Source organism: Rhizobium sp. P44RR-XXIV (assembly GCF_001999485.2).
Lineage (GTDB): Bacteria > Pseudomonadota > Alphaproteobacteria > Rhizobiales > Rhizobiaceae > Rhizobium.
In genome coordinates this window covers 1-57,474 of sequence record NZ_MPVZ02000025.1, presented here as the reverse complement: position 1 = coordinate 57,474, position 57,474 = coordinate 1, and the positions used below count along the sequence as shown (strand labels likewise).

Genomic DNA, 57,474 nt, shown 5'->3' with positions numbered 1-57,474 from the left:
TGTTGTCGACGGTCACACCGACGAGTCAGCCCTTGGCGCCTTCCTGGCGCGTGAGCAGGCATCGCCGAAGTGGTGGATGCCGCGCCTTGTCTGAGGGGAGTGGTAGCCGATGACCGTTTTCCATCGCAACGAGACCCGCGAGCCGCTTCCCGAGGCTCTGAAAGGTGGCGTCGTTGCCATCGGCAATTTCGACGGCGTGCATCGCGGTCATCAATCGGTCCTCAACCGCGCGCTGGAGATCGCCAGGGAACGTGGCGTTCCCGCCCTGGTGCTGACGTTCGAGCCGCATCCGCGCACGGTCTTCAAGCCGGATCGGCCTGTCTTCCGTCTGACGCCGGCGCCGCTGAAGGCGCGCCTGCTGGAAGCGCTGGGCTTCAATGCCGTCATCGAATATCCGTTCGACCGCGCATTTTCGCAGCGTTCCGCGGATGAATTCGTCCATTCTATCCTCATTGACTGGCTGCAGGCTTCCGAAGTCGTCACCGGCTTCGATTTCCATTTCGGTCATGATCGCCAGGGCGGCCCTGCCTTCCTCATGAATGCCGGCAGCCACAACGGTTTCGGCGTGACGCTGATCGACGCCTTTCGCGACGAGAATGCCGAGGTCATTTCCTCCAGCCGTATCCGCGCGCTGCTGGCCGAAGGTGAGGTTGCTGAGGTCGCCGGCATGCTCGGATACCGCTACACCGTCGAAGCGCCCATCATCGGTGGCGAGAAGCTCGGCCGGACCCTCGGTTTCCCCACGGCCAACATGCAGCTTCCGCCGGAAATATCGCTGAAGGCTGGCATCTATGCCGTCAGGTTCCGTGCAGCCGATGGCGTCATCCGTGATGCTGTTGCCAGCTATGGCCGTCGCCCGACCGTCACCGACAATGGCGCGCCGCTGCTCGAGACCTATGTTTTCGATTTCAGCGGCGATCTATACGGTCAGATCTGTTCCGTCTCCTTCTTCGGCTTTCTCCGTCCTGAATTGAAGTTCGAAGGCCTTGACCCCTTGGTCGCGCAGATCCGGAAGGATGAAGAAGAGGCGAGGGCGCTGCTCGCCGGCGTCAGGCCGCTTGGCGACATCGACCGGGCAATCGCCTTTTCCTAATGAATGTAGGGGATTGCGCCCCAGGATTGCAGCCGCGCAATACTTTTTTGCTTTGAGCCGCCAGGCAGATGCTGCAATGCTCATATTGCCGGGTGCGAGTCGCCGCGCCCGCTTCCGAAAGGCGCACAATATGGACAAACGCTTTGGGACGGCGGCCTGCTGGCTGCTGGTGATACCGTATATAGGCTTGCTCTGGGTGCCGTTTTACAACAGCCACGATCCGGTCTTGCTGGGCTTTCCGTTCTTCTACTGGTACCAGCTCGCCTGGGTGCCGATCACCGCGTTCCTGACCTGGATCGCCTATCGGAGCATGCGCCATGATGACTGAGATCGATCCGACAGCACTGGCCGTCTTCATCTTCTTCCTGGCGCTCGTCACCGTCATGGGCTTCGTCGCCGCCCGCTGGCGCCGGCCAAAGACCCTTGCCCATATCGACGAATGGGGTCTCGGCGGCCGCACCTTCGGCACCTGGATCACCTGGTTCCTCGTCGGTGGCGATTTCTACACCGCCTATACCGTGATCGCCGTCCCCGCTTTGGTCTATACCGTCGGCGCCTATGGCTTCTTCGCGCTGCCCTATACGATCGTCGTCTATCCCTTCGTCTTCATGGTCATGCCGCTTCTGTGGCGGCGCGCCAAGGATCACGGCTATGTCACGGCCGGCGATATCGTCCATGGCCAATATGGCTCACGGTCGCTCGAACTGGCGGTGGCACTGACAGGCGTCATCGCCACCATGCCCTATATCGCCCTGCAGCTCGTCGGCATGACGGCGGTGTTCAAGGCGCTCGGGCTCCATGGTGAGCTGCCGCTTGCCGTCGCCTTCATCATCCTGGCGCTCTACACCTATTCGGCCGGCTGCGTGCCCCGGCGCTGATCGCCTTCGTCAAGGACATCATGATCTATATCGTGGTCATTGCCGCCATCGCGCTCATCCCGGCCAAGCTTGGCGGCTACGCCAATGTCTTTGCCGCCGCCGATGCCGACTTCAAGGCCAAGGGAGCGGGCAGCCTGCTGCTCGGCGGCAACCAGTATGTCGCCTATGCGACGCTGGCGCTCGGCTCGGCGCTGGCCGCCTTCATGTATCCGCATACGCTGACCGGCATCTTCGCCTCCAACAGCGGCAACACCATCCGCAAGAATGCGGTGCTGCTGCCGGCCTATACGCTGCTGCTGGGTCTGCTTGCCCTGCTCGGCTATATGGGCCATGCGGCCAATCTGAAGCTGGATAGCCCGAACGATGTCGTGCCGGCGCTGTTCCAGACCCTGTTCTCCAGCTGGTTTGCCGGCTTTGCCTTTGCGGCCATCGCCATCGGTGCGCTGGTGCCGGCGGCGGTGATGAGCATTGGCGCTGCCAATCTCTTCACCCGCAACTTCTGGAAGGCCTATGTCGATCCGAATGTGTCCGATGCCGGCGAGGCGAAGGTGGCCAAGATGACCTCGCTGGTCGTCAAGGTCGGCGCGCTGCTGGTCATCATCTTCCTGCCGACGCAGTTCGCGCTCGATCTGCAGCTCTTGGGCGGCATCTGGATCCTGCAGACGTTGCCGGCGCTGGTCTTCGGCCTCTACACCAGATGGTTCCGGGCACCGGCACTGCTGGCCGGCTGGATCGTCGGCTTCTTCGGCGGCACCTATCTCGTCTGGGATGCCGGCTGGAAGCCGTTGCATGCGATCACACTCGGCGACACCAGCTTCACCGTCTATACCGGCCTCCTGGCGCTTGCCGCCAACATCGTCGTGTCGGTAGTCCTCAATGCCGTCATACCGGCAAGGGCGACGGCAAACGCCTGATCCGGGCGACACTCCATCGGCCGCGGGCGGAAACGTCCGCGGCCTTTCTATGTGTCGGCGGCATTGTTTCCTCTTCCTTTCCTTGGAAAAAACGCCTATGAACCGGCGACTATGACCCAATTTCGGCTGAGCCTATCGATACGAATTATTGGCCCGGCCTTCCGCGCGCTTTAAGCTGCCGGAAGGTCCGGGTTTTTGGCGCCCGTTCCCGAGGCGCTTTCCGCCGCCGAAACATCCCCATATGGCTGCGCCCTCCAGGCGCAAGACGCCCGAGACACCGAGGCAATTGTCACTACTATGACCGATACCCCTGAAAAGATGGACTATTCCAAGACCCTCTACCTGCCGGAAACCGATTTTCCGATGCGCGCCGGACTGCCGCAGAAGGAGCCGGAGCTCGTCAACCGCTGGAACGAGATGGATCTCTACAAGAAGCTGCGCGCCTCTGCCGCCGGCCGTGAAAAGTTCGTGCTGCATGATGGCCCGCCCTACGCCAACGGTCACATCCATATCGGCCACGCGTTGAACAAGATCCTGAAGGATGTCATCACTCGCTCGTTCCAGATGCGCGGCTATGACAGCAACTATGTTCCGGGCTGGGACTGCACGGTCTGCCGATCGAATGGAAGATCGAGGAAAAGTATCGCGAGAAGGGCAAGAACAAGGACGAGGTTCCGGTGAACGAGTTTCGCCAGGAATGCCGCGACTTTGCCGCCGGCTGGATCAAGATCCAGTCCGAGGAGTTCAAGCGCCTCGGCATAACAGGTGATTTCGACAACCCTTATCTCACCATGAATTTCCATGCGGAATCCCGCATCGCCGGCGAGCTTCTGAAGATCGCGCGCACCGGTCAGCTTTATCGTGGTTCCAAGCCGGTCATGTGGTCGGTGGTCGAGCGCACGGCGCTGGCCGAAGCCGAAGTCGAATATGCCGATGTCGAGAGCGACATGATCTGGGTGAAGTTCCCGGTTGCCGAAGGTCCGGCCGAGCTTGCCGGGACTTTCGTCGTCATTTGGACGACGACGCCCTGGACGATCCCCGGCAATCGCGCGATCGCTTATTCCTCGCGTGTTGCCTACGGCCTCTACGAAGTGACGGAAGCCGCCAATGATTTCGGCCCGCGCCCCGGCGAAAAGCTGATCTTTGCTGACAAGCTGGCGGAAGAATCCTTTGCCAAGGCGAAGCTGCAGTATAAGCGCCTCAGCGATGTCACCGCGAATGATCTGGCGGCGCTCGTCTGCGCGCATCCGCTGGCCGCGCTCGGTTACGGCTTCAAGGTGCCGCTGCTCGACGGCGAGCACGTGACTGACGATGCCGGTACTGGCTTCGTCCACACGGCTCCCAGCCACGGCCGCGAGGACTTTGACGCCTGGACGTCGCACGCCCGCGACCTCGAAAAGCGCGGCATCTCCTCCGCTATCCCGTTCCCGGTCGATGATGCCGGCTTCTATACCGTCGACGCCCCCGGTTTCGAGGGTGGCCGCGTCATGGACGACAACGGCAAGAAGGGTAACGCCAACGATCTCGTCATCAAGGCGCTGATCGAGACGAACACGCTCTTTGCCCGCGGACGTCTCAAGCACTCCTATCCGCATTCCTGGCGCTCCAAGAAGCCGGTGATCTTCCGCAACACGCCGCAATGGTTCGTCTACATGGACAAGGACTTTGCGGATGGTTCGACGCTGCGGTCTCGCGCCCTGAAGGCGATCGACGACACGCGCTTCGTGCCGGCTGCCGGCCAGAACCGTCTGCGCGCCATGATCGAGCAGCGCCCGGATTGGGTCCTTTCGCGGCAGCGCGCCTGGGGCGTGCCGATCGCAATCTTCGTCGATGAGCAGGGCAAGATCCTGCAGGACGACGACGTCAATGCCCGCATCCTCGAAGCCTTCGAAAAGGAAGGGGCCGATGCCTGGTTTGCCGAAGGTGCCCGCGAGCGCTTCCTCGGCGCGAAGGCCAACGAGCCCTGGACGCAGGTCATGGACATTCTCGACGTCTGGTTCGACTCGGGCTCGACCCACACCTTCACCCTGGAGGACCGCCCGGATCTGAAATGGCCGGCCGATCTCTATCTCGAAGGCTCCGACCAGCATCGCGGCTGGTTTCATTCGTCGCTGCTCGAAAGTGCGGCGACGCGTGGCCGCGCGCCTTATGATGCCGTCCTCACCCATGGTTTCACCATGGACGAGAAGGGCGAAAAGATGTCGAAGTCCAAGGGCAATGTCACGTCGCCGCAGGAAGTGATGAAGGATGCCGGCGCCGATATTCTGCGCCTCTGGGTCATGACCTCGGACTACGCCGAAGACCTGCGCGTCGGCAAGGCCATCATCCAGACCAATGTCGACGCCTATCGCAAGCTGCGCAACACCATCCGCTGGATGCTCGGCACGCTGGCGCACGACAAGGGCGAGGTCATCGCCTATGCCGACATGCCGGAGCTGGAGCAGCTGATGCTGCATCGTCTCGCCGAACTCGACGAGCTGGTGCGCGAAAGCTACGACGCCTTCGACTTCAAGCGCATTGCCCGCGCGCTTATCGATTTCGCCAATGTCGAGCTTTCGGCTTTCTACTTCGATGTCCGCAAGGATGCGCTCTACTGCGATGCCCCGTCGAGCCTGCGCCGCCGCGCTTCGCTTGCCGTCATCCGCACGATCTTCGACTGCATGGTGACGTGGTTGGCCCCAATGCTGCCGTTTACGACGGAAGAAGCATGGTTGTCGCGCAACCCGTCTGCGGTCTCCGTTCACCTCGAACAGTTCGCTGCCGTCTCTGCCGAATGGAAGAACGAGGCACTGGCCGAGAAGTGGAAGAAGATCCGCGCCGTGCGCAGCGTCGTCACCGGCGCGCTGGAAATCGAGCGTAAGGAAAAGCGCATCGGCTCGTCGCTGGAAGCTGCTCCGGTAGTCTACGTTGCCGATCCGGAACTGCTCAAGGTGCTCGAAGGACAGGATTTCTCCGAAATCTGCATCACCTCAGGGATCACCGTCGAGGGTGGTGAAGGCCCGGCGGATGCATTCCGCCTCGATGACGCCGCCAAGGTCAGCGTTGTGCCGAAGCTTGCCGAGGGCAGCAAGTGCGCCCGTTCCTGGCGCATCACCACGGATGTCGGCTCAGATCCGGAATATCCTGATGTCTCGGCACGTGACGCCGCGGCGCTGCGCGAACTCAGCGCTATCAACTGAAGAAAATTGCCGGGTGAATTGCCTTTGCGGCGTTCATCCGGTAAAAGCTGCCTGAAATTGGCCTGAATTTTACGGCAGTTGCGGTAAAACGGGGTCCTATTAAGTTTGTTCCGGCATGGCTGGGAAGGGTTTTCATGAGAGCGATGCATAGCGTTCGTGTCGGCGTCAGCTTGACGGCACTTGTGATTGGTTGCGGCGTGATGTCTGGCTGCCTCAGCAGCCCGACCTACGGCACCGACAAGACGGCCGGCGTACAGCTCCTGGACGACCTTGGCGATATCGCTTCCGTTTCGGCCGCAACGCCGAAGGAAAAGGGCGTGAAGTATCCGAACCGTCCCGGCCTCGTTGTCGCGGGCGACAAGGATAACTTGACCCAGCCGCAGCAGTCGCTGGCAAGCAAGGACAATCCGGCATGGCTGGAATCGCCTGAAGATGCCCGCAAGCGCCTCGCCACGGAAGCCGACGAGAAGAAGAACGACGTCAACTATCGTTCGCCGCTGGCTCAGGCCGACAGCACCAGAAACCGCATGACGGAAGCCCAGCAGACGGCCGCCTATCGCGCCGCGCGTCAGGACCAGTCCGGCACCTATATCGACCAACGCCGCTACTTGATCGACCCGCCGCAGCAGTATCGCCAGGTCGCCGACCAGGCTGCCCTCAACGATCTCGGTACGCCTGAGTCGAAGAAGGAAAAGCAGCGCAAGAAGGATGCGGAAGCCGCGCAGCAGTCCAGCAACAGCAGCTGGTGGAAGCCCTTCCAATAAGCAGTTCGCCAGGCGGCGGACTTCCTGACTAATTTTAAAATGTCACAGCGCCGCGCGGAGCTGTGACATTTTTCAGTCTTCAGAGCGTTTCGGTTGAAAGAAATCTCTGAGGATACCGGCAGACACAGTTTCCCCGATGCCTGAATAGACCTCCGGCGCGTGATGGCAGGTCTGCTGATGATAGAAGCGCACGCCATTGTCGACGCCGCCACCCTTCGGATCCTCGGCGCCGTAATAGAGGCGGCGAATGCGCGCAAACGAAATGGCTGCGGCACACATGGTGCAGGGCTCCAGCGTGACGTAGAGATCGGCGCCTGCAAGACGCTCCTGCCCCAGTTCATCGCAGGCCAGGCGGATGGCGACGATTTCGGCATGCGCGGTGACGTCGTTGAGTTCGCGAGTACGGTTGCCGGCCTTGGCGACGACCTTGTTGTCGAGCACGAGGACAGCGCCGATCGGCACTTCGCCACGTTCACCGGCGCTGCGCGCTTCGGCCAGTGCAAGCTCCATGAAATGATTAGTAGCCGCCATTCAAGTTTTTCCACTTAACTGCAAGGGCGTGACCTGATAGGAACACGCCTTAAAAATTCAGGCAAACAACAAATGACAATGAATGACAAGCCCAAGCGGCCTGGGCCGAAACCCTTTGCTGGCGACAAGAAGACCGTAAAGCGCGATAGCGGCACAAAACCGCTAAAGGCCGCAGCCGCGAGCACGGCAGGTGAAGCCGCAGCCGGAGACGGAAAGGCCGAACGCATTTCCAAGGTCATGGCGCGCGCCGGCGTTGCCTCGCGCCGCGATATCGAGCGCATGATCATGGACGGCCGCGTCACGCTGAATGGCGTGCTGCTGGATACGCCTGTGGTCAACGTGACCCTTACCGACAAGATCGAGGTCGACGGCGTTCCGATCCGCGGCATCGAGCGCACGCGCCTTTGGCTCTACCACAAGCCCGCCGGTCTGGTGACCACCAATGCCGATCCGGAGGGACGTCCGACTGTTTTCGACAACCTGCCGGAAGAGCTGCCGCGCGTCATGTCGATCGGCCGCCTCGACATCAATACCGAAGGCTTGCTGCTGCTGACCAATGATGGCGGCCTTGCCCGTGTTCTGGAGCTGCCGACAACGGGCTGGCTGCGCCGCTACCGCGTCCGCGCCCATGGCGAGATCGATCAGGATGCGCTCGACAAGCTGAAGGAAGGCATCGCCGTCGACGGCGTGCTCTATGGCTCGATCGAGGCGACGCTCGACCGCACGCAGGGCTCCAACGTCTGGATCACCATGGGTCTGCGCGAAGGCAAGAACCGCGAAATCAAGAACGTCATGGGTGCGCTTGGCCTCGACGTTAACCGCCTGATCCGCATTTCCTACGGGCCGTTCCAGCTCGGCGACCTGCCGGAAGGCCGGGTGGTGGAGGTGCGTGGACGTACGCTGCGCGATCAGCTCGGCCCGCGTCTGGTCGACGATGCCAAGGCGAATTTCGATGCGCCACTCTACAACACCTCCGCGGTTGCAGCCGAGGATGAAGTGGATGCCAAGCCGCAGCGCGCCACGAAAGAGGTGCGCCCGAAGCGTGACCGTGAGCGTCCCGAGGACAAGCGCGAACGCGCCTTGAGCCGTCTCGACACCAAACGTGACGACCGTCGTGACGAAGGCCGTCGCGACAGTGGGCACAAGGAAGACGATCGTCCGAAGCGCCCGCCGCTTGGCGCGCGTCGCAACGCCAATGTCTGGATGGCGCCCGGCGCCCGTCCTCTTGGCGAAAAGGCAACGCTGAAGGCGGCCAAGAATACAAAAACAGCTATCAGGCGCGGTGAACAACCAGAGCGCCCGCAGCGCAGCGGCTTTGACCGCCCTGACGAAGGCCCGCGCGTTCGTGTCAACCGTGTCGCCGAGGCGGATGGTGAATGGATCCGCTCGAGCGAGGAAGCACCCCGCACTGGGCGTGGCGATGACCAAGCTTCGGATCGCAAGCGCTCCGACCGTCCCCGTGGCGACCGGCCTTTCGGCGATCGCCCCCCGCGCGGCGACCGCTCTTTTGGCGATAAGCCTCGTGGTGATCGTCCCTATGGTGACAAGCCGCGTGGCTCGCGGCCAGAGGGCGGTGACCGTCCTCGCGCGAAGTCTTTCGATGGTGAAGCCCGTTCCGAACGTCCTCGCGGCGAACGCCCGTTTGGTGATCGTCCGCCCCGCGGCGACCGGCCTTTCGGCGACAAGCCTCGCGGTGATCGGCCCTATGGCGACAAGCCCCGTGGCGATCGTCCCTATGGCGAACGTCGGCCGCGCGCCGAGGGTGATGAGCGTCCTCGTGCCAGAGCTTTCGATGGCGAGCAGCGAGCCGAGCGCCCGCGTGGTGATCGTCCCTTCGGAGATCGACCGCCGCGTGGCGACCGTGCCTTTGGTGATCGCCCGCAGGGTGACCGTCCGGCGGGTGATCGGCCCGGCGGCAAGCCCTTCGGCAAGAAGCCGGGCGGCGGCAAGTCGTTTGGCGGCAAGCCGGGTGGCAACCCGGCGGTTCGCGCAGGTTCTCAGGCAAGCCGGGCGGCGCAGGTCGTCCGTCCGGAGGTCCGCCGCGCGGTGGTTCCGGTCGCGGTGGTCCCGGCAGGGGGCTCCGGGCGGAAAGGGCTGACGCGCGGTGAGGATCGTCGGCGGTGAGTTTCGCGGTCGCTCGCTTGCAACACCGAAGTCGAACGATATTCGTCCGACGGCGATCGCACGCGCGAGAGCCTGTTCAACATATTGAGCCATGCCTATCCCGAAGCCATGGACGGCACGCGGATGATGGATGTGTTCGCCGGCACCGGTGCCGTCGGCCTGGAGGCAGCATCACGCGGCTGCCGCCATGTGTTGTTCGTTGAAAGCAGCGTCGAAGGTCGTGGCCTGCTTTGGGAAAACATCGATGCGCTCGGCCTGCATGGCCGCACGCGCATGCTGAGGCGTGACGCGACGGACCTCGGCAGCGTCGGCAACCTCGATCCCTTCAATTTTCTCTTTGCCGACCCACCCTATGGCAAGGGGCTCGGCGAGAAGGCCTTTGCCGCGGCGGCCGCTGGCGGCTGGCTGGTGCCCGGCGCTTTGGCCATCCTCGAAGAGCGGGCGGATGTCACGGTTGCCGTAGCGTCGGATTTCCTGTTTCTGGAGGAACGGACCTTCGGCGACAGCAAAATGCATTTCTTCCGTTATCAGCCGCAGGCGGCTTGACGGCAGAGGGAGAAGGAAATGGGCGACTACGCTGATTTCGTCGGCAGTGATTATCCGCTTGCTGTCTCCAGCACGCCGAGCGTCGCGGTTGCCTTCGGCTGCGGCGGCGCGCGCGGCCTCGCCCATATCCATATCATCGAAGCGCTCGACGAACTCGGCATCCGGCCGGTTGCTATCGCCGGCGCTTCCATCGGCTCCATCATGGGCGCCGCCATGGCGGCCGGCATGAGCGGCGCTGAGATCCGCGATCATACGCTCGCAACCGTCGGCAACCGTCCGGCCGTGCTCAACAAGATCTGGAGCTTGCGGCCGGTCAACATGCGCAGCATCCGCTTCGGCCAGTTCAATCTCGAACGCATCCTGCGCACTTTCCTGCCGACCACCTTCCCTGAAGATTTTTCAGAGCTGCATATACCGTTTAAGGTGGTGACGACGGATTATTACGACCAGGTCGAGGTAGTCATCGAAAAGGGTGAGCTCTTTCCGGTTCTCGCCGCATCCGCCGCCATCCCCGCGGTTTTCATGCCGGTCAAGCTCGGCGAACGGGTGATGATCGATGGCGGCATCATGAACCCGGTTCCCTATGAGCATCTGGCCGGCCTTGCCGATATCATCATCGGCATCGACGTGGTCGGCGGGCCGGAAGGCAATGGCCGGCAAATTCCCAACCGCATCGAAAGCCTGTTTGGTGCCGGTCAGCTGACCATGCAGTCGAACATCGCCCTGAAATTGCGCCTGCAGGCGCCACAGATCTTTCTACGGCCGACCGTAGGCCGCACCGGCGTGCTCGACTTCCTCAAGGCGCGCGACATTCTCGCTATGTCGGCAGGCGTCAAGGACGAGCTGAAATTCGCCCTCGACCGGGTGATGACGGCGAAGAACTAGAGCATTTTCGCTTCTCTTCGAATCGCGAAAGCGCTCTATCTCTTTGTTTTTAAGCATTTCCGGACGGAAAACCGCTGCGCACTTTTCCTGGAAATGCTTAAAGCTACTCCGCAAAATAAACGGCGCTTTCCGTCTGCGATGGCACCAGTGAGCTGCCTTATGCCCGCTCCGGCTCCTCCTGCGGCAGGGCGACGAGATCGTCCGCGTCGCTGTATGTTTCGGCCGGACGCTTGGGCTTGACCAGCGGCTCCGGCTTGACTGGCCGTGAGTAGAGCATGTCGCGACCGGCCTGCAGCCCTTCGCTTACCTGCAGCACCAGCCGCTGCTCGTCGCGCTTGCGGATATCCTCGCCGATCTCATAGGCTTCGGCTTCGCTGACCCCGAGTGCTTCCAGCGTGCGGCGGCCGAAGAGAAGACCGGATTCCACCGTTTCTCGCAGCTCGTAATCGACGCCCTTGCGACGCAGGTCGATCGAATGAACGCGGTCATAGGAGCGCACGAAGATGCGCGCATGCGGATAGTCCGTCTGCACGAGTTCGACGATCCTGTCGGTCACCTCGCGCTGATGCGTGCTGACGACGACGATCTTGGCGCGGTCGATGCCGGCAGAGCGCAGCACGTCCTTGCGGGTGCCGTCACCAAAATAGATGCGGAAGCCGAAGCTCGATGCCTGTCGGATACGATCGGCGGAGAAGTCGATGACGGTGACATCCCGGCCGCTGGCAAGCAGGATCTGCGCGGCGATCTGACCGAAACGCGAAAAGCCGATCATCAACACTTCGGAGCCGGCGCCTTCGAAATCCTCATCCAGCTCCTCATGCGTATCCCCTTTCATCAGCCTCTTCGAAAGCGCTGACGTCAGTGGCGTCAGCGCCATGGTGAGCGTGACGATGGCGATGAGCATCGAGGCCGTGTTGGCCGAGAACAGGCCGCCGCTGGCGCTGGCCGCGCTGAACAGCACGAAGCCGAATTCACCGCCTTGCGGCAGCAGGCCGGCGATGCGGACGGCGTCGTTATGCGGTGAGCCCGTCACGCGGCAGAGCGTGTAGATGACGATTGCCTTGATGATCATGACGACCGGGACGGCAAGCAGGATCAGCACCCAATTGTCGAGGATCACGTCGAGTTTCAGCGACAGACCGACGGCGATGAAGAAAATGGCGAGCAGCACGCCGCGGAACGGTTCGATATCGGCTTCCAGCTCATGGCGGTAGGAGGATTCCGCCAGCATCACGCCGGAAAGGAATGCGCCCATCGCCATGGAGAGGCCGGCAAGCTGCATCAGGTCGCCGACCCCATGACCACGAAGAGGGCTGCGGCGATCATCGCCTCGCGCGCGCCGGTGCGGGCGATCACCTGGAAAAGCGGCGTCAGCAGGTAGCGGCCGCAATGATCATCGCCGCCACTGCGCAACGGCAATGGCAAGACCGGGCAGGGGGTTGGTGGCCTCCTTGGGCCCGTCGAGCACGGTGACCAGCGCCAGCAGCGGCACGATCGCCGAGATCCTGCAGCAGCAGCATGGAGAAGGAGCGCTGGCCATACTTGGTATTGACGTCGCCCTGCTGCTCGAGGATCTGCATTGCAAAGGCCGTCGAGGAGAGCGCCAGGCCGAAGCCGATAATGATGCTGCCCTTCCAGCCGGCAATATTGGCGAGATAGGCGGCAAGCATCAGCGCCAGTCCGCTGAAGATCACCTGCGCGGAGCCGAGGCCGAAAATATCGCGCCGCATCTGCCAAAGCCGCGATGGCTTAAGCTCGAGGCCGATGATGAACAGCAGGAAGACGACGCCCAGTTCCGCCACCGCAAGCACGGCCTCGCTATCGCCGATACCATGCAGGACCGGGCCGATCACCACCCCAGCTGCCAGATAGCCGAGCACTGTGCCCAACCCCAATTTCTTGAAGATCGGCGCCGTAACGACGGTGCCTCCGAGCAGCATCAGTGTTTCGGTGAAGAGACTATTGGGGGCGGACATCGTCTGTTTCTTTCCATGGGGCAGGCGGTCTTGCGACGCGTGGTCATCATAAACAACCATGCGTGAAGGGATTAGAACAAGAATCGGCGTGGCCGCCCTTGATGCTTTATGTAGTGCACAATAAATGGAACGCGAAGGAAAGGCCAAATCATGACCTCTGAAATCGATTCCGCCACTCTGCTTTCCCGTGCAAGCCAGTTGATCGACCTCGCCCGGAAAGCCGGTGCGGATGCCGCCGATGCCGTCGTCGTGCGTTCGCGCGCCCAGTCCGTCGGCGTTCGCCTCGGCAAGGTCGAGGGCACCGAATCCTCCGAGAGCGATGATTTCTCGCTGAGGGTTTTCGTCGGCAACCGTGTCGCCAGCGTTTCCGCCAATCCCGGTTTCGATTTGCAGGCACTTGCCGAGCGCGCTGTGGCTATGGCCAAGGTGTCGCCCGAAGATCCATTCGCCTGCCTGGCAGACGAGATGGATATCGCCAAGACCTATCCCGATCTAGAGCTCTTCGATCCGACTGAGGTATCCTCCACCGAGCTGCGGGAAGCAGCACTTGCGACCGAAGCTGCGGCACTCGCCGTTCCAGGCGTCAGCAATTCCGTGGGCGCCTCCGCCTCCGCCGGCATGGGTGGCCTGGTTCTGGTCACGTCGCATGGCTTTGCCGGCCACTATATGGGCTCGCGCTTCGGGCGTTCGGTCAGCGTCATCGCCGGCGAAGGCACGGGCATGGAGCGCGACTATGATTTCGACAGCCGCCTCTATTTCAACGAGCTGGACACGGCCGAAGAGATCGGCCGTCGAGCCGGCGAGCGGGTCGTCAAGCGCATCAATCCCCGCCAGGTTCCGACGGACAAGAACGTCACCGTCGTCTTCGATCCGCGCGTGTCGCGCGGTTTCGTCGGCCATATCGCCGGCGCGATCAATGGTGCCTCCGTCGCCCGCAAGACCAGTTTCCTGCGCGACAAGATGGGACAGCAGGTGCTGAAGGCCGGGCTTTCGATCACCGACGATCCGCTGATCGTGCGTGGCCCCGCCTCGCGGCCCTTTGACGGCGAAGGCGTTTCCGGCAAGCGGCTCGTGATGATCGAGGACGGGGTGCTGAATTCATGGTTCCTCTCGACCTCCGCAGCCCGCGAAATCGGCGGCGGTCTCAAGACCAACGGTCGCGGCGTGCGCGGCGGCACGGCTGTATCGCCATCCTCGACCAATCTGGCGCTGGAGCCGGGTGATATTTCGGCCGAAGAGCTGATCCGCAGCGTTGGCACTGGCTTCTACGTGACTGAACTCATCGGCCAGGGCGTCAACATGATCACCGGCGAATACAGCCGCGGCGCCACCGGCTTCTGGATCGAAAATGGCGAGTTGACCTTCGCGGTGTCGGAGGTGACGATTGCCTCCAACCTCAAGGACATGTTCATGCGCGTGACGCCGGCCAACGATATCGACCGCGATTTCGGCGTCGCCGCTCCGACGATTGCCATCGAGGGCATGACGCTGGCCGGACGTTGAGGTGCAAGCGAAGATTGGAATTTGTGAATGATCGATAGCCAGAAGGCTGGCCAGCCGAGCGATGTGGACCTCATTGTTGAGGCCGCGCGAGAGGCTGGCAGGATCGCTCTCGGCTTCTTCCGGCAATCGCCGGAGGTCTGGTGGAAGAACAACGGCCAGTCTCCCGTCAGTGCGGCCGATTATGCCGCCAATGAAAGCCTTTCCGCCATCCTGCGCTCCGCAAGGCCCGACTATGGCTGGCTTTCCGAGGAGACCGATGACGACGCCGACCGGCTGTCGCATCCAACCGTCTTCGTCGTCGACCCGATCGACGGCACCAGGGGTTTCCTCGCCGGATCGGACCTGTGGTGCGTCAGTGTCGCCGTCGTCACCGATGGACGTCCGGTCGCAGGAGTTCTCTACGCGCCTTCCCTGGACGAGCTGTTCGTGGCGAGTGCCGGCGGTAAGGCGTTGAAGAACGGCGAGCCGATCCATGTTTCGAACTGGGTTGGCGACGATCCTCATCGGCTGGCGACCGGTGAAGACATGCTCAAGGGCTTTGACCCGGACTTCCGCAAGACGGTCGAAAGGGTGAAGCACATTCCCTCGCTGGCCTACCGCCTTGCCATGGTGGCGGATGGCCGCCTGGAAGGGACGATCGTCAAGCGCAATTCGCATGACTGGGATCTGGCCGCCGCCGATCTCATTCTGGAGCGGGCGGGCGGCGCGCTTGTCGATCTCTCGGGCAATGCATTGCGCTACAACCGTGCCGCGGTGTCGCACGAAGAACTATGCGGCGCGCCGGTCTCGCAGCTTCCCGAATTTCTCCGCCAGCTTTCACACCGACGAGACGGTTGACCTTTCGGTCAAAATCCCGCAGATGAAGAGCCGAGGGGGACGACAGCAGAAAGAGACGAAAATGACCAATACAAGCGACAAAAAGCAGCTCCTGCACCTAGTTTTCGGCGGTGAATTGGAACACCTCGAAGAAGTTCAGTTCCGCAACCTCAACGAACTCGATATCGTCGGCATGTATCCCGATTATGCGAGCGCATTGACGGCATGGAAGTCCAAGGCGCAGCAGACTGTCGACAACGCTCACATGCGTTATTTCATCGTTCACCTGCATCGCTTGCTCGACCCGCAGGAAAAAGCGGCGTCTTGAGGCCGTCTAATACCGAAATTTGCATTTGATATTTTTGTCCGGAGAGGCGTTATCGCTTTTAATCCGGCTATGAAGCAGTATCTTTGACACAATAAGAACGAAAAATCGGCCGTTTATTCGGCCGTTTGATAATCGGGATTTGGCATCGATGATGATCAGCTGGGATAGGAGTCGATCGAGATGAGCAGCCTCAGGGCGCGTCTTGCCTTGAGCGCCTATCGTTTTGGTGGGATCGCCGTCTATCCGCTCATCGGACCGTATCTCGCGGTCCGTGCGGCGAAGGGCAAGGAAGATGGTGCGCGCAAGCTGGAGCGGTCCGGCTATGCCAGCGCCAATCGTCCGCAGGGACCGTTGATCTGGTTCCATGCCGCAAGCGTTGGCGAGACCTCGGCGGTCATTCCGTTGATCCGCGAAATTCGCCGCCGCGATATTCACGTCATTCTGACGACAGGCACGATCACCTCGGCCAAGGTGGCGCATGAGCGCCTTGGTGACGAGGTCATCCATCAATATGTGCCTCTCGATCTGAGGCCCGCGATCCGGCGTTTCCTCGACTATTGGCAGCCTGACTGTGCGATTTTCGCCGAATCCGAGATCTGGCCGACGACCGTCACCGAGCTGGGCCGCCGCCGCATTCCGCAAATTCTCGTCAATGCTCGCATATCGGATCGCTCCTATGCCCGCTGGAGCAAGCATCCGTCGCTTGCCGAAGCGCTGTTCGAAAACCTTGCCTTGGTCGTTGCCCAGTCCGATCTCGATGCCGAGCGCTTCCGCGATCTCGGCGCCGTGCAGGTCATAAAATCGGGCAACCTCAAGGTGGATACCGATGCGCCGTCCTACGACGCTCCGACGCTTGCCGGCTACATGAAGCAGATCGGCGATCGCAAGACCTGGGCAGCCGTCTCGACCTTCGAAGGTGAAGAAGGTGCCGCCGCCTCGGTCCACACGATGCTGAAGGAGCATAATGGCCAGCTCACCATCCTCGTGCCGCGCCACCCGGAACGCTGCGATGCGATCGAGGCGATGCTCGTCGAACAGGGCCTGAAAGTGGCGCGCCGCACCCGTAACGATATCCTGTCCGCCGATGTCGATGTCTTCCTCGGCGATACGATCGGCGAGATGGGGCTTTATCTGCGCATGACCGAAGTCGCCTTCATGGGCAAATCTCTGTTCAACGAAGGCGGCCAGAATCCGCTGGAGCCGGCCATGCTTGGCTGCGCGATCCTCACCGGCGGCCATGTGCAGAATTTCCGCGATGCCTATCAGGTGCTGGCTCGCCGCGGCAGTGCCCGCATGGTGCGCGATACCGAGATGCTGGCGCGCGGTGTGCATTATTTGCTGACCAACGACGCGGCACGTCGCAACATGATCGATGCCGGTTTCGTTGCCGTGCATGAGATGCGTGGCGCACTGGCAGCAACGGTCAAGGGGCTTGAGCCCTACATCAATCCGCTTTCCGTGAAGGCGCGGCTGCTGCCGAAGACGATGGCGAACGGTTAGGAAGGAAAGGCATGGCGGCGGTCAAGCTGGGAGCGATTGCGGGCATTCTTTTCGATAAGGACGGCACGCTGCTCGACTATGATGCGAGCTGGCTGCCGGTCAATCGCGAGCTTGCCAGAATTGCCGCTGAAGGCGATCCCATTCTTGCCGATCACCTGCTTTCCGCATGCGGCATGGATCCGATCACTGGCCACATCGTTCCCGATAGTCTGCTTGCCGCCGGCAATACCCGCCAGATTTCCGAAGGTCTAGTGGCGGCCGGCTCGAAAGTGGATGTGTCGGAACTGATCGAGAAGCTCGACGCACTCTTCGCACATGCGGCTGATTTTTCGTCGCCCGTTACTGATCTCGCCGGCTTCTTTCGGCGGCTGCATGAGCGGGGCTACAAGCTAGGCGTTGCCTCAAGCGACAACGAACGCTCTATACGCCAGACAGCTCACCGCTTCGGCTTTATCGACTATCTCGATTATATCGCCGGCTATGACAGCGGCTTCGGCATCAAGCCCGAGCCTGGCATGGTGCTCGGTTTCTATGCGGCCACCGGTCTTTCGCCAGCCCAGGTCGCCGTCGTCGGGGACAACAACCACGATCTGCACATGGGGCGCAATGCCGGCGTTGGCCTGACGGTCGGTGTGCTGACAGGGACGGGCTCGCGCGAGACGCTGACCGCCGCATCCGACTATTGCCTCGACAACATCACCGAACTCGAGAGCCTGCTCATGCCGATCGCGCAATCGGCGTGATCTTGGCAAAGGCTTGCATTTTCGCGCGATCTGCCCTTTCTTTCCGCTTTGCTGAAGTCGCAGGCGCGAGGCTGGATTAGACACATGGTATCGGAAGCACCACCTTTCTGGTGGCGAAAACCGGATTGGCGTGCCTGGGGGCTCTCACCTTTCTCATTTCTGTATGGCCGCATTGCCGGACACCGCATGGTCAATGGCAAGCGCGCATCCGTGCCGGTGCCGGTGATCTGCGTCGGCAATTTCACCGTCGGCGGGGCCGGCAAGACGCCAACCGCGCTCGCTCTTGCCCAGGCTGCAAAGGCCAAGGGTCTGACACCGGGGTTCCTCAGCCGCGGTTATGGTGGCTCGCTCGATGTTACTACGGTGGTCGATCCCGAACATCATCACGCCACCGCCGTCGGCGATGAGCCGCTTTTGCTTGCCCGCGAGGCCCTCACGGTCATCGCTCGTCGCCGCGCCGAAGGGGCTGAACGGCTGGTGCGCGAGGGTGCCGATCTCATCATCATGGATGACGGCTTCCAGAGCGCGCATCTTGCCATCGACTATGCCCTGGTGGTGATCGATGCCGGCAGGGGCATCGGCAACGGCCATCTCGTTCCGGGCGGTCCGGTGCGGGCGCCGCTGCGCACCCAGCTTCTCTACGCCTCCGGCCTGCTGAAGGTCGGCGAGGGTGTCGCCGCGGATCGCGTCGTGCGGCTTGCGGCAAGGGCTGGCAAGCCTTTCTTCACCGCCTCCGTCAAGGTGCGCGGACAGGAGGATCTGCGCGGCCGCAAGGTGCTTGCCTTTGCCGGCATAGCCGACCCCACCAAATTCTTCCGTACGGTCGAGACGCTCGGGGCGAATATCGCGGTCACGCGCACCTTCGGCGATCACGAGCACCCGGGTGAGGATGAGGTTTCAGATATTCTCGACATCGCATCGCGCGAAGGTCTGGAGATCGTCACGACGTCGAAGGATTACGTTCGCCTGATCGGTCATCACGGCCGCGCCGACGAATTGCTGAGGCGCTGCAGGGTGATCGAGATCGATATGGTTTTTGAGGATCCGAATGCGCCCGGCCTCATCATCGACAGGGCGATCGCGGCGGCCCGCGAGCGACGCTTAGGGGAAGCAGGCAACCGGAAGACCGGCTAGATTGCCACGGCCGCGCGATGCGAGCTCAATATGCAATGGGAGAATTCAGCGCTTCTGGTTGGGAAGCGCGCCGGCCCGCTTTTCAGCCTCGAGCGACGACATGACGTCGGCATAGGGCTCTTGCCGCGCGACGCTCCAATAGCGCAGTTCATCGAGCGCGATACGCTGGCCGGTCATGGCGCAGATGACATGGGAACCCGGCATCAGGATCTGGAAATCGCCGTCGAGATAGCGAACTTTCGCCTCGCGGTTTCCATGTCCCTCGAAAAGATTCATCTGATGCCGTCCTTGATCTCTGTCATCCGTTTGCCATACCGCGACGGACGGGATTTTTCCAGTCCTTTCCGAAGCCGGCTGTCTTCAGCTGCGCCCGAACAGCCGTTCGATGTCGGAGAGCTTCAGCTCTATATAGGTTGGGCGGCCGTGATTGCATTGGCCCGAGCCGGGCGTCGCCTCCATCTGGCGCAGCAGCGCATTCATCTCTTCCGGCCGCAACCGCCGCCCCGAGCGTACCGAACCATGACAGGCCATGGTCGCGGCGACATATTCGAGTTTGGCGGCAAGTCCTGAGGCGGTATCCCACTCGGCAATCTCATCGGCTAATTGCCGGATCAGCCCTTGCGCATCGACCTCGCCGAGCATGGCAGGCGTCTCCCGCACGGCGATGGCGCCAGGGCCGAAGCGCTCTACGGCAAGGCCGAGTTCGCCAAGCTCTTCCGCAAAGACCATCAGACGGTCGCAATCCTCTTCCGGCAGATCGACGATTTCGGGGATGAGCAGGACCTGCGAGGACAACCGTTTCGAGTGCAGGGCCTTGCGCATCGCTTCGAACACCAACCGCTCATGGGCAGCATGCTGATCAACGATAACGAGGCCACTGTCGGTCTGGGCGACGATGTAGTTCTCGTGCAACTGGGCGCGAGCCGCACCCAGCGGGAAACGGGACGGCTCCTCGGTGCGAACCGGTTCCGGCGGCTGCGTGACTTCGGCGCGAGCGGCGGGCATTGCAAGTCCGTCGAAACTTGCTTGCGGTCTTTCGTTGAAGCCATATCCCGCGGATGCGCCGGTCGTTTCAAACGGCCGAGATGGCGATGCTTCGCGTGTCCATGGCGTGGGTGCAGGCGAGGGGCGCCAGCCGGACTGGAAGCCGGAGCGGCCGGCGGTGAACGCACGCAGCATGCCATCGGCGCCGGTTGTCGCAGCACGATCGCCTCCCGCGCCAGTGCCTCGCGGACAGAGCCGACGATCAGACCACGCACCAGGCCGGGATCACGAAAGCGGACGTCGGATTTTGCTGGATGTACGTTGACGTCAACGAGCGCCGGATCAAGCGTGAGGGACAGCACGGCGACGGGATAGCGGCCGGAAGGAATGGTTTCGGCGTAGGCGCCGCGGATCGCCGACAGGATCTGCTTGTCCTGCACCGGTCTGCCGTTGACGAAGGCATATTGATGCGCCGAGTTGCCGCGATTGAAGGTCGGCACCCCTGCGAAGCCGGTAAGGCTTACCTCCTCGCGTATCGCGTCGAGAGCGATGGCATTATCCTTGAAGTCGCTGCCGAGAATCTGCGCCATGCGGGCGAGATTATCATCGCCGGTCGCGGGGAATTCGAGCGTCGAGCGGTCACTTCCCGATAGCACGAAGCGCACATGTGGAAAGGCGATCGCCATTCGCTTGACGACTTCGGTGATCGCCGCTGCCTCAGCCTTCTCCGTCTTCATGAATTTCAAGCGCGCGGGCGTGGCGAAGAACAGGTCGCGCACCTCGACGATCGTGCCGGGATTGGCGGCGGCCGGGCGCAAATGCAGCACCTTGCCACCAGCAACCGCGATCTCCGCACCGCCAGCCGCGCCCGTCCTGCGGCTGGCGATCGACAGCCTTGCCACGGAGCCGATGGAGGGCAGGGCCTCGCCGCGGAAGCCGAGAGTGCGGATGTTGTCCAGCCCGTCGGAAATCTTCGAGGTGCAGTGGCGCCTGACTGCGAGTTCGAGATCCGCCTCATCCATGCCGGACCCGTTGTCGGTCACCCGCAGCAGCGCCTTGCCGCCGCCGGCCGTGGCGATTTCGATGCGCGTTGCGCCGGCATCGAGCGCATTCTCGATCAATTCCTTGGCGGCGCTCGCCGGACGCTCGATGACTTCGCCGGCGGCAATCTGGTTGATCAGTGTTTCGGAGAGTTGCTTGATAGCCATGGCGTCATTCTCGTGGATTCGTGGCGGCGTGGGAAGAGGAAAGGCTGTCCGCCCATCTCCATCCACCTGTTTCCATCGAGGGCTTTGTTAAGAAATTTAATCAATGTTTAAGGGAATGATGACAGGTTGCGGGACAGGACTTGAAATGACTGCAGGTGGCGCGCCTCGTGCACGCTGAGGGCTCTTGATGGCAGGTTGGTGGCCGTCAACTTCCATGAGCCAGGTTCCATCTGTTTCAAGCGCCCAGGCCAGCATGATCTTTCATCAATTTGCCTTGCAGAGCGAGCGCCGCCCTGTCGATTTTTCATGCTGTGAAACTGTTTGAGTGTAGGAATCGGACGAATGACTGCCGGAACTGACAAGGCAGGTTTGGCAATGATGACGGAAGATACGTCTTCCGGCGGCAATCTGCAGTCCATGTTCTTCGACGCTCTCTGCGACGGACTTTCCAGCGCTTTCTTCGCCTACGACAAGAACGACCTGGTGCTGTTTGCCAGCCGTCAGCTTCTCAATTTCTTTCCAATCAAGCCGGATTTCCTGCAACCCTTGACGCGGCTGCGCGATTTTCTGGGTGCCGTCTTCGACACCGGCATGCGGCATCGCGGAAATCAGGGCAAGTCCTCCGCCAATCGCGACGACTGGATTTCGCAGCGCATTGCCTCGCACTGGCGCGAGCGTTTCGAGATGACGGAACATCTCGCCGATGATCGCTGGGTTCGCATCATCAAGCGGCGGCTGCCCTCAGGTATCGGCTTCTGCGTCATTTCCGATATTTCGGAGGTGAAGAAGCGCGAAGAGCAGTGGCGTATCGACATGGAGCGCGTGCAGCTCACCGAGGATATCCTCGACAACCTGCCATTTCCGCTTTTCGTCAAGGACCAGAATATGGTCTACGTCGCGGTCAACAGAGCATTCTGCGATAAATACCAGACGACCGCAGACGAGCTGCGGGGCCGCAAGGGCATTGATCTCTTTTCGACCGATATTGCCAATCGCTTCGAGGAGAGCGACCGGCACGTGATCGAGACCGGAGAGTTGTCGATCTCGCGTCAGCGCCAGATCGCCCGCAACGGCGTCGAACGCGATATCGTCACGCGCAAGCAGCGTATCGGCAAGCCCGGCCGCTATTTTCTGGTGGGCACCATGCAGGATCTGCCCAAGGAAGGGGCCGATTTCGACGAATTCGCCCTCGCATCCCAGATCAAGGAAAACAGCGATCGGTCCTATCGCCGCGCCTATGTGCCGATGGTCGCCCTGCAGACCATTTCGCGCCGCCCGGCCGCGATGGAGACCTTCGCTCCGGAAAATTTCAGCGGCCGCAAGATTCTGGTCGTCACATCGGATTTTGCCGCAGAGACTGCGGCGCTGAAGACGCTCGGCAAGTATGGCTTCGAGGCCTGCGTGGTCCATAACGAAAACGAGGAAGCCGCTTTTCTGGATGTGGCGAGCGCGCATGGCGTGAAGATCGATCTGGTGATCGTCGACAATCAATTGGGCAGACGTTGCATCGAGTTGGCCGAGCGGCAGAATGTGCCCGCCCTGTCGCTGGATGGCTCCCAGCTTGCCACCGAGCTGACATTTGTGATCGCCCGTCATTTCAACCGCAATATTCGCGGCGAGCTGACAGGCACCACCGAGCCGCTGGTCCAGGAATGGCGTCGCGGCGTCGGTGACGATCGCGGCGTGCAGATTTTGGTCGCCGAGGACAACGAGATCAATCAGATCGTCTTCGCGCAGATTCTGGAAGGCCTGGGATACAGTCACGTGATTGCCGCCAGCGGTGATGAAGCCGTCGGATTGTGGCAGGAGCTCCATCCCGAATTGATCCTGATGGACATTTCGTTGCCGGGCCTGAACGGCTTTGAAGCGGCGCGATTGATCCGCGGCGCGGAAAAAGGCAGTGGGTCGCATACGCCGATCATCGGGGTGCTGACACAGGCTTTCGAGCGTGACCACAAGGAATGCGCAGACGCCGGCATGGACGATGTCATCTTGAAGCCGGTCAGCCCGGATATCATCGAGACCGTGTTCCAGAAGTATATGCACAGCGGCCGCAAAGCGCAAAATAGGTAAATTTTACAATGACATCGCGCGAGACGGCAAGTTATCGCGGGCGTTGAATGACTGTCGTCTCGCCATCCTTTCTTAAGACTTCGCCTTCATGCTTTTTCCAGGGTGGAGAAAACATCGGGACCGAATATGAAATCGGCTGAAATGCTGCTTGGGCCAGTCAGTCAGGAGCCGCAGGCAATTGCCTATACCGATCCGCTGACGGGATTGGGGAATCGTCATCGCATGCGCGAGCGCACGCGCCAGATTTCGCTTGAGCGCGCCAGCGATCCCGCACCCTTCACCATCGGCATCGTCAATCTGGACTCTTTCAAGCCGATCAATGATCTGTTCGGCGTCGAAGCCGGCGACGAGATCCTCTGTCAGGTCGCGCATCGGCTCAGGGCATGCATCCCGGATGGCGCGACGGTAACCCGCCATGACGGCGATGAATTTGCCTTTGTTCTGCCTCTTGTTTTCGAGCGCGTCGGCGCCGAGAAGTTTGGCCAGATGATCCGCGAGGTGCTGTCGGCGCCCTACGATCTCGGCGAGCGCAATGTCAGACTTTCCGCCTCCTTCGGCTTCGCCATATATCCCTTCGCGGGCGAGGAATTCGACGACCTTCTGAAGAATGCCGAAACCGCGCTCTACCGCTCCAAGCGCCGTGGCCGCGGTCAGATCACCGTCTATTCCAGGGAGATCGCGCAGGAAATGAAGCGCGCGACGCAGCTTGAGCAGGCGCTGCGCAATGCCATCATCTCCGACGCCATCGACGTTCACTTCCAGCCGATCGTTTCGCTCGCCAACAACATGGTTCTCGGCTTCGAGGCACTGGCTCGCTGGAACGATCCGGATCTCGGCTTCGTTTCACCCGCTGTCTTCGTGCCGCTTGCCGAGGAGCGCGGCTTCATCGACGCCTTGTCCGAAGCTCTTCTGCGAAAGGCAGCCGAGGCCGCGCTCTCGTGGCCGCGCGACCTTTTCCTGTCCTTCAATCTGTCCTCGGCGCAATTGATGGACCCCGGCACCAGCAGCAGCGTTCTTGCCATTCTTGCGCGTGTCGGCCTCGACCCGCATCGCCTCGAGCTCGAAATCACCGAGACGGCGGTCATGAGCTCGGCCGACACCGCCCAGCGCATCATCGCCGACCTCCGTGCGGCAGGCGTACGCATTTCCCTCGACGATTTCGGGACCGGTCAATCGAGCCTTGGTCGCCTGCGTGAATTTATCTTCGACAAGGTGAAGATCGATCGCGCCTTTGTGTCGCGCATGAATACGGACAGCGTCTCCGAACACATCATCAAGGCTGTCCTTGCCATGTGTGAGGGGCTGGAGCTGCGTGTGGTCGCCGAAGGCATCGAGGAATATGCCGAGGCCGAAAAATTGCGGGCGCTCGGCTGCGCCATGGGGCAGGGCTATTACTTTGGCAAGCCCATCGATAGCATCGCAACGCTGCGCTATCTGCAGGACCAATATTTCGAAGCGGCCGGCGAGCACGAGATCGCTTGACGCCGTAGACAGGGCAAAAAGAAAGCGGCGGCCGGTAAGGGCCGCCGCTCGTATTTCGTGTCAGACCCACCCTGTTACTTGTTGGTGGTCGACGATGTGGTCGTATTGTCGGTCGCCGGCATGGTCGACGTTCCAGCCGAACCTGCGGCCTTGTCGGAAGCCTGCATTGCAAGCGTCTTGAACTCAGGCGCGGCCTTCAGCGACTCGGCCGTTTCCGTCGTCGTCAGCTTGATCGTGCCATCCTGGGGATTCTGGGTGGCGCTGATCTTGTCGAACGGGACGGCGACATTCTTTTGGCCCATGCCAAGGAAGCCGCCGACGCCGACCACTGCGGCGACAACACCGCCCTGCTTCTGCAGGATCAAGTCGTTGATGCTGCCGATGCTTTCGTTCTGACCGTTATAGACCGACTGGCCCATATAGGTCTTGGCGCTGATCTGATCTGCCGACTGGGCAGTCAGATTGCCGGCCTGCTCCGTGCCGGTCATGGCAGCGGGAGCCTGCGCCTTGGTCTGCGGAGCTGCAGCGTCCGGCTTTGTTGCGGCCGGAGCAGTCTGCGTCAACGGAGCGTCACCGCCACCTGTCGACGGCTGCTGTGACTGAGCGAAAGCCATTGGCGAGAGAACGGATGCGGTTGCAAAGATTGCACCTGCAGCGACGGAAGTGAAGAATTTCCCAGTCATCGTGAACCTACCTTTCATTCTGCTGGAAGCGCTTTGTGAAGCGCATGCATACCAGCGCGAGTGGAGCCTTTGTCTGCTGACCATCTTCGTACCGGTCGTAAAGGCAAATGGTTCAGGGGAGCTTTGGTTCCGATAAAAGTTGCATGCCGCGGATGTCTATGGTTCCGTACGCGAAAAATATTGTTGAATAACAATAGGATAATTTGAAAGAGACAACCTGGAAGATTGAATGGAGCGCGCGCGGCAGCTCGTCCATGGCGACAGGCGGGCTGATCGGTATTACGTCACAGCGCATCGCAAAGGGAACCTTCGCGCCCGATAGGCGCGAAGGCAATTTCAATTAGAGTTTGTAGGGCGGGTCGAAAACGCCCCTGACCGTCAGGCCAAGTTCCAGCAGCGCACCAGCCTGCGGCTGCATGGAGCGCGCCTCGTCGTCGAGCCCCTCCCAGGCGGTCGTCACCGCCAGCCGATCGGCGTTCTTACCGATGAAGGCGGGGCAGGAGGGCTGCATTGCCGGCACACGATAACGTTCGATACGCAGGCCATCCGGGCTGTACTTATCGACGAAGCCCGAACCCCAGCGCGCGTTCCAGATGTAGCCATCGGCATCGCAGACCGAGCCGTCGAGGCCGCCCGGATCTTCCACGCTGTCGACCATGACGATCGGCTCGCCCGCGGGAAGCCCGGTCTCCGGATCGACCAGCACACGCATGAGCTGGCTGATGCGCGTATCGGTGTAATAGCCGATCGTCCCATCCGGCGAAAAGCAGATCGAATTCGGTATGCTGATCTGGTCGAAGATCTTCGTGACCTTGCCGCCGGCGGCGACATGATAGATGGCGCCCGCCTGCATCTCGGCACGCTTGCCCATGGTGCCGATCCAGAGGGAACCAGAAATGTGCGTGCGCCCGTCATTGGAGCGGTTTTCCGGCTTGTCGGCTTCGATCGCTGCGTAGAAGCTCAGCTCGCCGCTGGCGATATCGCGAAGGAACAGGCCTTCTTCGGTTGCGATAATCTGACGCTTCTCATCGACGCGAGCAAGCACGCTCGCCATCATCGGCAGGTTGTGCACCTGCTTCTTGCCCGTCGGCAAGTGCAGCTCATGCAGTTCCTTGCCCAGGATGTTGAACCACCAGACCGTGTCCGTATCGGGATCGTAAGTTGGGCCTTCTCCAAGAACAGATGAGGTGTTGCAGAGAATATTGCCCTGAAAATCATGAATATCGGTCATAGATCAGGCTCCTATGGCTGCGTCATAGGCATAAATGGTCGTCTTGGCGCGTTCGGCAACCTCTGCCGCCGTCATTCCCGGCTTGTAGAGGCTGGTGCCGAGACCGAAAGCGAGGATGCCCGCCTTGGTGTAATCGGCGAAATTCTTGTCCGAAACGCCGCCAACGGCAGCGATCACAAGCTCTGGCGGCAGGACGGCGCGAATGGCGGTGATGCCGGAAGCGCCAAGAACGCCCGCCGGAAAAAATTTCAGGCCGGTGGCGCCGGCGCGTGCTGCCGAGAGTGCCTCCGTGGCGGTGAAGACGCCCGGCATCGTCACCATGCCCTTGTCGCGGGCGCGGCTGATGACAGCGGGCTCGACATTCGGGGTGACAAGCAGTTTGCCGCCGGCTCCATCGAGCCTGTCGACATCCTCGACCGTCAGCACCGTGCCGGCGCCGATCAGGCAATCGGCAGGCGCCATCTTGGCGGCGATCTTGATCGAGCGGAAGGCTTCAGGCGAGTTCAGCGGGATCTCGATGGCGGTGAAACCGGTTTCGATCAGCGCGCCGACGATATCGGCCGTTTCTTCCGGCTTGATGCCGCGAAGAATGGCGATGAGCGGGCGCTTCATGGGCGGGAAAGGAATACGGGTCGTCATCAGCTTTTGCTTTCGTTCGTGAACCAGATCGCGTTCGCCGCGGCGGAAAGCCCGCGACGGACGGCGGCGTCGGCATCGATGGTCTGATAGGGGAGGGAAAGGCTGCGGAATGCATCCTCGTAGAGCGCCTGCAGCCGCCCGGAGGCAACGAGCGTGATAGCCGCTCCTCGCCCGGCGGATGACAGGGCGCCGGCGATCTCAGTGCCGATCAGCGTGCCCGATATCAATGCCTGGGCGCCGGCTGATGTCAGTCCGTGGAGAAGCTGGCCGGAGCGGGCGGTAAACAGCAGGTTGGTCGCAAGCGCTGGCTTTTCGAAGGCCGCCTTGAGGGCCGTTTCGAAAGCCTTGGTGTCGGCAGGCATGTCGGCGCTGCCGGCGACGGCATGCGACAGGATACTGTGCCTGGTAATGACGTCGAAGAGTTCGCCGGTCATGAAGGTCGAGAAGCCCGTCACCTCGCCATCGAGGACGCGCACCCATTTCGAATGCGTCCCGGGCATGCAAACGATTTGCTCGCCTTTTGCATCAGCCGCGATCGCACCGAGCAATTGCGTTTCTTCGCCGCGCATGACATCGGGTGCCTGCGTGCTGCGCTGCGCCAGGCCCGGCAGGATGCGAACGTCGCGCGACTGTCCGGGAACGGCGACTGCGCCGGTGAGAATGGCTGCCAGCGACGCCGGCGTGTCGATGTAGCCGGCCTCGACCCAGCCCTGACGCGCTCCGGCCATGCCGCAGACGATGACAGGAATATCCGACGGTGCGGAAATGGCGTCCAGATGCGCCTGCAGGACCTTGGCGAAGCCGGTCTGCGCCGCCACCGTCATGCCTTCGCCGCTTCGCCGCTCTGCGAGGATGTTGCCATCCTCGCCGATCAGCCACAGCCGGAAACTGCTGGTGCCCCAGTCCACCGCGACATATGCGGGTTTCGTCATGAGAAATGCTCCAAGTCTTTCACTAGAAAATGCCGCCATCGACAGTGACGGTTTGGGCCGTAATCGCACCTGAACAGTCAGACGCAAGGAAAAGTACCGGTCCGACGAGGTCTTCCGCCTTGAGCACGCGCTTAAGGCATTGCCGCGCGACGGTTTTGGCCATGCCATCTTCCGTCAGCCAGAGCTCCAGCTGTCTCTCGGTCACGATCATTCCCGGGAGTACCGCGTTGACGCGGATGTTTTCTGGACCGAGGCGGCCGGCAAAGCTCTTGGTCAGCCCGATAATGCCGGACTTCGCCGCTGAATAGGAGGACAATGCCGGCGGGTTCATCTTGAAGGCGATCGAGGAGAAGTTGACGATCGACCCGCCGCCTGCGGCCCGCATGCCGGGGGCTGCGGCCTGCGATACGAAGAAGACCTGCTTCAAATTGATCGCCTGGTTATTGTCCCAGTATTCTTCGGTCGTCGTGTCGATATCGTGCCGGTCGTCCCAGGCGGCATTGTTGACGAGGACGCGGATCGCACCGAGATCGGATTCGACCGCCGCGACCGTATTCTTGATCTCGCCGACATCGCGCAGATCGGCGTGATAGAAGGCAACGGGATGTGCGGATTGTGCCGAGAGCTTGTCGACAAGCGCCTTGCTCGGCTCTTCGGCAATATCGATGAAGGCGACTTTGGCGCCCTGTCTGGCGAAACCTTCGACAAGGGCCGCGCCAATGCCCGAACCGCCGCCGGTGATCAGGACTGTTCGATCCTTAAGATCGGGAAATTGCGCCTGTGTCTCGGCCAAGGTCTCTCCTCCCGGTTTGCAGAATGTTCCATTATTCGGAACAAAATTTGACTATGTGGAATTATCCGATTACCCTTCCATCGTGTCAAGGACAGCGTGGCAGTGCGAGTGATAAATGAAGGGGTGCGGATCTGAATTTCGATAGTGAAAAAGAAAGCAGCCGTCGTGAGCGCGAAACCGGCACGCTTGGAAAGCTCGTGGCGTTGCTCGACCTCGTTGCGCTTGCCGATGAGCCTATGCGGTTTACGGATATTCTTTCTTTATCCGACCAACCTCGCGGCACGCTACATCGCCAATTGTCACATCTCGTCGAGGAAGGGCTGTTGGAGGTCGATCGCGACGGGCGCTATATCATCGGCATCAGGCTGCTGAAGCTTGCTTCGCGTAGTTGGGAGCGCAACGAATTTCGCGCCATTGCCGAGCCGCATTTGCGCCGATTGCAGGAGTTGACCCGCGAAACCGTGCATCTGGGTGTCTTGCGCGGCTCGGAGGTGATCTATCTCGACAAGGTTGAGGGACGGCAGTCCGTGCGCATGTATTCCCAGATCGGCAATGCCTCTCCGGCCTATTGCACCGGCGTCGGCAAGGCGGCTCTTTCCGCACTCGATGATGCAGAGCTTGCGGTGCGGATCGCCGATCTGGAATTTCGCCCCTACACCGAACATACGTTGCGCAACGCCGCCGACCTGCTTGCCGATATCGCCGATATCAGAACGCGTGGCTACGCATTCGATAGGGAAGAACACGAGAGCGGCATATGTTGCGTTGCTGCGCCGATCCGCTCGGACGGCGATCATATGCTGGCTGGTATCTCGGTAACGGGGCCGGCCTATCGCGTCGCATTGCAGAGGCTCGAGGAATGGGCACCTCTGGTAGTATCCGCCGCCGATTCGATCATGACGGACATGCGTAATCGGATGGGCCCGAAGCGCTAGCCCTCTATTTCAGCAGAGGCTCGCCTGAAATCCCTCAATTTATCGCTGTTTGCACCGGACCTTAGCAAAAATCGCGTATTTATCTTAAATTTGATTGTTGAGATGTGCGTAAGAACTGCCATTATCCTCGAATGACTGCTAGGCTCACGAAGGAATTGGTGAAATGACGCAGAGACATCATAGTAACGGGCATTGAAGCGGCTGGAATCCGTTAAAATTTATATTGGAACAAGCGTCGGTTATCCGGAGCTGGTACGTGGGGCTTAAGTGGGTAAGAGACGGAAGTTGCGTAATCTTTCCCTATTTTACATAAAGAAGACTAATAATGGCGGCATTGGTGCAGGCGGGAGCGTCTCCTCGGGGTGAGGACTACATCGAAGAAATTAGCAGGCTGAAGACGCAGTTTGACGTGTTTCGATTCATGAAGGGATTGACGGAAGCCTATCGTTGCCGGGCTTTCATGGTCGTCAATCTGCCGCCGATTACATCCTTTGAGTTGCAAAGCAATTCGGTGATCAACAATTGGCCGGCCGAACTTCTGTCGATTTACGATCAGGAAGGATTGCTGCCAAGCAGCCCGGTGCTGCGGCGCCTGCGCAGCTCGACGCTGCCCTTTGTCTACGAAGTGGCATCGACCCCGAATCGTGAAGAAAGCAAATCCCAGCTCGCCATTGCCCTGTTCGAGCGGTTCCGCATGACTCGCTTCATCTACTTGCCGACCCATGACGTATCCGGCATTCGCGGTGCGGTATCCCTGGCCGGCGATCGCGAACTCTTCTCGCCGGAGGAGATCAAGGATCTCTGCTATATTTCCATCCATGTTTTCGACCGGCTTGCGGAAATTCGCAGCCTGGATGTACGCGTCATCGATGCGCTGACGGATCGCGAGATCGATTGCTTGAACTGGACGGCGGCAGGAAAGACCAGCGCGGAAATCGCCGAAATCCTGTCGCTCTCGGAGCATACCGTCAATCATTACCTGAACCGGGCCACGAAGAAGCTCGATACGGTCAATCGCACGCAGGCCGTTGCCAAGGCATTGCGGGTGGGATTGATCAAGTAGCAATTCTGGTGTCGGCAGTTTCGCTTACATTTGCCGCCCTGACGCCAAAATATTCCGTGGGATAAATTGCGTGATGATCGAGATTCGAGCAGTCTTGTGCGCGAATTTTGTGCGCTGCAAATAAACTATGCTGAAGCACGGCATAGCGACGGATGCGCTCGACTTCGCTGATATGCCATCAAACATTTGAAATGCATCGATTTTTACAGTTTTGTGAAAACTGGCACGCTTTCTGCATATCCAATGGCAGAGGTCCAGAGGGGACTTTGATAACAGCGCCGACTAATGTGCGCGGATCAAGCGACCGTCGCTGATACCTTTGCCGAGCTTCTCCCGGCAAGCGGTATCAGCGGCGGTTGTTGCTTATTTGGCACGCCCATGAAAATCGATGGCGTTTGCATCGCAGTTTTTCCCATTCCTGCCTTATTCCCTTCCGAGGTCTGCCCTATGTCGGCCCGCGAAAACGTCTTCCTCGCTTGGGAGAGGGTTGCGGCTGGTAGGGTCATAGACCCGGCGGACCTGCCGGCCGCAACTAAAACGCTTTTTGTCGGCGACGCCCCGATTTCGTTTGGCGAAGTCCTGCCGCTCTACTATCTAAGCCAGTAAGGTTTTCGAGACGCTGCGGCAAACGTGACGCTCTCGATCCAAGACGCTTAGCGAGGATGGAATGGCAGACATCACCAAGGAACAGGTGCTGGAAACGTTGAAGACGGTTCGCGGCCCCGACCTCGAGCACAGTATCGTTGAGCTTGGCATGGTGTCGGATGTCTTCATTTCCGATGGCAAGGTTTATTTCTCCATCACCGTTCCCGCCGATCGCGCCAAGGATTTGGAGCCGATGCGCCTTGCAGCCGAGCGCGTCATCAAGCAGATGCCTGGCGTCAAGGGTGCCATGGTCGCATTGACCGCCGACAAGAAGGCCGGCAGCGCTCCGGCGGCTCGACCGTCGCCACCGCCAGCTGCTCCTCATGCTCATGCCCATCCGCATTCCCCGCAACAGCAGCCCCGCGCCGGCAAGATCGGTGTTCCCGGTGTGGGCGCCATCATCGCAGTTGCTTCGGGCAAGGGCGGCGTCGGCAAATCGACGACAGCGGTCAATCTGGCGCTTGGCTTGCTTGCCAATGGCCTGCGCGTCGGCATTCTGGACGCCGATATATATGGACCATCCATGCCACGCCTCCTGAATATCTCTGGCAAGCCGTCACAGATCGATGGCCGCATCATCGTTCCCATGGAGAATTATGGCCTCAAGGTCATGTCGATGGGCTTCCTCGTTGAGGAAGAGACTGCGATGATTTGGCGCGGGCCGATGGTTCAGTCTGCGCTGCTGCAAATGCTGCGCGAAGTCGCCTGGGGCGAGCTCGATGTGCTCGTCGTTGACATGCCGCCGGGCACGGGCGATGTGCAACTGACCATGGCGCAGCAGGTGCCGCTTGCAGGCGCGGTGATCGTTTCTACGCCGCAGGATCTCGCGCTTATTGATGCCCGCAAGGGCCTCAACATGTTCCGTAAAGTCGAAGTTCCCGTTCTCGGCATCGTCGAAAACATGAGCTATTTCATCGCTCCGGATACCGGCGCACGCTATGATATCTTCGGCCATGGCGGCGCGCGCAAGGAAGCCGAACGCATCGGCGTGCCGTTCCTCGGCGAAGTGCCGCTGACCATGGGCATTCGCGAGACCTCTGACGCAGGCACTCCGCTCGTCGCTGCCGAACCGGATGGCGTCGTTGCCGGCATCTATCGCGAGATTGCCGCCAAGGTCTGGAAGCAAGTCGCCACCACGCCGCAACGTTCTGCCCCGTCGATCGTGTTCGAATAATTCACAGAGGCGTGTCTGCTTTCTGTATAGCGACGGATTGTCTTGCCTGCATCCTGTGCTATGACTTCGCAAGATCATGGAATCTGCGGTGAAAGCGCGCAATGAAGGGGTTGTGACTTGATTCTTTGCGAGCTTTGCTGCATATGCGCCGCCGGCGTGGAACTGGTCGGGCGTTTCCGATGACCGCCCTCCGCCGCCGAACGGTGGTTCTGTTTCGTCCGAACAGGCAGCTTCGCCAGGACGGACGAAGGATTGGTACAGCAGCGCAATGGAACATGGACACGGATTCCCGGCCGGACCGGCGGGATGCAACCGGGGTTTTATGAGCTCTTTTCATTGGCCATTGGTGGAATCGCGGCAAGCGCACGCACGGCGTCTCGCGCGTAATTTTGTTTCCACTGCTGTGGGAGCGAGCAGTTGATAACTGCCTATTGCTCAGATTCGAAACCGCTTGAGCTGCCGGACCTCTCGACCGCTGCCCGATTGCCTGACAATGCCGTCTGGATCGACATGGTCGATCCGACGCGCGAGGAAGAAGCCAACATCGAGCGCCTGCTTGGGCTCGAGGTTCCCACCCGCGAGGACATGAAGGATATAGAACCCTCGAGCCGGCTCTATATCGAGAATGGCTCTGTCTTCCTGACGGCTTCGTTGCTGTGGAAAGCCGATACTGATCTGCCGATGCTGACCGACGTCGCCTTCATTTTGACGGGGCATCGGCTGGTGACCATTCGTTATGCGCAGCCGAAATCATTCGCGCTGTTTATCGCGGCTCTGCAGCGAATTCCGCATGAGCGCCGCACAGGCATCGCGCTTCTCGCAAAGCTCCTCGAAACAATCGTCGACCGCACCGCCGAGGTCCTTGAACAAGCCGTAGCGGGTATCGATATATTGTCGGTGCACGTATTCGGCGATCGCGTGAAGAAGATCCGCCGTCCGGCAAACTATCTGGAAGAAAAGCTCAAGAACATCGCAGGCTACCATCGTACGATCAGCAAAGTACGTGACAGTCTGAGTTCGCTCTCTCGATTGCTGACCTTCCTGCATACCATCCCCGCCATGCAGCAGGACCCTGAGGCCAAGGAACTGTGTCGTAATGTCGCGCGGGATGTTCAATCTCTGTCGGAGCATGCTTCCTTCGTCGCAGGCAATATAACCTTCCTGCTGGATGCATCGCTCGGGCTGATCAATATCGAGCAGAACGCCATCATCAAGATCTTTTCGATCGCTTCGGTGGTGTTTCTGCCACCGACGCTTGTGGCGTCCGTCTATGGCATGAATTTCGAGCTGATGCCCGAGCTGCATTTCGCTTACGGCTACCCGGCTTCGCTGATGTTGATGGTCGTGTCGGCCATCGTCCCGTTTTTCTTTTTTCGCTGGAAAGGCTGGCTCTGAGAGTCTAGTGATCCTGAATGTCTAACGAAACCCATCATTCTCCCGACGGGAAAATGAGCCCTCGTAAACTCGCTTACCTCGCCCTCGGATCCGTCGGCGTTGTCTATGGCGATATCGGTACGAGCCCCCTCTATGCCTTTCGCGAGGCACTGAAGCCGGTGGCCGCCGACGGTCTGACGCGCGGCGAAGTCATCAGCGTCATCTCGCTGATGTTCTGGACGCTGACGATTATCGTCACGATCAAATATGTCCTTTTTCTGCTCCGCGCAGACAATGACGGCGAAGGCGGGACGCTTTCCCTGCTAGCCCTCTTGATGAAGACGGCGAATGGCCACACCGCCATTCTGATGCTGCTGGGGCTGCTCGGCGCCGCACTTTTCCTCGGCGACGCGATGATCACACCGGCGCTTTCGGTTCTCTCGGCGGTCGAAGGTCTGAAGCTCGTCACGCCGAAATTCGCGGATTATATCGTGCCCATATCGGTTGCGATCCTGGCGCTGCTTTTTGCGATCCAGTCGCATGGCACCGGCGCCGTCGCCCGCTTCTTCGGCCCGATCACGGCCATCTGGTTCATCGTCATGGGCCTTGCCGGCATCATGCACATTTCCGACGATTACAGCATTCTGGCGGCGCTCAATCCCTGGTACGCGGTCAGCTTCCTGTTGCACGAAGGCTTCCTCGGGGTCGTCGTGCTCGGCGCGGTCTTCCTGACCGTGACGGGTGCCGAAGCACTTTATGCCGACCTCGGCCATTTCGGCCGACGCCCGATCCAGTGGGCCTGGTTCGTCCTGGTTTTCCCGTCGCTGGCACTGAACTATTTCGGCCAGGGCGCTCTCGTGCTGCGCCAGCCCGAGGCCATGTCCGACCCGTTCTTCCTGATGTATCCGCACTGGGCGATCCTGCCGGTGGTCATTCTCGCCACCATGGCGACGATCATCGCCAGCCAGGCCGTCATCACCGGTGCCTTCTCGCTCACGCGGCAGGCCATCCATCTCGGCTTCCTGCCGCGCATGGAGATCCTCTTTACGTCCGAGACCAATACCGGCCAGATCTTCCTGCCGTCGGTCAACACCGTCCTGTTCTTCGGCGTCATCTTCCTGGTGCTGAGCTTCAAGACCTCGGACTCTCTGGCCACCGCCTACGGCATATCGGTCACCGGCGCGATGGTCGTCACCTCGATCATGGCCTTCGAGTTCGTTAGGGTTCGCTGGAACTGGTCGCTGCCGATGGCAGCCGCCGTACTGACGCCGCTGCTCTTGCTTGAATTCGTTTTCCTCGGCGCCAACCTGCTGAAGATCCATGACGGCGGCTATGTTCCGGTGCTGATCGCAACCGCCTTCACCGTCATCATGTGGACCTGGCGCCGCGGCACTGCGATCCTGATGGAGAAGACGCGGCATACCGATATTCCGCTGTCGTCCTTCGTCAGCTCGATCGAGCGCAAGAGCGATCACTCGCCAGCGCATGTACCCGGCACGGCGATCTTCCTGACCAGCGATCCGGAATCCGCTCCGGCAGCACTGCTGCACAATCTGAAGCACAACCACGTCCTGCACGACAAGAACGTCATCCTGACGATCAGAACCACCAACAAGCCGCGCGTTGCCCAGGAAGACCGCTACTCGGTCGAGAAGGTGTCCGACCGCTTCTCGCGCGTCGAACTGCGCTTCGGCTTCATGGAATCGCAGAACGTCTCGCAGGCACTAGCCACCCTGCGCAAGACCGGTCTGAAGTTCGATATCATGTCGACCTCTTTCTATCTGGGCCGCCGCAAGCTGGTGCCGGATGCCAAGTCGGGCATGCCGCACTGGCAGGATCGACTCTATATAGCGCTCGCCAACGCCGCGACCGACCCTTCGGACTATTTCCGTCTCCCCGCGAACCGCGTGGTGGAACTGGGTTCGCACGTCATCATCTAAGGCTAGTAAAGTTGCTGTTTTTTTGAAGGCCCGGTGGATATCCGCCGGGCTTTTTGACTTTTCTATTGCGCAAGTGGCGCGTTGGCCTATTCAATTTAAAGGTGAATTGGTGCTTTGCTTTCGAGGGCGGTCGCGGATGCTCAAGCAAGCGTTGTTTATCATCTGGAAAAATTTAGTATTTTATATCGTGCTTATGGTCTGTCTGGTGGGGCTGTTGATTTTCAGCGAATACGCCGGCAGCGCCACCCTACTGTTGCTCTCCATCCTGGCCGGTAATGTGCAGAATTCCGTTTTCCGGAGCGAGAATTTCATCGCGGCGGCCAAGACAAGAATGTTACCGCTCGGTCGACATCTCATTAGAAGTATTGGCGTTATTTTGGTGGTATTGCTAATATCGGCGCCACCTATAGTTTATTTTCATGCGGAATATGGCGCTAGCAAGGTCTTTTTTCAGATCTTGGCGGGTCTAACGTTTGTGTCAAGTCTGACGATTGTTCTTTTGCTGGTTGGTACATGGCTTCCAGCTGGTCTCTATGGCACCAATATGAGCTTGAGGCATGCTTTCCGGAGAGGTTGGTCTCAACCTTTCTCGGCTGTACTGCGGATAGTGTTGGGAATGGCTGTTCCTTTTGTTTGGTTGTTTGCATCCGTGTGGGCTATGTTCACAATAAATCGGCAACATCTTATTGCGCGGTCCAGCTCGCACACCATGGTTGTTATAACGAGCATCGTATTCGATCTCTTGGTAGTCATTGGTTGCACTTATATATCAGTGGTGTTGGCACGGCGTTATATGGAGGCCGAGCATATTGAACCTCCACCAAGGGATAGATTACTCGCCATTTTTGCATAATGGCCCGAGTGGATCCGCATCCCGAAAGGCTTCTGAAAAGCTCAATAGGTCTTGAGATTGTTCGGCGGTTCCCGCGGTTGCAGCTCTCAGGGCCATTCATGAACGCCTGCACGCCCTCATTAACCATCCATCAAGGTTAATGAGGGATTATTCCGGCTCCTAGTTTCGAGTGCCGTTCGGAGTTCGGTGTTGTCTCGTCCGCGTCATGTCAGCCAAAAATTGCGGTTTCTGCCGAAAAACTGGACGTCTCCGGTCGTATTCGGGATTTGCGCCTGGCTGATCTTCCCGTCAGCCGCGGCCTATGGTGATCTCGCCGGCCTGCTGGCGGGCATCGACAGGACGGGAGCCAACTGGCGCATGGTGATGACCAATTCGCCGGCAGGCTCTACCCACCAGGCGGAACTGGCCTTTGGTGATGCGAAAGCCGCCGCGGCGGTCGGTGACGGCGGTTTGGTGATGCCGGATGGACGCCGCGTCGCCTTCGTTTCCGAACAGAAGGGCAGTGATCCACGGCCGGACGAAGAGCGGGTCAACCGTCAGGGCAAGAAGGGTCGGGTCGTTTCCGTCTCGCCTATGTCGCCGCCAAAGGATTTTTCCGCGGGCTCCGTGCTGGAGCGCCAAAGCCTGCTGTTTCAGCCGAAATCGGACACTGGCGAGAGAACCGCTTTCCTGAAGCCGAAACTCGGGGGCAAGGAAATCCAGATTGCCACGGCTTTCTACAAGAAGCAGCCACCGAAGCAGGATGATAGCGTGCCCGCCTATCTCGCAGGCCTCGTCACCAATCAGAATGCCGATGTTCTGGCCGCTGCCTACGCGTCGCCGGCGCCGGATTATGCGCGGACGTCGCCTTTCGATTCCATTCTGGCCACGGATCAGGATGGCGAGGGCCGCTTCGTGCCGCAGATCGGGCCGAAGGATCATCCCTGGGCCGCCAATGTCCTGCCGCCTTCAGTCTTTTCTTCGGACGAGCAGCAGTGCCTCGCGACTGGCATCTATTTCGAGGCGCGGGGTGAATCGGTGAAAGGGCAGGCGGCCGTCGCCCAGGTCATTCTTAATCGCGTTCGCAATCCGGCCTATCCGAAGACCATCTGCGGCGTCGTCTATCAGAATGACGACTGGCACAATGCCTGCCAGTTTTCCTTTGCCTGCGACAACGTCAAGGATCGGGTCAACTCGCCGGAGCATTGGCGTATTGCACGTCAGGTTGCCATGGCAGTTACCGCCGGCAAGATCTGGCTTCCGGAAGTCGGCTCAGCCACACATTATCATGCGGTTTACGTCCGGCCGAAATGGGCGGCCGAAATGGTGAAGGTCGGCCGCATCGGGATGCACATCTTCTACCGGACCTATGGCGGTGGGTGGAGCTGAGCGGACCGGGTCGGCGACCTCGCGCTGGGGATAAGCTCCCCTGGCCGACAAAAAAGCGACATCAAAGCGTGGGCTGAAGAGGATTCTTCGGCTCAGTTTTCGCCAGATAGCGCTTCTTTAGCTTAAACTCATGATTTAATTGGGCTAATTTATGGCTGGACAGATGACGTCTACGCCTTGACTATGCTTTTTCCTAAAACTATGTTGCGCGCGACTTCAAAACGGGCCGAAAGGTGGCGAAACCTGCTGTTCGTTTACGCGTTGACCGGGGAAATGGGATTGCGCGCAACGAAAAGGGGAGGACGTCATCATGGCGGATGACCGCGACGAAGGTCTGGAAAAGCGGCGAGCACAGCTTGGGGCCGAACTGGCAAGCAAGCGTGCTGCGGTGAAAGAGGGTGAATCGGGGGAGGTTCGCGCCGAGGTAAGCCGCAAAGGCTATGCTCAGGCGATGAAGCTTTCCAGTGAATTCATCGCTGCCATCATCGTAGGGGCTGTTCTGGGCTACGTCTTCGACCGTTTTGCCGGTACGACGCCGTGGGGCATGATTATATTGCTGCTTCTCGGATTCTGTGCTGGCGTGCTGAATGTACTGCGTTCGGCGGGCAAGGTGGCGACACCGGCGCTCGACGAGCGTAGAGCAGATAAGAAATGAGCGGAGGCAGCGCTTTGACGTTGTTTCCAGGTGACAGGCATTCGCTCGGTAGGGCGGAAAAATGAAAGAGAACAAGCGGTGGCAAACGATCCTACCCATCAGTTCCTGATCTTCAAGATTATACCGATCGACATCGGCGGAATTGATTTTTCGTTCACCAACGCTTCGCTGTTCATGGTTGCTTCCGCGGCGCTGTCCGCCGGTTTCCTTTACTTCGCCAGTGGTGCGCGCGGCGTCATCCCGACCCGTTCGCAGTCGGTGGCGGAAATGGCTTATGAATTCATTGCTTCGATGCTGAAGGAAGGAGCCGGCACCAAGGGGATGAAATTCTTCCCGCTGGTCTTCTCGCTCTTCATGTTCGTGCTCACGGCAAACCTGCTCGGCCTTGTTCCTTACTTCTATACCGTTACCAGCCAGATCATCGTGACATTCGCGCTGGCGCTTCTGGTTATCCTGACGGTCATTATCTATGGTTTCGCCAAGCATGGTTTTGGCTTCCTGAAGCTTTTCGTGCCGCAAGGGGTTCCAGGTATCCTGCTGCCGCTGGTGATCATCATCGAGATCATCTCCTTCCTGTCGCGACCGATTTCGCTTTCCGTTCGTCTTTTCGCCAACATGCTCGCTGGCCATATCACACTCAAGGTGTTCGCGGGCTTTGTTGCCTCGCTTGGAACCCTCGGTGCGATCGGCATCGGTGGCGCTATTCTTCCCCTCATCATGACCGTCGCCATCACCGGTCTTGAGTTCCTTGTCGCCTTCCTCCAGGCTTACGTCTTTGCGGTGCTGACTTGCATGTACCTCAACGACGCAATCCATCCGGGTGGCCACTAAGGATAAAGACATTGGCGTCTAACGGCGTCAGTCATTCACCGCACAACCATTTCAAAGGAGTTCAACATGGACGCGGAAGCAGCAAAGTTCATCGGCGCAGGTTTGGCTTGCTTTGGTATGGCCGGCACGGCTCTCGGCCTCGGCAATATCTTCGGCAACTATCTGTCTGGCGCGCTGCGCAACCCATCGGCTGCTGACAGCCAGTTCGGCCGTCTGGTATTCGGCTTCGCCGTTACGGAAGCTCTGGGCATCTTCTCGCTGCTCGTTGCTCTCCTCCTGCTCTTCGCCGTCTGATATCAGCGGCGTCATAGATCACGGTTCGCGCTTAGCGAGCCGTGATTCTTTGTATTTGCAGACCACCTGGAGGTGAGCATGTTTGTGACCCCGGCCTATGCTGACGAAGCACCGCCGGCCGCCGGTGCGGTGCACACGGAAACGGGTGCGCCCAATGAAGGCCATCACGGCGGCATATTCCCGCCGTTTGACCATACGACGTACCCGTCACAGCTGCTTTGGCTGGTGATCACCTTCGTTATTTTCTACCTGGCCATGCAGAAGATCGTCATCCCGCGGGTTGGCAGCATTCTGGAAAGCCGGCATGACCGTATCGCCCAGGATATCGCCGAAGCCTCGCGCCTGAAGGCCGAAGCCGACGCAGCCGTTGCGACCTATGAAAGCGAATTGGCCGCTGCGCGCGCCAAGGCGAATTCGATTGGCGCCAGCGCCCGCGATGCAGCCAAGGCCAAGGCCGAAGAGGACCGGAAGGCAATCGAAGCAAGCCTTTCCGAGAAGCTCAAGGCGGCTGAAGTTCGCATCGGCGAGATCAAGACAAAGGCCTTCGGTGATGTCGGAGCGATCGCTGAAGAGACTGCGTCTGCCGTTGTCGAACAGCTGGTCGGCAATGTTGCCGGCAAGGCAGATGTTGCATCGGCTGTAGCCGAAGCATCCGCCAAGCGGGAGGGTTGATCCATGACATTCGCTTTTGACAATACGTTCTTCGCGTTTGTCGGCCTTCTCATCTTCCTCGGTCTGATCGTCTATCTGAAGGTTCCGGGCATGATGGCGAAGTCGCTGGACGACCGCGCCGACCAGATCCGCAACGAACTGGCTGAAGCCAAGCGCCTGCGCGAAGAGGCCCAGCATCTGCTGGCCGAATACCAGCGCAAGCGCAAGGAAGCTGAAGCAGATGCGGCGAACATCGTCGCGGCTGCCGAGCGTGAAGCCGAAATGCTCACGACCGAAGCTCGCAAGAAGACTGAGGAATTCGTCGCTAACCGCACGGCTCTGTCCGAGCAGAAGATCAAGCAGGCTGAAGCCGATGCGATGAAGGCGGTTCGTTCCGCCGCCGTCGACCTGGCGATTGCAGCGGCTGCATCGGTGCTCGCGAAGAAAACCGAAGGCAGCGTTCAATCGGGCCTCTTCAACGACGCGGTCAATGAAGTGAAGACGCGCCTGAACTAGGTGCGATCGAAAGACAAGTTTGAAAAGCCCCGCTTCGGCGGGGCTTTTTTGTTTCTACCCGCTGGCGTGTGCGTGTTTGACCAAAGCTGCCCTGCGCGTTTAGATCGCGTCAGAGGGGTGGGGAGGCAAATGCAGATACCGGATAATCAAGGGCCGTTTCGCCAGGATGATATGGTCCTTCGACCAGCACGCCCCTGGACGGCGAGCGTTCATGCCTTGCTGGCTTCGCTGCGCCGGCATGGTTTCGATGCAGCTCCTTTGCCGCTCGGGTTTGACACTGCCTGGGAGAGGGTGAGCTATCTGCACGGCGCGACGGGCGACCTTGTCGAAAATTCCGAAATGCGGTCCGATCTGGCGCTGCGATCCGCAGCGTCGCTCCTTCGGCGCTATCACGATTGTTCTGCCCTCGCTCTGCGAGAGCTTGGGGCCGACTGCATATGGCAGTTGTCGACCCGAATGCCGGATGAGGTCATCTGCCATGGGGATTTCGCACCCTATAACGTCGTTCTGAACGGCGGCGAAGTCACCGGCATCATCGATTTCGAGACGGCTCATCCCGGTCCCCGGAGCTGGGATCTCGCCTATGCCGTCTATCGATGGGTGCCGCTGTCTTCAGACATCGGGGTGGACGGTTTGGATAGGCTGGAGGATCAGGTTCGGCGCGCCCGCATCTTTGCAGATGCCTATGGAATGTCATCCGCTGAACGCCGCTCGCTGCCTCAGGACATTATCGAGCGGCTTGGAGCGCTGCTGATATTCATGGAGCAGGAAGCTGCCCGTGGGGTCGAGCGATATCGCCAGAACCTCCGGGAAGGTCATGATCGCGTCTATCGTGACGACATCACCTATGTGGCGAAATGGTCGGCCCAGATTACGTCGGGGCTGGTTGCCTGAGGGGAGTGGCGAGACGCCGTCCTAGACAGCTTCTTTTTTCAGAGGCCGAAAACTCATACGATGCAGGGAGCAGGGGCCATGCTGCTCGATGCCGGCGCGATGCTGCGCCGTGCCGTAACCGGCATGGGCCGCAAAGCCATAGGCCGGAAAGACATCTCCGGCGCGCGCCATCATCCTGTCGCGCGTCACCTTGGCGACGATCGAGGCGGCGGCGATCGAGAAGGAACGTGCGTCGCCCTTGACCACGGCCTTTCCGGGGCAGGCAAGCCCTGCCGGTACGTCGAGGCCATCCGTCAATACATAGCTTGCCGGTATCGCCAGGCTGCAAATGGCACGGCGCATCGCGTCAAGGCTGGCCTTGCGGATGTCGGTGGTATCGATGCGTGCAGCACTTGAGGAGGCGATGGAGACCGTTGCTGTCGCGAGGATCTCGACAAACAGCGCTTCCCGCCTGGCGGCCGTGAGCTGCTTGGAATCGTTCAGCCCTTGTGGGATGCGCTCGGGATCGAGAATGACGGCTGCAGCAACGACAGGTCCGGCGAGAGGGCCTCGGCCAGCCTCGTCGGCCCCGGCGACCGGCCAGTGCCCGGCGCGGCGGGCGATCAATTCCAGCTCGAAGCTCGGAACGATCGGTGCTTCGTCAAAAAGCATGGGAGAATCGGGTGATGTGCTGCGTGGCATGCGGCGAAGCTCGCACACCACCCGATCTCCTGCAAGCCCCCGGTGGATCAGGGCGGCGAACCTGGGGGGCTTTCTTCCGGCGGGCTCAGGGAAAACCCGCGAGGAACCGTCAAAGCAGCGAGAGCTGCACGCCGCTGCCATCAGGCGGCACGAACAGATCATCGCGCAGGGCTATATTGCGCCTGACAAGCTCAAGCCGCCGCGTCGCCATTTCAAATCGTCGGCTGATCTGCCAGGCATAGGGGCCAGCGCCCTTCATGCGTTTGCCGAACTCGGCGTCATAATCTTTGCCGCCGCGCATCGAGCGGATCAGCGACATGACGTGGCGATAGCGATCCGGATAATGCTGCAGCAGCCAGTCACGAAACAGCGGGCTCACTTCCAGCGGCAGCCGCAGGATCACATAGCTTGCCTCCTGCGCGCCAGCGGCCTTGCCGGCATCGAGGATACGCTCGATCTCATGGTCGTTAAGGGCGGGAATGATCGGCGCCACCAGGATCGAGGTCCGGATGCCGGCTTCGCTCAAGGCCTGGATCGCCTCCAGCCGCCGCGATGGCGTCGCGGCGCGCGGTTCCATGGTGCGCGCCAGCTTGCGGTCGAGAGTCGTCACAGATAGTCCGACCCGCACGAGGTTCTTCGCGGCCATATCCTTGAGGATGTCGATATCGCGCATGACCAGCGCCGATTTGGTGACGATGGCAACCGGATGGTTCGCCCTGTTCAGCACTTCGAGGATCTGGCGCATGATCCGCCATTCCTTCTCGATCGGCTGATAGGGGTCCGTGTTGGTGCCGATGGCGATGACGCGTGGCTTGTAGCCGGGCTTTGCTAGCTCGCGCTCCAGAAGCTTCGGCGCATCCGGCTTGGCAAAGAGCTTCGCCTCGAAATCGAGCCCCGGAGAAAGGCCCATATAGGCATGCGACGGCCGGGCGAAGCAATAGATGCAACCATGCTCGCAGCCGCGATAGGGATTGATCGAGCGGTCGAAGGGGATATCGGGCGATTCGTTGCGGGTGATGGCCGTGCGCGGCTTTTCCACCTGCACTTCGGTCTTGAACGGTGGGAGCTCTTCAAGGGTCTGCCAACCGTCGTCAAAGGTCTCGCGCTGCATCGGCTCGAACCGGCCGCTCGGATTCAATCCGGCGCCGCGCCCGCGTCGACGCTCCACATCAATCCGGAGGCCGGCATCGGCGATCAAAGCATTGGCAATGTCTGGCGTGTTGGCAGGCGCGAATGCGGCCTGCCCTGCAAGGGACTGCTCGTTCATCGGTAGCTCCAGGGCGGTTCATGGGGCCGCATGCCGCGTCTAAGATGATTAAATTCCTATCCGACAAATGAGAACAATGCAAGAACAAAAACAAAGAAATCATTTCCCACCTAGTCCTGCATGCGAGGCCCATCAGTGATGACGGCGCGAGATTCGATGCGGCGTATCACGCTTTTCTTAAACGCTCAGACGCCAGGGTTAGGCGCTGGCAATAAATTGTGCGCCGCTCTATAAATGGGCAATGTTGACGGTAATCATCGAATGTCAGGATCAGGAACCTGAGCTGGCGCAGACATTGGCGGCATTGGTGGCGGGCGCGATCGAGGGCCTCGTCAGCGATGTTGTCGTGCTGGACCACGGCTCGCGGGACGGCACCTCACGCGTGGCGGATGCTGCCGGCTGCCGGTTTTATTCGCAATGGGACATAAAGGACATATTGCGCTCGGCACGCGGCGAATGGCTGCTTTTTGTCGAGCCCGGTGCTCGGCCTCAGGCCGGTTGGATCGATGAGATCGCCGAATATGTCTCGCTGAACAAGGTGCCGGCGCGCTTTACTGCTTCGCGCGGCTATCGCCGGCCGTTCCTGCAGCGCATCGGGCGCGGCACACCGCCTTTGGAGCTGGGATTGCTGGTATCCAAGCCGCAAGCCATCGCCATCGCCAGAACCGGCATGCGGCTGGCTGAATTCACTAAAGGCCAGAAATCCCGCAAGCTTTCAAGCGAGCTCATTCCATCCTGGGTCGCGCGGGCGGCGCGATAAAGCGTCGACCTCCAGAGATTCCGTTTGTAAACTGGTAAATAGCTGTCATAATTTCTGTGTGGCGGCACCTTTCGCGTGTCGCGTTGGGCGGCCGACCATGATGATGCCGGTATGCGGCGGAACTGGTCAGCGGAACTCTCCTTTTCCGCCGAGATTTCGGCAGAAGGAGGTGCGTTATGAAACGCACGATGTTCTACCGCCTGATGGCTACGGCCGTCCTTGCCAGTGCAATTCTCTATCCCGGCGTCGCTGCCTCCCAAGCGACACTCGCCTGCGCCAAGCGCGTCGACATGATCGCGTTCCTGGGCGACAATCTTTCTGAAAAGCTGTCGGCTGTCGGCAAGCTCGACCCCAACACGATCGTTGAGATCTATGTTGCTGAAAGCGGCAGCTGGACGATGATGGTCAGTGACGCCTCCGGCCGGAGCTGCATCATTCTCAATGGCGAAAGATGGGAATCAATTCCTGTCTTGCCGGGGCCGAAAGCATAGGGCTGCAAATGTCCTGCGGAGACGCAGGACCTACCGAGAACTGCCGCCACGCTTGAGGTGCTCGTCCAGGCGCGGCATGATCTCCACGAAATTGCAGGGCATGTGCCTGTAGTCGAGTTGAGCCTTCAATATGCCATCCCAGGCATCCTTGCAGGCGCCGGGAGAGCCCGGCAGCACGAAGATGAAGGTAGCGTTGGCCACACCGCCGGTTGCCCGCGACTGGATCGTCGCCGTGCCGATCTTGTCGTAGGAAATGCGATGGAAGACTTCGGAAAAGCCGTCCATCCGTTTTTCGAATAAGGGCTCCAGCGCTTCGGGCGTCACATCGCGACCGGTGAAGCCAGTGCCGCCCGTGGTGATCACCACGTCCACGGCTACGTCCTTTGTCCAGGCCTCGACCTGTGCGCGGATGCGCTCCTTGTCATCGGAAACGATGGCGCGACCTGCCAGTCTATGACCGGCCTCGGCGATGCGCGCGACCAGCGTGTCGCCGGATTTATCGTCCGCGAGCGTTCGTGTATCGGAAACGGTCAACACGGCGATACCGACGGGGATGAAGGGTCTTTCGCTGCCTGGGCCTGCCATCATGCCTCTCCTGCAAACGTCTCGGTCGCCTGGAAATACCAGTCCGGCCTCTGTCTGTGAAGCATAGCAGCTGCCGCCTCAGCCTGGTCGCTATTTTCGAAGATGCCGAAGCAGGTGGCGCCGGAGCCGGACATACGCGTCACGATGGCGTGCTGGCGCTCAAGCAAGGCGGAAAGCGTCGAAATCTCGCTGCATATCGCGCGTGCCGGTGGCTCCAGATCGTTTCGAAGGGTCTTGATCGTATCGATCCATTCGCCCTGGCGCTGCGGCATCTGCGATGGGAAGAGGAGTGGCGGATTGTCCTTGCGGGAAAGCAGGCGGAACACTTCCGGCGTCGAGACGCCGACAAGCGGATTGCCAAGAACCATGGCAAAGGACGGAAAGTCCGGCAGCAGGTCGATCGCCTCGCCAATGCCCCGCGCCACCAATGGCCGGCTGGCAAGGCACATCGGCACGTCGGCACCGAGCTTCAACGCGATGGCTTTGACCGTCTCCTCTGGCAAAACGAGCCGCCATAGCCGCATAAGCCCACGCAGCGCCGCCGCCGCATCCGCCGAGCCGCCGCCGATGCCCGAGGCGATCGGCAGGTTCTTTTCGAGGTGAATATGGACGGCGGGTGCATCGATACCGGCCGCATGGGCCGCCTGCCGCAGCAGGTCTCGCGCCTTGAGCACGAGATTGTCGCCAGCTTCGGCATCTGCGGAGAGCAGCGGACCGAAGCGTCCGGAGAGGCTGAATTCATCCTCGCCGCTTGCACGGAAACCAAGGCGATCGCCATGCCGGGCAAAACTCACCAGCATATCGAGCAGATGATAGCCATCGGCGCGTCGGCCGGTAACATGCAGCGCAAGATTGATCTTTGCGGGCGCTTCCTCCGTGAGGTCGAAATCGCCCGCTGCCAAGATCGTGTTCATGGGAAGTCTTAGGACTTCTTGTCGACCGGAGCCGGCGCGTTCGAGTCAGGGGATGGAGCCGGTGCCGGATCGGGCTGCTTGCTCTTGTCGACCGTCTTCGGATCGGTGTCGAGTGCCGGCAGGCCCTTGTCGACCTTTTCCTTGATCTTCGGAATATCGGCTTCTTCCGGCTTCGAGGCCAGAGCACGGTTCCACTGGTAGACGGCTTCCAGCTTGCGGTTGACGCGCCAATAGGCATCGCCGAGATGGTCGTTGATGGTAGGGTCGCCGGCCTTCAGCTGCGCTGCCCGTTCCAGCTCATTCACCGCATCGTCAAAGCGGTTGAGACGGAAATAGGCCCAGCCAAGCGAGTCGACGATGTAGCCGTCATCCGGCTTCAGGTCGACGGCCTTGCGGATCATGTCCAGACCCTGGTCGAGGTTCATGTTCATGTCGACCCAGGAGTAGCCGAGATAGTTCAGCACCTGCGGCTGGTCGGGGTTCAGCTCCAGAGCCTTCTTGAAGTTCGGCTCGGCATCGGCCCATTTCTTCAGACGCTCATAGGCAATGCCGCGCTGGAAGAACACGGCCCAGTCGCTGCGCTTCGGCACGGGCCCGATGATCTGCACGGCCTTGTCGTAATTATCGGCCATGGCCTGGAAGTCCTTGGCGTCGGAAAGGACGCTGCCATAGGCCAGGTAGCTGCGGACATCGTTGGGATCAGAATCGATCAGGGCCTTCAGATGCTTGCGGGCATCGTCGACCTTGCCGGCCTGGGCGAGCGCAAGGCCGAGCTGCAGCTCGGAGATGCGTGCCATCGGCGAATTGTCCGGCACCTTCTTGTAGAAGGCGATGGCGCGATCGGTCTGTTCCTGCTTTTCGGCCAGGCCGCCCAGAAGAACCAGCGTATCGGCGGCCTTCGGATCGAGCGAATTGGCAATCTGCAGATAAAGCGAAACGACGTCTTCGGCGCCGTCGCGGTTCAGCGCGGCACCGATGGTGAAGAGCACGGCTGCTGCACCCTGCGCGGCGTCGGTAACCTGCTGGTCGGGCGTCTCGCCCTTGGTGATGCTGTCACGCAGCGCATTCAACGGCGCGTAATTGCTGACGAGATTGTCGCCGACCGAAATGGTGTCGAGAGCCTTCTGCTTGTCGCCGGCCTTGGCTTCCAGGCGCGCCAGCGCCATGACGGAGCGCATGAAGGTGTCGGGAGCCGTGGCGCCGCCCGTCTTGTCGAGGACCGCATCATTGAGATGCGAGCGTGCCGACTTCAGGTCGCCCATTGTCAGGGCAATGGCGCCGGCATGATAGTTCTTGAAGATGTTGAACCAATCGGGGCCCTTCATCTTGTCGATCATCGAGATCGCTTCCTTGCCGCGACCGGAGCCGGCACGCGCCCAGGCAGAAAGCAGGTTGGTCATCATCCGGTCGAGATCGTTTGGACCGTTATATTTGAGGATTTCCTGCGCGCTGCGATATTCGTGGCGACGGATTGCGTCCATGCCGCGCACGATCGTGGTGACGCGCTCGACGGACGGATCGCTCTTCAGCTCGTTGGCGTATTTGACGCCTTCTTCGAGATTGCCGTTGAGCAGCAGCGAAATCATCAGCCGCTGGCGGATTTCGGGGTTGCCCGGGTCGATCATCAGCGCTTTCTTGTAAAGCGCGATGGCGGTGTCGTAATCGTGGTCGACATCGGCGGTACGGGCAGCGAGGAATGCGCCGGCGAATGTATCGACGCTATCGGGATCGAACACGACCTCGGCGTTGACCTCGGGTGCTGCCGGCTTGTCGTCGGCCCGCGCACCATTCAGGGCGGACACTGAAAGGATCGCCGCCAAGGCTACGCCCGAGAGAAAACGGATGGCAAGTCTCTGCCGCATTAGAAAGCCTTTCATCGAGGGACGGCCAGCGAAGTCGCCGGCGGCATAAAGCGTTCGTGTCAACTGATTCACAACAGGATGGCTTTTTTGAAGCGGCGCTGCAACAAATTCGGCCTGCCGCTATCAATTAACGCGTTCGATGCAGAAATCGATCACTTCGAGAAGTGCTGATTTCCATGGCGTTTCCGGCAATGGTGCCAGAGCGTCGCGGGCGATGGTGCCATAATGGACAGCCCGGGCGATTGTGTCGGCAAGCGCGCCATATTTCGTGATGAGCCCCAGGGCCTTCTCGAGATTCTTGTCGCTGTTATTGCCGGTTTCGATGGCGTCACGCCAGAAGGCGCGCTCTTTTTCGGTGCCACGGCGATAGGCCAGGATCACCGGAAGTGTGATCTTGCCTTCGCGGAAATCGTCGCCGACATTCTTGCCGAGATCAACAGCCTTGCCGCCATAATCCAGCGCGTCATCGACAAGCTGGAAGGCGAGGCCGAGATTGGTGCCATAGGATTTCAGCGCATTGCGCTCCGCCTTGCCGGCATTGGCGACGATGGGGCCGACTTCGGCCGCGGCGGCAAAGAGCGCTGCGGTCTTGGCGCGGATGACAGACAGATAGTCGTCCTCGGTCGTTTCCATGTTCTTGGAGACCGACAGCTGCAGCACTTCGCCTTCGGCGATGACGCAGGCGGCCGAAGACAGCACGTCGAGCGCGTCGAGCGAGCCGACTTCCACCATCATGCGGAAGGCCTGGCCGAGCAGGAAGTCGCCGACGAGGACGCTCGCCTGGTTGCCCCAGATCATGCGGGCAGTGGATTTGCCACGGCGCAGATCGCTTTCGTCAACCACATCATCATGCAGCAAGGTTGCCGTATGCAGGAACTCGACCGATGTGGCGAGCTTGATGTGATTGTCGCCCTGGTAATTGTAGAGCGCTGCCGAGGCGATGGTCAGCATCGGCCGCAGGCGCTTGCCGCCAGACGAGATCAGATGCTCCGCAACCTCGGGAATCATCTGTACATCGGAGCCGGCTTTCGACAGGATGAGCTGATTGACGCGTTCCATGTCCGCCTTGGTCAGATCCACCAAAGGCTTGATGGATGCCAGTTTATTCTTGCTTTCTTCCAGCGGTATCACGACGCCCAACGATCCGGACTCCTGTTCATTTTCTGCAAAGCACCATAAGAAGGGGCGAAAGAGGCGGCAAGAGGCGAATTGTCTCGTCGCGTAAATTTGACAGGAAACTCAAGGCTTATGCACGAACTGATCCGCACGAATGATCCGGTCCTTCTTTCTTTTGCGGAGAGCCTGATGAAAGACGCCGGAATTCATTGCTTTGTCGCGGATCAGGCCATGAGCATCCTGGAAGGCTCGCTCGGCATGTTGCCGCGCCGTTTTCTGGTGGAAGAGGAGCGTGCCGATCAAGCACGGCGCATTCTCGTCGATGCCGGTCTCGGAGACGAGCTGCGCCCTGCGCGCGGCTGAGGTCCGCCATGGCCGCCAGTCCTTCCGAAACCGTCGACGCCTTCCATCGTGGCGCATTCCATGTTGTCCAGCCCAAGGGCAGGGGGCATCGTTCCGGCATGGATGCGATTGCTGCTGCTGCCCTCGTGGCCGACGAACGGCCCATCAGGGTGGCCGATCTCGGTGCCGGCGCAGGTGCCGCCGGCATGGCCGTGGCGTCGCGGCTCGACCGGGCGGAGGTGGTGCTGTTCGAGCGCTCGCCCGACATGGCCGAATTTGCCCGCAAGAGCCTGCTGCTGCCGGAAAATGCCCGTTTTTCCGAGCGTGTGGCGGTCATCGAAGCCGATGTGACGCTGACCGGCAAGGACCGCAATAGGGCGGGACTGGTCGACGACAGCTTCCATCATGTCATTATGAATCCACCCTTCAACGATGCGAGCGACCGGCTGACGCCCGATGCGCTGAAGGCCGAGGCACATGCCATGACCGAGGGGCTGTTCGAGCGGTGGATACGCACGGCGGGCGCTATCATGATCCCCGGCGGCCAGCTGTCGCTCATCGCCCGGCCGGAATCGATCGGCGAGATCATCGCCGCCTGCGGCCGGCGTTTCGGCGGCATCGAGATCACGCCGATCCATCCGCGCGAGGGCGAGAATGCGGTTCGCATCCTGGTGACGGCGATCAAGGGATCGAGGAAGCGGCTGGGGCTGCGCGCGCCGCTGATCATGCACGGCGAGGGGACGCATAAATTCACCGATTTCGTCGACGATATGAATAATGGTCGTGCCGCCTACGCACGCAAATAGCGCCTCGCTTGCGTGATTTGGCACATGAAATGCGATCGGCGATGTTGCGTTTGTCGTTTCCGTGCATACATCACGGGCAGTGAACTTCATGATTCAAGGTGACGAATGGTTGGGTTTTTGAGACGCATGCTTCCGAAGCGGTTTCGCAAGGAAAGGCTGGTCATCCCCGTCGTTCGGCTGAGCGGTGTCATTTCGGCGGGCGGCGGCCCGCTGCGGCAATCGCTCAATCTCGCCGGTGTGTCGCAGGCGTTGGAAAAGGCTTTCGACATGAAGACCGCGCCGGCCGTCGCCATCGTTGTCAATTCGCCGGGCGGCTCGCCGGTGCAGTCGCGGATGATCTATAACCGCATTCGCGACCTGGCTGCTGAGAAGAACAAGAAGGTTCTGGTCTTCGTCGAGGATGTGGCAGCGTCCGGCGGCTATATGATTGCGCTCGCGGGTGACGAAATCATCGCCGACCCCACCTCCATTGTCGGCTCCATTGGCGTCGTCTCCGGCGGTTTCGGCTTTCCGGAACTGCTGAAGAAGATCGGCGTCGAGCGCCGTGTCTATACTGCCGGCGCGAACAAGGCGATCCTCGATCCCTTCCAGCCGGAGAAGGAAAAGGACATCGAATATCTGAAGAGCCTGCAGCTCGAGATTCACAAGGTCTTCATCGACATGGTGCTCGAGCGCCGCACGGGAAAGCTCTCGGCCGACGAAACCGTGTTCTCGGGCTTGTTCTGGACGGGCGGGCGCGGGCTGGAGCTTGGTCTGATCGACGGTCTCGGCGACATGCGCCAGGAATTGCGGAAGCGCTTCGGCGACAAGGTCAAGCTGACGCTGGTCACCACGCCGCGCAGTCTTTTCGGCCGTCGCGCCCCCGGTGTTTCGCTCTCGGGCATGGACGGTCTCGGCGCGAGCCTTGCATCCGGGCTTGCCGAAGCGGCAGAGGAAAAGGCATTGTGGGGCCGGTACGGGTTGTAATCAGGAGCGCTGGGTAATGCCCCAGATCATCTTCTTTATCGTTGCTATCGGCGGCATCTGGTTCTTGTATCGGCGTTTCGTCCGCGACGCTCAGCGGCTTGCCGAAAAGTCCCGTCGCGCCGAAACGGAACGGCGCACGGGTGCGATCGGGACGCTGGTCAAGGATCCGAAGACGGGAGAATACCGCGTCAAGCGCGACGACGAGTAGGATGTGCGAAGGTCGCGGTGCGGACAACGGCCAGACGACAGTTTGCCTGTCAAAGTCTTGACCCTTTCGTCTCGCCGTGGCACCTGTCCGCCCAACCATTCGCTAGCAGAAGAAATCAGCTCCCATGACTGCCAACGTGCCCGACCATATGAACCCGAAGCGCTCCTTTCAGGCGCTGATCCTGACGCTGCACAATTACTGGGCTGACAAGGGTTGCGCGGTTCTGCAGCCCTACGACATGGAAGTCGGTGCCGGCACGTTCCATCCGGCGACCACGCTGCGCGCGCTCGGCCCGAAGCCATGGCGGGCTGCCTATGTCCAGCCGTCACGCCGCCCGTCGGACGGCCGCTATGGTGAAAACCCGAACCGTCTGCAGCATTACTATCAGTATCAGGTCATCCTGAAGCCCAATCCGCCGAACCTGCAGGAACTCTATCTCGGCTCGCTGAAGGCGATCGGCCTCGATCCGCTGTTGCACGACATCCGCTTCGTCGAGGACGACTGGGAAAGCCCGACGCTCGGCGCGTGGGGTCTCGGCTGGGAATGCTGGTGCGATGGCATGGAAGTGTCGCAGTTCACCTATTTCCAGCAGGTCTGCGGCATCGAATGCGCACCGGTTGCCGGCGAATTGACTTACGGTCTGGAACGTCTGGCCACCTATGTCCAGGGCGTCGACAGCGTCTACGATCTGAACTTCAACGGCCTCGAAGGCGAAGACAAGATCAGCTACGGCGATATCTTCCTGCAGGCCGAGCAGGAATATTCCCGGCATAATTTCGAATATGCCAATACCGAGATGCTGCATCGCCATTTCATCGATGCCGAGAAGGAATGCCAGGCATTGCTGGCGGCCGGTGCCCCCGGTGACAGCGATAACCAGCGCCTGCACAAATGCGTCTTCCCGGCCTATGACCAGTGCATCAAGGCCAGCCACGTCTTCAACCTGCTCGATGCCCGCGGTGTCATCTCAGTGACCGAGCGCCAGAGCTACATCCTGCGCGTACGTACGCTGGCCAAGGCTTGCGGCGAGGCGTTCCTGCTCACCGATGCAGGCGGCATCAACTGGAACCAGCAGGCGGCCTGAGCCCGAACTCCGATCGGAGCGCGTATACGCGCGCTCCAGAGACCATGGTTCACGGCACATCTTCTTTGAGCAATCGCGAATGTAATTCCTCTGATTGGGCTGCTTTCGCCCGACTTTGGGCGATTATTGCGGTAAATGCCGGGTGACATTGCGAAAAAATCTGCCTAGTGTCCCGGCGGTTGCAGTCGCCATGGGGATTCGAGATGTATATTCTTCTAGCGATCATAGTGCTGGCAGCACTCTATGTGGTCTTCATCTACAACGGGCTTGTTCGTTCCCGCCAGGTTGCCGAAGAGGCGTGGTCCGGCATTGACGTGCAGTTGAAGCGCCGCGCCGATCTCATTCCCAACCTGGTCGAGACGGTCAAAGGCTACGCCGGCCATGAGAATAAGACGCTCGTGGAAGTCACCCAGGCGCGTGCCGCGGCCCAGGCCGTGCCCGCTGGCGACGTTGCCGGTCGTGCCGCTGCCGAAGGCATGCTCAGCCAGGCGCTTGGGCGCCTGATGGTCGTTTCTGAAGCCTATCCCGACCTGAAGGCCAATACGGGTTTCGTCGAGCTACAGCAGTCGCTGGAGACGACGGAAAACGAGATCCAGATGTCACGCCGCTACTACAATGGTGCCGCGCGCGATCTGAACGTCAAGGTCGAGACCTTCCCCAACAATCTCATCGCCGGCCCCTTCGGCTTCGTCAAGAAGGCCTATTTCGAGATCACCAACGAAGCGGATCGCGCCGTTCCCACGGTAAAGTTCTGAGATTACCGCTATCGGTTTTTCGCGTGAGGCGGTAAAGGAAGCCGCTTGGCGGCCGATGGCCGCCTCCTTGATTGACCTGAAAAGCGGCCATCGGCCGCCTTCCTGACTGACCGAAGAGAATGATGATGGGTAGAGCCAAACTCACGATTATCCCGCCTGGCAAGCCGCTCACCGGCCGCGCCATGCCGCCGGGATCGAAGTCGATCACCAACCGCGCGCTGCTGCTCGCCGGCCTTGCCAAGGGCACGAGCCGGCTGACCGGCGCGCTGAAGAGCGACGATACCCGCTATATGGCCGAAGCGCTGCGAGCCATGGGTGTCACGATCGACGAGCCCGACGCCACCACCTTCATCGTGACGGGCAGCGGCAAGTTGACGTCGCCGTCCGAGCCGCTTTTCCTCGGCAATGCCGGCACGGCGACCCGCTTCCTGACCGCCGCCGCCGCGCTGGTCGAAGGCAAGGTCGTGGTCGATGGCGATCAGCACATGCACCAAGCGGCCGATCGGCCCGCTGGTCGATGCGTTGCGTTCGCTCGGCATCGACGCCTCGACTGAAACCGGCTGCCCGCCTGTGACGATCAACGGTACGGGCCGTTTCGAGGCAAGCCGCGTGCAGATCGATGGTGGTCTTTCCAGCCAGTATGTCTCGGCGCTCCTGATGATGGCCGCCGGCGGTGACCGCGCCGTCGATGTCGAGCTGCTCGGCGAGCATATCGGCGCCCTCGGCTATATCGACCTGACTGTTGCCGCCATGCGCGCTTTCGGCGCCAAGGTCGAGCGCTTGAGCCCGGTTGCGTGGCGCGTCGAGGCCACCGGCTACCATGCCGCCGATTTCCTCATCGAGCCGGATGCCTCGGCCGCGACCTATCTCTGGGCGGCCGAAGTGCTTGGTGGCGGCAAGATCGATCTCGGTACGCCGGCGACGGAATTCTCGCAGCCGGATGCGCGGGCTTACGATTTCATCTCGAAATTCCCGCACCTGCCTGCCGTCATCGACGGATCGCAGATGCAGGATGCCATCCCGACGCTCGCCGTTCTCGCCGCCTTCAACGAAACGCCCGTGCGCTTCGTCGGCATCGAGAACCTTCGCGTCAAGGAATGCGACCGCATTCGGGCGCTGTCGAGTGGCCTGTCGCGCATCGTCCCGGACCTCGGCACCGAGGAGGGCGATGATCTGATTGTTGCTTCCGATCCGAGCCTTGCCGGCAAGGTTCTGCCGGCCGAGATCGACAGTTTTGCCGATCATCGCATCGCCATGAGCTTTGCGCTTGCCGGCCTGAAGATCGGCGGCATCACCATTCTCGATCCCGATTGCGTTGCTAAGACCTTCCCCGCCTACTGGAACGTGCTGGCTTCACTCGGGGTCACCTACGAAGACTGACGCTTTGCCATCCCAGGGGAGGGCGGGGCGCGGAAGCATTCTTGACGTGAGGCGGCGCCGGCAACGGCGCCGCGCTATCTCTTGGGGGAGCGATGACACGGTTTTGCGGGTTCTTCCTGGCTTTGTGCCTGCTGCTTTGCGCAACCGCGGTAACGGCGGCCGAACTCATCGCCAATTTCGATCAGGCGATTGCCCTGCATCGCGACGGTTCGATGCGGGTGGTCGAAACCATCGCCGTGAATGCGGAAGGGCGTGATATCCGTCGTGGCATCTTCCGCGATTTTCCGCTGACATTCACCGATGCCAACGGCCGCACGACCGAGGTGGATTTCAAGGTCGTCTCCGTCGAGCGTGACGGTCAGCCGGAGGATTGGCGCAGTGAGCGCATCCAGGGTGGTGAGCGCATTTATATCGGCAGCGCCGATCGAGTCCTGAACCCAGGCCCGCACACATTCCGCATCACCTACGATACCGACAGGCAGATCCGCTATTTCGATGATCACGAAGAGCTCTACTGGAACGTGACAGGCAATGGCTGGCTGTTTCCGATCATCAATGCCAGAGCGGTGGTGACATTGCCCGATGGCGTGCAGCCGCAGCAGCTTGCCTTCTTCACCGGACCTCTCGGCGCGAACGGCAAGAACGCAAGTGCGAGCGCACAGGGCAATATCGTCACCTTCGTAACGACCCGGCCGCTCGCCATGGCCGAAGGCCTGACTATCGCCGTCAAGCTTGCCAAAGGGACGATCGCGCCGCCGAGCGGCACCCAGCAGTGGGGCTGGTTCCTCCGTGATCATATCGATACCATCATCGCCATCGGCGGCTTGATCGTCCTCTTCATCTACTACATGCGCAGCTGGGTGAGGGTCGGGCGCGATCCGCCGCCGGGCGTGATGGTTCCGCGCTGGGACTCGCCTGAGGGCATTTCGCCGGCTTTGGTGAACTACATCGACAATAAGGGCTTCGCCAGCTCCGGTTGGACGGCGCTGTCGGCGACGGCGATCGATCTCGCGGTGCGCGGCTATGTCGTTCTTGATGATCTGAAGGAGAAGGTCGTCATTCGACCCACCGGCAAGGCGGCGGACAGCAATCTGGTCGGTGGCGACAAGGTGTTGATGCAGGCCGTTGGTCCATTTTCTCCGCTGGTCATCGGCAAGGAGAACGGCGAGGCGGTACAGCAGCTCGGCTCGAAATTCCGCAGCGCCATCGAGCGTGACCATCGCGGTGAATATTACAAAGCCAATTCGCTTTACGTCATCGCCGGCATTGCTCTGTCTGTCCTGATCCTGGCGTCCATCATCATCTTTGGGCGATTGCATGAAAACGCCGTGCCGCTGATCCTCATGCCTGGTTTCCTGTCGGTCTTCGTGACGATCTTTACCAACATCATCGGCCGGAGGTTCCGCCGTCACAACGCCGGTCTCGGCCAACGGATCCTGTCCGTTTTGATCTGTGCTTTCTTCGGCTTCATCGTGGTATCGGCCGTCGTCAACGGCTTTGGAGCCGCGGTCGTGCCTTTATGGGAGGCGGGTCTGCTGCCGCTGACCGCCGGCATCGTCGGCATTTTCGCCCTCAACGTCGTCTTCTATTTCCTGATGGGCGCACCGACGCCGCTCGGGCGCAAGATGATGGACGGCATCGCCGGTCTCAGACAATATCTGACACTCGCCGAACGCGACCGGATGAACATGCAGGGCGCACCGCAGATGTCGCCGCAGCATTTCGAAAAGCTGCTGCCCTATGCGGTAGCACTCGGCGTCGAAAAGCCCTGGTCGAGCGCCTTCGAGAATTGGCTCGCAACGGCAGCCGGCGCGACTGTGGCTGCCGCCTATGCGCCGCTCTGGTATTCCGGCAATTTCAACCCCGGCAACATCGGCGGAACCATCGGTGATTTCTCGTCGTCGATGGCATCCACCATCGCTTCCACCATTCCCGCCCCGGTATCGAGCTCATCCTCTGCATTTGGCGGTGGGGGAGGAGGTGGTGGCGGGTCTTCCGGTGGCGGCGGAGGCGGTGGAGGCGGCGGGGGGGTGGTAGTTACACACCTCCCCCTTGAGGGGGGAGGTCGCCGCGAAGCGGCGGGTGGGGGGTGACTGTTGTTTGGCTGCGGAGGTTTGCCGCGATC

Annotated in this window: 49 protein-coding genes and 7 pseudogenes (1 of these 56 only partly in view); 40 read left to right on the top strand and 16 right to left on the bottom strand. The window is 60.5% G+C overall.

From position 1 onward, the window contains the following. The 6 genes and pseudogenes from BSK43_RS05630 to BSK43_RS05605 form a co-directional block, all read left to right on the top strand. Positions 1-94 carry the 3' portion of a TIGR01459 family HAD-type hydrolase gene (locus tag BSK43_RS05630; protein WP_077471404.1) on the top strand. 755 nt of this gene lie to the left of the window's left edge, so 94 of the gene's 849 nt are visible here — the last part of the coding sequence; its start codon lies off the left edge, out of view; its stop codon occupies positions 92-94. A gap of 15 nt (positions 95-109) precedes the next feature. Further along, positions 110-1,093 (top strand): bifunctional riboflavin kinase/FAD synthetase, encoded by a 984-nt coding sequence (locus BSK43_RS05625; protein WP_077471405.1) that lies wholly within the window; start codon positions 110-112, stop codon positions 1,091-1,093. Between the two features lie 130 nt (positions 1,094-1,223). Continuing rightward, positions 1,224-1,421, top strand: a complete 198-nt coding sequence (locus BSK43_RS05620) for a DUF3311 domain-containing protein (RefSeq protein WP_068391887.1) — start codon at positions 1,224-1,226, stop codon at positions 1,419-1,421. Further along, a pseudogene (locus BSK43_RS05615) lies at positions 1,411-2,885 on the top strand (sodium:solute symporter family protein). Before BSK43_RS05620 ends, BSK43_RS05615 begins: the two are co-directional and overlap by 11 nt. A gap of 297 nt (positions 2,886-3,182) precedes the next feature. Beyond that, positions 3,183-6,064: pseudogene (gene ileS, locus BSK43_RS05610) on the top strand (isoleucine--tRNA ligase). A gap of 134 nt (positions 6,065-6,198) precedes the next feature. After that, positions 6,199-6,828 (top strand): hypothetical protein, encoded by a 630-nt coding sequence (locus tag BSK43_RS05605; protein ID WP_077471406.1) that lies wholly within the window; start codon positions 6,199-6,201, stop codon positions 6,826-6,828. 72 nt (positions 6,829-6,900) lie between these two features. On the opposite strand, the gene BSK43_RS05600 is transcribed toward BSK43_RS05605, so the two are convergent. Beyond that, complete coding sequence (locus tag BSK43_RS05600; RefSeq protein ID WP_077471407.1) at positions 6,901-7,359, bottom strand: nucleoside deaminase; 459 nt, start codon at positions 7,357-7,359, stop codon at positions 6,901-6,903. Between the two features lie 72 nt (positions 7,360-7,431). Between BSK43_RS05600 and BSK43_RS05595 the strand changes: the two are divergent. The 3 genes and pseudogenes from BSK43_RS05595 to BSK43_RS05585 all read left to right on the top strand — a co-directional run bounded on the left by BSK43_RS05595 (position 7,432) and on the right by BSK43_RS05585 (position 10,914). Beyond that, positions 7,432-9,467: pseudogene (locus tag BSK43_RS05595) on the top strand (pseudouridine synthase). Next, positions 9,464-10,029 (top strand): annotated as a pseudogene (rsmD, locus tag BSK43_RS05590) (16S rRNA (guanine(966)-N(2))-methyltransferase RsmD). Before BSK43_RS05595 ends, rsmD begins: the two co-directional pseudogenes overlap by 4 nt. A gap of 18 nt (positions 10,030-10,047) precedes the next feature. Next, the gene (locus tag BSK43_RS05585; RefSeq protein ID WP_068384660.1) at positions 10,048-10,914 is read left to right on the top strand and encodes a patatin-like phospholipase family protein; all 867 of its coding nucleotides are present in this window, start codon (positions 10,048-10,050) and stop codon (positions 10,912-10,914) included. Positions 10,915-11,071: 157 nt separating this feature from the next. On the opposite strand, the pseudogene BSK43_RS05580 reads toward BSK43_RS05585, so the two are convergent. After that, positions 11,072-12,890, bottom strand: a pseudogene (locus BSK43_RS05580) (monovalent cation:proton antiporter-2 (CPA2) family protein). 150 nt (positions 12,891-13,040) lie between these two features. On the opposite strand from BSK43_RS05580, the gene BSK43_RS05575 reads away from it, so the two are divergent. The 6 genes from BSK43_RS05575 (at position 13,041) to lpxK (ending at position 18,914) form a co-directional block, all read left to right on the top strand. Further along, complete coding sequence (locus tag BSK43_RS05575; RefSeq protein WP_077471409.1) at positions 13,041-14,393, top strand: TldD/PmbA family protein; 1,353 nt, start codon at positions 13,041-13,043, stop codon at positions 14,391-14,393. A 27-nt stretch (positions 14,394-14,420) separates the two neighbouring features. After that, positions 14,421-15,230 (top strand): 3'(2'),5'-bisphosphate nucleotidase CysQ, encoded by an 810-nt coding sequence (locus tag BSK43_RS05570; RefSeq protein ID WP_077471410.1) that lies wholly within the window; start codon positions 14,421-14,423, stop codon positions 15,228-15,230. A 61-nt stretch (positions 15,231-15,291) separates the two neighbouring features. Next, complete coding sequence (locus BSK43_RS05565) at positions 15,292-15,537, top strand: DUF4170 domain-containing protein (RefSeq protein WP_077471411.1); 246 nt, start codon at positions 15,292-15,294, stop codon at positions 15,535-15,537. 180 nt (positions 15,538-15,717) lie between these two features. Then, positions 15,718-17,037, top strand: coding sequence for a lipid IV(A) 3-deoxy-D-manno-octulosonic acid transferase (waaA, locus tag BSK43_RS05560; RefSeq protein WP_077471412.1), 1,320 nt, complete (start codon positions 15,718-15,720; stop codon positions 17,035-17,037). Between the two features lie 11 nt (positions 17,038-17,048). Then, positions 17,049-17,780 (top strand): HAD family hydrolase, encoded by a 732-nt coding sequence (locus BSK43_RS05555; RefSeq protein WP_077471413.1) that lies wholly within the window; start codon positions 17,049-17,051, stop codon positions 17,778-17,780. 84 nt (positions 17,781-17,864) lie between these two features. Continuing rightward, positions 17,865-18,914, top strand: coding sequence for a tetraacyldisaccharide 4'-kinase (gene lpxK / locus BSK43_RS05550; protein WP_077471414.1), 1,050 nt, complete (start codon positions 17,865-17,867; stop codon positions 18,912-18,914). Positions 18,915-18,959: 45 nt separating this feature from the next. Here the strand turns inward: lpxK and BSK43_RS05545 are convergent, their stop codons facing one another. The 3 genes and pseudogenes from BSK43_RS05545 to mutL form a co-directional block, all read right to left on the bottom strand. Then, positions 18,960-19,190 (bottom strand): DUF2093 domain-containing protein, encoded by a 231-nt coding sequence (locus BSK43_RS05545; RefSeq protein ID WP_068384678.1) that lies wholly within the window; start codon positions 19,188-19,190, stop codon positions 18,960-18,962. Positions 19,191-19,274: 84 nt separating this feature from the next. Next, on the bottom strand, positions 19,275-19,919 hold the full coding sequence (locus BSK43_RS35585) for a hypothetical protein (RefSeq protein ID WP_246662502.1): 645 nt from the start codon (positions 19,917-19,919) through the stop codon (positions 19,275-19,277). A 77-nt stretch (positions 19,920-19,996) separates the two neighbouring features. Further along, positions 19,997-21,106, bottom strand: a pseudogene (mutL, locus tag BSK43_RS35580) (DNA mismatch repair endonuclease MutL); the annotation flags it as partial. Between the two features lie 342 nt (positions 21,107-21,448). Between mutL and BSK43_RS05535 the strand changes: the two are divergent. After that, positions 21,449-23,179: a response regulator gene (locus tag BSK43_RS05535; protein ID WP_077471415.1), complete on the top strand. Its 1,731-nt coding sequence runs from the start codon at positions 21,449-21,451 to the stop codon at positions 23,177-23,179. Positions 23,180-23,305: 126 nt separating this feature from the next. After that, complete coding sequence (locus tag BSK43_RS05530) at positions 23,306-24,661, top strand: EAL domain-containing protein (protein ID WP_077471416.1); 1,356 nt, start codon at positions 23,306-23,308, stop codon at positions 24,659-24,661. Between the two features lie 74 nt (positions 24,662-24,735). On the opposite strand, the gene BSK43_RS05525 is transcribed toward BSK43_RS05530, so the two are convergent. The 5 genes from BSK43_RS05525 to BSK43_RS05505 form a co-directional block, all read right to left on the bottom strand. Further along, positions 24,736-25,344, bottom strand: coding sequence for a PRC-barrel domain-containing protein (locus tag BSK43_RS05525; protein ID WP_077471417.1), 609 nt, complete (start codon positions 25,342-25,344; stop codon positions 24,736-24,738). Positions 25,345-25,684: 340 nt separating this feature from the next. Next, the gene (locus BSK43_RS05520; RefSeq protein ID WP_077471418.1) at positions 25,685-26,575 is read right to left on the bottom strand and encodes an SMP-30/gluconolactonase/LRE family protein; all 891 of its coding nucleotides are present in this window, start codon (positions 26,573-26,575) and stop codon (positions 25,685-25,687) included. Positions 26,576-26,578: 3 nt separating this feature from the next. Next, entirely contained in the window at positions 26,579-27,214 is a 636-nt protein-coding gene (locus tag BSK43_RS05515) for a 2-dehydro-3-deoxy-6-phosphogalactonate aldolase (protein WP_077471419.1), read from the bottom strand. Then, positions 27,214-28,146: a 2-dehydro-3-deoxygalactonokinase gene (locus tag BSK43_RS05510; protein WP_077471420.1), complete on the bottom strand. Its 933-nt coding sequence runs from the start codon at positions 28,144-28,146 to the stop codon at positions 27,214-27,216. The genes BSK43_RS05515 and BSK43_RS05510 overlap by 1 nt, the downstream gene beginning before the upstream one ends. Positions 28,147-28,168: 22 nt before the next feature. After that, positions 28,169-28,939 (bottom strand): SDR family oxidoreductase, encoded by a 771-nt coding sequence (locus BSK43_RS05505; RefSeq protein WP_077471421.1) that lies wholly within the window; start codon positions 28,937-28,939, stop codon positions 28,169-28,171. 131 nt (positions 28,940-29,070) lie between these two features. Here BSK43_RS05505 and BSK43_RS05500 point away from each other — a divergent pair, with 131 nt between their 5' ends. The 13 genes from BSK43_RS05500 (at position 29,071) to BSK43_RS05440 (ending at position 42,132) form a co-directional block, all read left to right on the top strand. Beyond that, entirely contained in the window at positions 29,071-29,874 is an 804-nt protein-coding gene (locus BSK43_RS05500) for an IclR family transcriptional regulator (RefSeq protein WP_077471422.1), read from the top strand. Between the two features lie 325 nt (positions 29,875-30,199). Continuing rightward, complete coding sequence (locus tag BSK43_RS05495) at positions 30,200-30,937, top strand: LuxR family transcriptional regulator (protein WP_077471423.1); 738 nt, start codon at positions 30,200-30,202, stop codon at positions 30,935-30,937. A gap of 667 nt (positions 30,938-31,604) precedes the next feature. Next, complete coding sequence (locus tag BSK43_RS05490; RefSeq protein WP_077471425.1) at positions 31,605-32,756, top strand: Mrp/NBP35 family ATP-binding protein; 1,152 nt, start codon at positions 31,605-31,607, stop codon at positions 32,754-32,756. 417 nt (positions 32,757-33,173) lie between these two features. Beyond that, the gene (locus BSK43_RS05485) at positions 33,174-34,151 is read left to right on the top strand and encodes a magnesium transporter CorA family protein (protein WP_077471426.1); all 978 of its coding nucleotides are present in this window, start codon (positions 33,174-33,176) and stop codon (positions 34,149-34,151) included. 17 nt (positions 34,152-34,168) lie between these two features. After that, positions 34,169-36,070, top strand: a complete 1,902-nt coding sequence (locus tag BSK43_RS05480) for a potassium transporter Kup (RefSeq protein WP_068384715.1) — start codon at positions 34,169-34,171, stop codon at positions 36,068-36,070. Between the two features lie 136 nt (positions 36,071-36,206). Then, positions 36,207-36,923, top strand: a complete 717-nt coding sequence (locus tag BSK43_RS05475) for a hypothetical protein (RefSeq protein WP_077471427.1) — start codon at positions 36,207-36,209, stop codon at positions 36,921-36,923. Between the two features lie 189 nt (positions 36,924-37,112). Continuing rightward, positions 37,113-38,291 carry a cell wall hydrolase gene (locus BSK43_RS05470; protein ID WP_077471428.1) on the top strand — a complete coding sequence of 393 codons (1,179 nt, stop codon included), beginning with the start codon at positions 37,113-37,115 and terminating at the stop codon, positions 38,289-38,291. Between the two features lie 310 nt (positions 38,292-38,601). Then, a complete protein-coding gene (locus BSK43_RS05465) occupies positions 38,602-38,946 on the top strand; it encodes an AtpZ/AtpI family protein (RefSeq protein WP_077471429.1) in 345 nt (114 codons plus the stop codon). A gap of 78 nt (positions 38,947-39,024) precedes the next feature. After that, the gene (locus BSK43_RS05460; RefSeq protein WP_077471430.1) at positions 39,025-39,777 is read left to right on the top strand and encodes a F0F1 ATP synthase subunit A; all 753 of its coding nucleotides are present in this window, start codon (positions 39,025-39,027) and stop codon (positions 39,775-39,777) included. Positions 39,778-39,843: 66 nt separating this feature from the next. After that, a complete protein-coding gene (locus tag BSK43_RS05455; RefSeq protein WP_047627832.1) occupies positions 39,844-40,071 on the top strand; it encodes a F0F1 ATP synthase subunit C in 228 nt (75 codons plus the stop codon). A gap of 78 nt (positions 40,072-40,149) precedes the next feature. Continuing rightward, the gene (locus tag BSK43_RS05450; protein WP_077471431.1) at positions 40,150-40,743 is read left to right on the top strand and encodes a F0F1 ATP synthase subunit B; all 594 of its coding nucleotides are present in this window, start codon (positions 40,150-40,152) and stop codon (positions 40,741-40,743) included. Positions 40,744-40,746: 3 nt separating this feature from the next. Continuing rightward, positions 40,747-41,238: a F0F1 ATP synthase subunit B gene (locus BSK43_RS05445; protein WP_077471432.1), complete on the top strand. Its 492-nt coding sequence runs from the start codon at positions 40,747-40,749 to the stop codon at positions 41,236-41,238. A gap of 171 nt (positions 41,239-41,409) precedes the next feature. After that, complete coding sequence (locus BSK43_RS05440) at positions 41,410-42,132, top strand: phosphotransferase (RefSeq protein ID WP_246662500.1); 723 nt, start codon at positions 41,410-41,412, stop codon at positions 42,130-42,132. 21 nt (positions 42,133-42,153) lie between these two features. On the opposite strand, the gene BSK43_RS05435 is transcribed toward BSK43_RS05440, so the two are convergent. Together BSK43_RS05435 and BSK43_RS05430 are read right to left on the bottom strand one after the other, a co-directional pair. Next, a complete protein-coding gene (locus BSK43_RS05435; protein ID WP_077471454.1) occupies positions 42,154-42,813 on the bottom strand; it encodes a ribonuclease HII in 660 nt (219 codons plus the stop codon). Positions 42,814-42,922: 109 nt separating this feature from the next. Next, on the bottom strand, positions 42,923-44,080 hold the full coding sequence (locus tag BSK43_RS05430) for a PA0069 family radical SAM protein (protein ID WP_068384735.1): 1,158 nt from the start codon (positions 44,078-44,080) through the stop codon (positions 42,923-42,925). A 241-nt stretch (positions 44,081-44,321) separates the two neighbouring features. On the opposite strand from BSK43_RS05430, the gene BSK43_RS05425 reads away from it, so the two are divergent. Further along, positions 44,322-44,840, top strand: a complete 519-nt coding sequence (locus BSK43_RS05425) for a glycosyl transferase (protein ID WP_077471434.1) — start codon at positions 44,322-44,324, stop codon at positions 44,838-44,840. A gap of 176 nt (positions 44,841-45,016) precedes the next feature. Continuing rightward, positions 45,017-45,331 carry a hypothetical protein gene (locus BSK43_RS05420; RefSeq protein WP_077471435.1) on the top strand — a complete coding sequence of 105 codons (315 nt, stop codon included), beginning with the start codon at positions 45,017-45,019 and terminating at the stop codon, positions 45,329-45,331. 30 nt (positions 45,332-45,361) lie between these two features. Here the strand turns inward: BSK43_RS05420 and moaB are convergent, their stop codons facing one another. The 4 genes from moaB to BSK43_RS05395 form a co-directional block, all read right to left on the bottom strand. Next, entirely contained in the window at positions 45,362-45,916 is a 555-nt protein-coding gene (moaB, locus tag BSK43_RS05415; protein ID WP_077471436.1) for a molybdenum cofactor biosynthesis protein B, read from the bottom strand. Beyond that, entirely contained in the window at positions 45,916-46,830 is a 915-nt protein-coding gene (locus BSK43_RS05410; RefSeq protein WP_077471437.1) for a 4-(cytidine 5'-diphospho)-2-C-methyl-D-erythritol kinase, read from the bottom strand. Before BSK43_RS05410 ends, moaB begins: the two co-directional genes overlap by 1 nt. An 8-nt stretch (positions 46,831-46,838) precedes the next feature. Next, a complete protein-coding gene (locus tag BSK43_RS05405; protein WP_068387576.1) occupies positions 46,839-48,692 on the bottom strand; it encodes a tetratricopeptide repeat protein in 1,854 nt (617 codons plus the stop codon). A 123-nt stretch (positions 48,693-48,815) separates the two neighbouring features. Further along, positions 48,816-49,832, bottom strand: coding sequence for a polyprenyl synthetase family protein (locus tag BSK43_RS05395; RefSeq protein WP_077471438.1), 1,017 nt, complete (start codon positions 49,830-49,832; stop codon positions 48,816-48,818). Positions 49,833-49,940: 108 nt separating this feature from the next. Between BSK43_RS05395 and BSK43_RS05390 the strand changes: the two genes are divergently transcribed. From BSK43_RS05390 to BSK43_RS05355, 8 genes and pseudogenes are all read left to right on the top strand, one after another. Further along, the gene (locus BSK43_RS05390) at positions 49,941-50,171 is read left to right on the top strand and encodes a DUF2007 domain-containing protein (protein WP_075855603.1); all 231 of its coding nucleotides are present in this window, start codon (positions 49,941-49,943) and stop codon (positions 50,169-50,171) included. An 8-nt stretch (positions 50,172-50,179) separates the two neighbouring features. Then, a complete protein-coding gene (locus tag BSK43_RS05385) occupies positions 50,180-50,956 on the top strand; it encodes a methyltransferase (RefSeq protein ID WP_136686759.1) in 777 nt (258 codons plus the stop codon). A gap of 105 nt (positions 50,957-51,061) precedes the next feature. Continuing rightward, entirely contained in the window at positions 51,062-51,922 is an 861-nt protein-coding gene (locus BSK43_RS05380; RefSeq protein WP_077471440.1) for a S49 family peptidase, read from the top strand. A gap of 16 nt (positions 51,923-51,938) precedes the next feature. Then, positions 51,939-52,130 carry an NfeD family protein gene (locus BSK43_RS05375; RefSeq protein WP_077471441.1) on the top strand — a complete coding sequence of 64 codons (192 nt, stop codon included), beginning with the start codon at positions 51,939-51,941 and terminating at the stop codon, positions 52,128-52,130. Positions 52,131-52,254: 124 nt separating this feature from the next. Further along, the gene (locus tag BSK43_RS05370; RefSeq protein WP_077471442.1) at positions 52,255-53,214 is read left to right on the top strand and encodes a glycine--tRNA ligase subunit alpha; all 960 of its coding nucleotides are present in this window, start codon (positions 52,255-52,257) and stop codon (positions 53,212-53,214) included. A gap of 203 nt (positions 53,215-53,417) precedes the next feature. Then, positions 53,418-53,969: a LemA family protein gene (locus BSK43_RS05365; RefSeq protein WP_068384769.1), complete on the top strand. Its 552-nt coding sequence runs from the start codon at positions 53,418-53,420 to the stop codon at positions 53,967-53,969. A gap of 122 nt (positions 53,970-54,091) precedes the next feature. After that, positions 54,092-55,349 (top strand): annotated as a pseudogene (locus tag BSK43_RS05360) (3-phosphoshikimate 1-carboxyvinyltransferase). A gap of 92 nt (positions 55,350-55,441) precedes the next feature. After that, entirely contained in the window at positions 55,442-57,442 is a 2,001-nt protein-coding gene (locus tag BSK43_RS05355) for a DUF2207 domain-containing protein (RefSeq protein WP_077471444.1), read from the top strand. Positions 57,443-57,474: the final 32 nt, after the last annotated feature.

What these genes read in the sequence shown, in the direction of transcription:
- BSK43_RS05605 (WP_077471406.1), top strand. Translation starts at nt 6,199, where the DNA reads ATGAGAGCGATGCATAGCGTTCGTGTCGGCGTCAGCTTGACGGCACTT.
- moaB (WP_077471436.1), bottom strand. Translation starts at nt 45,916, where the DNA reads ATGGCAGGCCCAGGCAGCGAAAGACCCTTCATCCCCGTCGGTATCGCC.
- waaA (WP_077471412.1), top strand. Translation starts at nt 15,718, where the DNA reads ATGAGCAGCCTCAGGGCGCGTCTTGCCTTGAGCGCCTATCGTTTTGGT.
- BSK43_RS05375 (WP_077471441.1), top strand. Translation starts at nt 51,939, where the DNA reads ATGCCCCAGATCATCTTCTTTATCGTTGCTATCGGCGGCATCTGGTTC.
- BSK43_RS05545 (WP_068384678.1), bottom strand. Translation starts at nt 19,190, where the DNA reads ATGAATCTTTTCGAGGGACATGGAAACCGCGAGGCGAAAGTTCGCTAT.
- BSK43_RS05420 (WP_077471435.1), top strand. Translation starts at nt 45,017, where the DNA reads ATGAAACGCACGATGTTCTACCGCCTGATGGCTACGGCCGTCCTTGCC.
- BSK43_RS05555 (WP_077471413.1), top strand. Translation starts at nt 17,049, where the DNA reads ATGGCGGCGGTCAAGCTGGGAGCGATTGCGGGCATTCTTTTCGATAAG.
- BSK43_RS05405 (WP_068387576.1), bottom strand. Translation starts at nt 48,692, where the DNA reads ATGCGGCAGAGACTTGCCATCCGTTTTCTCTCGGGCGTAGCCTTGGCG.
- BSK43_RS05370 (WP_077471442.1), top strand. Translation starts at nt 52,255, where the DNA reads ATGACTGCCAACGTGCCCGACCATATGAACCCGAAGCGCTCCTTTCAG.
- BSK43_RS05410 (WP_077471437.1), bottom strand. Translation starts at nt 46,830, where the DNA reads ATGAACACGATCTTGGCAGCGGGCGATTTCGACCTCACGGAGGAAGCG.
- BSK43_RS05390 (WP_075855603.1), top strand. Translation starts at nt 49,941, where the DNA reads ATGCACGAACTGATCCGCACGAATGATCCGGTCCTTCTTTCTTTTGCG.
- BSK43_RS05430 (WP_068384735.1), bottom strand. Translation starts at nt 44,080, where the DNA reads ATGAACGAGCAGTCCCTTGCAGGGCAGGCCGCATTCGCGCCTGCCAAC.
- BSK43_RS05385 (WP_136686759.1), top strand. Translation starts at nt 50,180, where the DNA reads ATGGCCGCCAGTCCTTCCGAAACCGTCGACGCCTTCCATCGTGGCGCA.
- BSK43_RS05465 (WP_077471429.1), top strand. Translation starts at nt 38,602, where the DNA reads ATGGCGGATGACCGCGACGAAGGTCTGGAAAAGCGGCGAGCACAGCTT.
- BSK43_RS05490 (WP_077471425.1), top strand. Translation starts at nt 31,605, where the DNA reads ATGGCAGACATCACCAAGGAACAGGTGCTGGAAACGTTGAAGACGGTT.
- BSK43_RS05515 (WP_077471419.1), bottom strand. Translation starts at nt 27,214, where the DNA reads ATGACGACCCGTATTCCTTTCCCGCCCATGAAGCGCCCGCTCATCGCC.
- BSK43_RS05355 (WP_077471444.1), top strand. Translation starts at nt 55,442, where the DNA reads ATGACACGGTTTTGCGGGTTCTTCCTGGCTTTGTGCCTGCTGCTTTGC.
- BSK43_RS05565 (WP_077471411.1), top strand. Translation starts at nt 15,292, where the DNA reads ATGACCAATACAAGCGACAAAAAGCAGCTCCTGCACCTAGTTTTCGGC.
- BSK43_RS05365 (WP_068384769.1), top strand. Translation starts at nt 53,418, where the DNA reads ATGTATATTCTTCTAGCGATCATAGTGCTGGCAGCACTCTATGTGGTC.
- BSK43_RS05435 (WP_077471454.1), bottom strand. Translation starts at nt 42,813, where the DNA reads ATGCCACGCAGCACATCACCCGATTCTCCCATGCTTTTTGACGAAGCA.
- BSK43_RS05530 (WP_077471416.1), top strand. Translation starts at nt 23,306, where the DNA reads ATGAAATCGGCTGAAATGCTGCTTGGGCCAGTCAGTCAGGAGCCGCAG.
- BSK43_RS05620 (WP_068391887.1), top strand. Translation starts at nt 1,224, where the DNA reads ATGGACAAACGCTTTGGGACGGCGGCCTGCTGGCTGCTGGTGATACCG.
- BSK43_RS05445 (WP_077471432.1), top strand. Translation starts at nt 40,747, where the DNA reads ATGACATTCGCTTTTGACAATACGTTCTTCGCGTTTGTCGGCCTTCTC.
- BSK43_RS05570 (WP_077471410.1), top strand. Translation starts at nt 14,421, where the DNA reads ATGATCGATAGCCAGAAGGCTGGCCAGCCGAGCGATGTGGACCTCATT.
- BSK43_RS05600 (WP_077471407.1), bottom strand. Translation starts at nt 7,359, where the DNA reads ATGGCGGCTACTAATCATTTCATGGAGCTTGCACTGGCCGAAGCGCGC.
- BSK43_RS05495 (WP_077471423.1), top strand. Translation starts at nt 30,200, where the DNA reads ATGGCGGCATTGGTGCAGGCGGGAGCGTCTCCTCGGGGTGAGGACTAC.
- BSK43_RS05425 (WP_077471434.1), top strand. Translation starts at nt 44,322, where the DNA reads ATGTTGACGGTAATCATCGAATGTCAGGATCAGGAACCTGAGCTGGCG.
- BSK43_RS05455 (WP_047627832.1), top strand. Translation starts at nt 39,844, where the DNA reads ATGGACGCGGAAGCAGCAAAGTTCATCGGCGCAGGTTTGGCTTGCTTT.
- BSK43_RS05585 (WP_068384660.1), top strand. Translation starts at nt 10,048, where the DNA reads ATGGGCGACTACGCTGATTTCGTCGGCAGTGATTATCCGCTTGCTGTC.
- BSK43_RS05535 (WP_077471415.1), top strand. Translation starts at nt 21,449, where the DNA reads ATGACTGCCGGAACTGACAAGGCAGGTTTGGCAATGATGACGGAAGAT.
- BSK43_RS05520 (WP_077471418.1), bottom strand. Translation starts at nt 26,575, where the DNA reads ATGACCGATATTCATGATTTTCAGGGCAATATTCTCTGCAACACCTCA.
- BSK43_RS05510 (WP_077471420.1), bottom strand. Translation starts at nt 28,146, where the DNA reads ATGACGAAACCCGCATATGTCGCGGTGGACTGGGGCACCAGCAGTTTC.
- BSK43_RS35585 (WP_246662502.1), bottom strand. Translation starts at nt 19,919, where the DNA reads ATGCCCGCCGCTCGCGCCGAAGTCACGCAGCCGCCGGAACCGGTTCGC.
- BSK43_RS05625 (WP_077471405.1), top strand. Translation starts at nt 110, where the DNA reads ATGACCGTTTTCCATCGCAACGAGACCCGCGAGCCGCTTCCCGAGGCT.
- lpxK (WP_077471414.1), top strand. Translation starts at nt 17,865, where the DNA reads ATGGTATCGGAAGCACCACCTTTCTGGTGGCGAAAACCGGATTGGCGT.
- BSK43_RS05380 (WP_077471440.1), top strand. Translation starts at nt 51,062, where the DNA reads ATGGTTGGGTTTTTGAGACGCATGCTTCCGAAGCGGTTTCGCAAGGAA.
- BSK43_RS05440 (WP_246662500.1), top strand. Translation starts at nt 41,410, where the DNA reads ATGGTCCTTCGACCAGCACGCCCCTGGACGGCGAGCGTTCATGCCTTG.
- BSK43_RS05450 (WP_077471431.1), top strand. Translation starts at nt 40,150, where the DNA reads ATGTTTGTGACCCCGGCCTATGCTGACGAAGCACCGCCGGCCGCCGGT.
- BSK43_RS05480 (WP_068384715.1), top strand. Translation starts at nt 34,169, where the DNA reads ATGTCTAACGAAACCCATCATTCTCCCGACGGGAAAATGAGCCCTCGT.
- BSK43_RS05575 (WP_077471409.1), top strand. Translation starts at nt 13,041, where the DNA reads ATGACCTCTGAAATCGATTCCGCCACTCTGCTTTCCCGTGCAAGCCAG.
- BSK43_RS05525 (WP_077471417.1), bottom strand. Translation starts at nt 25,344, where the DNA reads ATGACTGGGAAATTCTTCACTTCCGTCGCTGCAGGTGCAATCTTTGCA.
- BSK43_RS05475 (WP_077471427.1), top strand. Translation starts at nt 36,207, where the DNA reads ATGCTCAAGCAAGCGTTGTTTATCATCTGGAAAAATTTAGTATTTTAT.